44 protein-coding genes and 2 pseudogenes (1 of these 46 only partly in view) are annotated in these 57,671 nt (G+C 40.6%); 21 read left to right on the plus strand and 25 right to left on the minus strand.

What is annotated here, in order from left to right; genetic code table 11:
• Nucleotides 1-439 precede the first annotated feature (439 nt).
• The 3 genes and pseudogenes from QUB80_RS20020 to QUB80_RS20030 all read right to left on the minus strand — a co-directional run.
• Nucleotides 440-658: a ssl0294 family protein gene (locus tag QUB80_RS20020; protein ID WP_289791277.1), complete on the minus strand. Its 219-nt coding sequence runs from the start codon at nucleotides 656-658 to the stop codon at nucleotides 440-442.
• A 344-nt stretch (nucleotides 659-1,002) separates the two neighbouring features.
• A pseudogene (nrdJ, locus tag QUB80_RS20025) lies at nucleotides 1,003-2,073 on the minus strand (ribonucleoside-triphosphate reductase, adenosylcobalamin-dependent); the annotation flags it as partial.
• Between the two features lie 297 nt (nucleotides 2,074-2,370).
• A pseudogene (locus tag QUB80_RS20030) lies at nucleotides 2,371-3,597 on the minus strand (glycyl radical enzyme family protein); the annotation flags it as partial.
• Between the two features lie 1,212 nt (nucleotides 3,598-4,809).
• Between QUB80_RS20030 and QUB80_RS20035 the strand changes: the two are divergent.
• Both QUB80_RS20035 and QUB80_RS20040 read left to right on the plus strand, forming a co-directional pair.
• Nucleotides 4,810-5,292 carry a pentapeptide repeat-containing protein gene (locus tag QUB80_RS20035; RefSeq protein ID WP_289791278.1) on the plus strand — a complete coding sequence of 161 codons (483 nt, stop codon included), beginning with the start codon at nucleotides 4,810-4,812 and terminating at the stop codon, nucleotides 5,290-5,292.
• Nucleotides 5,293-6,102: 810 nt separating this feature from the next.
• The gene (locus tag QUB80_RS20040; RefSeq protein ID WP_289791473.1) at nucleotides 6,103-6,543 is read left to right on the plus strand and encodes a CAAD domain-containing protein; all 441 of its coding nucleotides are present in this window, start codon (nucleotides 6,103-6,105) and stop codon (nucleotides 6,541-6,543) included.
• Between the two features lie 153 nt (nucleotides 6,544-6,696).
• On the opposite strand, the gene QUB80_RS20045 is transcribed toward QUB80_RS20040, so the two are convergent.
• From QUB80_RS20045 to cpcD/petH, 3 genes are all read right to left on the minus strand, one after another.
• On the minus strand, nucleotides 6,697-7,647 hold the full coding sequence (locus tag QUB80_RS20045; RefSeq protein WP_289791279.1) for an S-layer homology domain-containing protein: 951 nt from the start codon (nucleotides 7,645-7,647) through the stop codon (nucleotides 6,697-6,699).
• A gap of 114 nt (nucleotides 7,648-7,761) precedes the next feature.
• Nucleotides 7,762-9,045 carry a homoserine dehydrogenase gene (locus QUB80_RS20050; protein ID WP_289791280.1) on the minus strand — a complete coding sequence of 428 codons (1,284 nt, stop codon included), beginning with the start codon at nucleotides 9,043-9,045 and terminating at the stop codon, nucleotides 7,762-7,764.
• Between the two features lie 198 nt (nucleotides 9,046-9,243).
• Complete coding sequence (cpcD/petH, locus tag QUB80_RS20055; protein ID WP_289791281.1) at nucleotides 9,244-10,584, minus strand: bifunctional rod-capping linker CpcD/ferredoxin--NADP reductase PetH; 1,341 nt, start codon at nucleotides 10,582-10,584, stop codon at nucleotides 9,244-9,246.
• 1,185 nt (nucleotides 10,585-11,769) lie between these two features.
• Between cpcD/petH and QUB80_RS20060 the strand changes: the two genes are divergently transcribed.
• The 3 genes from QUB80_RS20060 to QUB80_RS20070 all read left to right on the plus strand — a co-directional run bounded on the left by QUB80_RS20060 (nucleotide 11,770) and on the right by QUB80_RS20070 (nucleotide 16,431).
• Nucleotides 11,770-12,774 carry a phosphoribulokinase gene (locus tag QUB80_RS20060; protein ID WP_289791282.1) on the plus strand — a complete coding sequence of 335 codons (1,005 nt, stop codon included), beginning with the start codon at nucleotides 11,770-11,772 and terminating at the stop codon, nucleotides 12,772-12,774.
• Between the two features lie 264 nt (nucleotides 12,775-13,038).
• Nucleotides 13,039-14,298: a methionine adenosyltransferase gene (gene metK, locus QUB80_RS20065; protein WP_289791283.1), complete on the plus strand. Its 1,260-nt coding sequence runs from the start codon at nucleotides 13,039-13,041 to the stop codon at nucleotides 14,296-14,298.
• Nucleotides 14,299-14,757: 459 nt separating this feature from the next.
• Nucleotides 14,758-16,431 (plus strand): sensor histidine kinase, encoded by a 1,674-nt coding sequence (locus tag QUB80_RS20070; protein ID WP_289791284.1) that lies wholly within the window; start codon nucleotides 14,758-14,760, stop codon nucleotides 16,429-16,431.
• A gap of 24 nt (nucleotides 16,432-16,455) precedes the next feature.
• On the opposite strand, the gene QUB80_RS20075 is transcribed toward QUB80_RS20070, so the two are convergent.
• From QUB80_RS20075 to sufB, 4 genes are all read right to left on the minus strand, one after another.
• Complete coding sequence (locus QUB80_RS20075) at nucleotides 16,456-17,718, minus strand: cysteine desulfurase (protein ID WP_289791285.1); 1,263 nt, start codon at nucleotides 17,716-17,718, stop codon at nucleotides 16,456-16,458.
• A gap of 110 nt (nucleotides 17,719-17,828) precedes the next feature.
• Nucleotides 17,829-19,193, minus strand: coding sequence for a Fe-S cluster assembly protein SufD (gene sufD, locus QUB80_RS20080; RefSeq protein WP_289791286.1), 1,365 nt, complete (start codon nucleotides 19,191-19,193; stop codon nucleotides 17,829-17,831).
• Nucleotides 19,190-19,981, minus strand: a complete 792-nt coding sequence (gene sufC, locus QUB80_RS20085) for a Fe-S cluster assembly ATPase SufC (RefSeq protein WP_289791287.1) — start codon at nucleotides 19,979-19,981, stop codon at nucleotides 19,190-19,192. The genes sufD and sufC overlap by 4 nt, the downstream gene beginning before the upstream one ends.
• Before the next feature lie 130 nt (nucleotides 19,982-20,111).
• Nucleotides 20,112-21,548, minus strand: coding sequence for a Fe-S cluster assembly protein SufB (gene sufB, locus QUB80_RS20090; RefSeq protein WP_289791288.1), 1,437 nt, complete (start codon nucleotides 21,546-21,548; stop codon nucleotides 20,112-20,114).
• Between the two features lie 223 nt (nucleotides 21,549-21,771).
• Here sufB and sufR point away from each other — a divergent pair, with 223 nt between their 5' ends.
• Both sufR and QUB80_RS20100 read left to right on the plus strand, forming a co-directional pair.
• Nucleotides 21,772-22,446, plus strand: a complete 675-nt coding sequence (gene sufR / locus QUB80_RS20095; RefSeq protein WP_289791474.1) for an iron-sulfur cluster biosynthesis transcriptional regulator SufR — start codon at nucleotides 21,772-21,774, stop codon at nucleotides 22,444-22,446.
• A 131-nt stretch (nucleotides 22,447-22,577) separates the two neighbouring features.
• Complete coding sequence (locus QUB80_RS20100) at nucleotides 22,578-22,838, plus strand: NDH complex assembly factor CRR9 (RefSeq protein ID WP_289791289.1); 261 nt, start codon at nucleotides 22,578-22,580, stop codon at nucleotides 22,836-22,838.
• Nucleotides 22,839-22,993: 155 nt separating this feature from the next.
• Here the strand turns inward: QUB80_RS20100 and QUB80_RS20105 are convergent, their stop codons facing one another.
• The gene (locus QUB80_RS20105) at nucleotides 22,994-23,632 is read right to left on the minus strand and encodes a hypothetical protein (RefSeq protein WP_289791290.1); all 639 of its coding nucleotides are present in this window, start codon (nucleotides 23,630-23,632) and stop codon (nucleotides 22,994-22,996) included.
• Between the two features lie 485 nt (nucleotides 23,633-24,117).
• A complete protein-coding gene (locus tag QUB80_RS20110) occupies nucleotides 24,118-24,444 on the minus strand; it encodes a YbjQ family protein (protein WP_289791291.1) in 327 nt (108 codons plus the stop codon).
• Between the two features lie 901 nt (nucleotides 24,445-25,345).
• Here QUB80_RS20110 and QUB80_RS20115 point away from each other — a divergent pair.
• A complete protein-coding gene (locus QUB80_RS20115; protein ID WP_289791475.1) occupies nucleotides 25,346-25,969 on the plus strand; it encodes a tetratricopeptide repeat protein in 624 nt (207 codons plus the stop codon).
• Between the two features lie 295 nt (nucleotides 25,970-26,264).
• Here the strand turns inward: QUB80_RS20115 and QUB80_RS20120 are convergent, their stop codons facing one another.
• The 3 genes from QUB80_RS20120 to ndhC are packed head-to-tail and all read right to left on the minus strand — an operon-like array spanning nucleotide 26,265 to nucleotide 27,881.
• Nucleotides 26,265-26,789 (minus strand): NAD(P)H-quinone oxidoreductase subunit J, encoded by a 525-nt coding sequence (locus QUB80_RS20120; protein WP_289791292.1) that lies wholly within the window; start codon nucleotides 26,787-26,789, stop codon nucleotides 26,265-26,267.
• On the minus strand, nucleotides 26,782-27,528 hold the full coding sequence (locus QUB80_RS20125) for an NADH dehydrogenase subunit K (protein WP_289791293.1): 747 nt from the start codon (nucleotides 27,526-27,528) through the stop codon (nucleotides 26,782-26,784). The genes QUB80_RS20120 and QUB80_RS20125 overlap by 8 nt, the downstream gene beginning before the upstream one ends.
• On the minus strand, nucleotides 27,519-27,881 hold the full coding sequence (gene ndhC / locus QUB80_RS20130; protein ID WP_289791294.1) for a photosynthetic/respiratory NAD(P)H-quinone oxidoreductase subunit C: 363 nt from the start codon (nucleotides 27,879-27,881) through the stop codon (nucleotides 27,519-27,521). The genes QUB80_RS20125 and ndhC overlap by 10 nt, the downstream gene beginning before the upstream one ends.
• A 194-nt stretch (nucleotides 27,882-28,075) precedes the next feature.
• On the opposite strand from ndhC, the gene QUB80_RS20135 reads away from it, so the two are divergent.
• The 6 genes from QUB80_RS20135 (at nucleotide 28,076) to QUB80_RS20160 (ending at nucleotide 30,350) form a co-directional block, all read left to right on the plus strand.
• On the plus strand, nucleotides 28,076-28,411 hold the full coding sequence (locus tag QUB80_RS20135) for a rubredoxin (protein WP_289791295.1): 336 nt from the start codon (nucleotides 28,076-28,078) through the stop codon (nucleotides 28,409-28,411).
• 85 nt (nucleotides 28,412-28,496) lie between these two features.
• Nucleotides 28,497-29,519 (plus strand): photosynthesis system II assembly factor Ycf48, encoded by a 1,023-nt coding sequence (locus QUB80_RS20140; protein ID WP_289791296.1) that lies wholly within the window; start codon nucleotides 28,497-28,499, stop codon nucleotides 29,517-29,519.
• Between the two features lie 116 nt (nucleotides 29,520-29,635).
• Nucleotides 29,636-29,884: a cytochrome b559 subunit alpha gene (gene psbE, locus QUB80_RS20145; RefSeq protein WP_016876450.1), complete on the plus strand. Its 249-nt coding sequence runs from the start codon at nucleotides 29,636-29,638 to the stop codon at nucleotides 29,882-29,884.
• 9 nt (nucleotides 29,885-29,893) lie between these two features.
• Nucleotides 29,894-30,031 carry a cytochrome b559 subunit beta gene (gene psbF, locus QUB80_RS20150; RefSeq protein ID WP_016876451.1) on the plus strand — a complete coding sequence of 46 codons (138 nt, stop codon included), beginning with the start codon at nucleotides 29,894-29,896 and terminating at the stop codon, nucleotides 30,029-30,031.
• Nucleotides 30,032-30,040: 9 nt separating this feature from the next.
• Nucleotides 30,041-30,160: a photosystem II reaction center protein PsbL gene (gene psbL, locus QUB80_RS20155; RefSeq protein ID WP_071588463.1), complete on the plus strand. Its 120-nt coding sequence runs from the start codon at nucleotides 30,041-30,043 to the stop codon at nucleotides 30,158-30,160.
• Between the two features lie 70 nt (nucleotides 30,161-30,230).
• Nucleotides 30,231-30,350: a photosystem II reaction center protein J gene (locus QUB80_RS20160; RefSeq protein WP_289791297.1), complete on the plus strand. Its 120-nt coding sequence runs from the start codon at nucleotides 30,231-30,233 to the stop codon at nucleotides 30,348-30,350.
• Between the two features lie 250 nt (nucleotides 30,351-30,600).
• On the opposite strand, the gene psaI is transcribed toward QUB80_RS20160, so the two are convergent.
• The 6 genes from psaI to QUB80_RS20190 form a co-directional block, all read right to left on the minus strand.
• Nucleotides 30,601-30,711, minus strand: coding sequence for a photosystem I reaction center subunit VIII (gene psaI / locus QUB80_RS20165; protein WP_016876452.1), 111 nt, complete (start codon nucleotides 30,709-30,711; stop codon nucleotides 30,601-30,603).
• A 153-nt stretch (nucleotides 30,712-30,864) separates the two neighbouring features.
• Nucleotides 30,865-33,303: a hypothetical protein gene (locus QUB80_RS20170; RefSeq protein ID WP_289791298.1), complete on the minus strand. Its 2,439-nt coding sequence runs from the start codon at nucleotides 33,301-33,303 to the stop codon at nucleotides 30,865-30,867.
• Between the two features lie 368 nt (nucleotides 33,304-33,671).
• Nucleotides 33,672-33,917, minus strand: a complete 246-nt coding sequence (locus QUB80_RS20175; protein ID WP_289791299.1) for a hypothetical protein — start codon at nucleotides 33,915-33,917, stop codon at nucleotides 33,672-33,674.
• 3 nt (nucleotides 33,918-33,920) lie between these two features.
• Nucleotides 33,921-34,802, minus strand: coding sequence for a hypothetical protein (locus QUB80_RS20180; protein ID WP_289791300.1), 882 nt, complete (start codon nucleotides 34,800-34,802; stop codon nucleotides 33,921-33,923).
• Between the two features lie 166 nt (nucleotides 34,803-34,968).
• Nucleotides 34,969-35,745 (minus strand): RNA polymerase sigma factor SigF, encoded by a 777-nt coding sequence (locus QUB80_RS20185; protein WP_289791301.1) that lies wholly within the window; start codon nucleotides 35,743-35,745, stop codon nucleotides 34,969-34,971.
• A gap of 516 nt (nucleotides 35,746-36,261) precedes the next feature.
• The gene (locus QUB80_RS20190; protein ID WP_289791302.1) at nucleotides 36,262-37,587 is read right to left on the minus strand and encodes a hemolysin family protein; all 1,326 of its coding nucleotides are present in this window, start codon (nucleotides 37,585-37,587) and stop codon (nucleotides 36,262-36,264) included.
• Between the two features lie 302 nt (nucleotides 37,588-37,889).
• On the opposite strand from QUB80_RS20190, the gene mfd reads away from it, so the two are divergent.
• Both mfd and QUB80_RS20200 read left to right on the plus strand, forming a co-directional pair.
• The gene (mfd, locus tag QUB80_RS20195) at nucleotides 37,890-41,441 is read left to right on the plus strand and encodes a transcription-repair coupling factor (protein ID WP_289791303.1); all 3,552 of its coding nucleotides are present in this window, start codon (nucleotides 37,890-37,892) and stop codon (nucleotides 41,439-41,441) included.
• 164 nt (nucleotides 41,442-41,605) lie between these two features.
• On the plus strand, nucleotides 41,606-42,193 hold the full coding sequence (locus QUB80_RS20200) for a Uma2 family endonuclease (protein WP_289791304.1): 588 nt from the start codon (nucleotides 41,606-41,608) through the stop codon (nucleotides 42,191-42,193).
• 2 nt (nucleotides 42,194-42,195) lie between these two features.
• Here QUB80_RS20200 and QUB80_RS20205 read toward each other — a convergent pair whose 3' ends face one another.
• The 4 genes from QUB80_RS20205 to QUB80_RS20220 form a co-directional block, all read right to left on the minus strand.
• Entirely contained in the window at nucleotides 42,196-42,924 is a 729-nt protein-coding gene (locus QUB80_RS20205) for a Uma2 family endonuclease (protein WP_289791305.1), read from the minus strand.
• Between the two features lie 46 nt (nucleotides 42,925-42,970).
• The gene (murD, locus tag QUB80_RS20210; RefSeq protein ID WP_289791306.1) at nucleotides 42,971-44,341 is read right to left on the minus strand and encodes a UDP-N-acetylmuramoyl-L-alanine--D-glutamate ligase; all 1,371 of its coding nucleotides are present in this window, start codon (nucleotides 44,339-44,341) and stop codon (nucleotides 42,971-42,973) included.
• A gap of 84 nt (nucleotides 44,342-44,425) precedes the next feature.
• Complete coding sequence (glyS, locus tag QUB80_RS20215; RefSeq protein ID WP_289791307.1) at nucleotides 44,426-46,576, minus strand: glycine--tRNA ligase subunit beta; 2,151 nt, start codon at nucleotides 46,574-46,576, stop codon at nucleotides 44,426-44,428.
• Between the two features lie 102 nt (nucleotides 46,577-46,678).
• Complete coding sequence (locus tag QUB80_RS20220; RefSeq protein WP_289791308.1) at nucleotides 46,679-47,359, minus strand: HAD family hydrolase; 681 nt, start codon at nucleotides 47,357-47,359, stop codon at nucleotides 46,679-46,681.
• Nucleotides 47,360-47,568: 209 nt separating this feature from the next.
• On the opposite strand from QUB80_RS20220, the gene QUB80_RS20225 reads away from it, so the two are divergent.
• The 5 genes from QUB80_RS20225 to QUB80_RS20245 all read left to right on the plus strand — a co-directional run.
• Nucleotides 47,569-48,345 carry a glucosamine-6-phosphate deaminase gene (locus tag QUB80_RS20225; protein ID WP_289791309.1) on the plus strand — a complete coding sequence of 259 codons (777 nt, stop codon included), beginning with the start codon at nucleotides 47,569-47,571 and terminating at the stop codon, nucleotides 48,343-48,345.
• Nucleotides 48,346-48,929: 584 nt separating this feature from the next.
• Complete coding sequence (locus QUB80_RS20230) at nucleotides 48,930-52,772, plus strand: ATP-binding protein (protein WP_289791310.1); 3,843 nt, start codon at nucleotides 48,930-48,932, stop codon at nucleotides 52,770-52,772.
• On the plus strand, nucleotides 52,769-54,604 hold the full coding sequence (locus QUB80_RS20235) for a GGDEF/EAL domain-containing response regulator (RefSeq protein WP_289791311.1): 1,836 nt from the start codon (nucleotides 52,769-52,771) through the stop codon (nucleotides 54,602-54,604). The genes QUB80_RS20230 and QUB80_RS20235 overlap by 4 nt, the downstream gene beginning before the upstream one ends.
• 361 nt (nucleotides 54,605-54,965) lie before the next feature.
• On the plus strand, nucleotides 54,966-56,138 hold the full coding sequence (ldpA, locus tag QUB80_RS20240) for a circadian clock protein LdpA (protein WP_289791312.1): 1,173 nt from the start codon (nucleotides 54,966-54,968) through the stop codon (nucleotides 56,136-56,138).
• Nucleotides 56,139-56,187: 49 nt separating this feature from the next.
• On the plus strand, nucleotides 56,188-57,671 hold the 5' portion of the coding sequence (locus QUB80_RS20245) for a R3H domain-containing nucleic acid-binding protein (RefSeq protein WP_289791313.1). 250 nt of this gene lie beyond the right edge of the window; the window shows 1,484 of its 1,734 coding nt (coding positions 1-1,484); the start codon lies at nucleotides 56,188-56,190; its stop codon lies off the right edge, out of view.

Raw genomic sequence — 57,671 nt, forward strand, 5'->3', positions numbered from 1 at the left:
GGCTGAACTTTCGCATACGCTCATAATAATAACCGATCTTGACTTTTTTCAAAGTATGAGATTTTACAAACACTTCTAACTTCAAATCAGACTACCTTATATGTGTAGTTTGTTTTATGGCTAAAATAATTTCGTTTTATTTTTATTGATGCTTCTTATCTAAAATCTACCTATTTATGCAGATGCTAGATTTTTTACTTTAAGCATGATTCTCCCTGGCAGGGATAAAATTATTTTTTGCGTGATCGCTCCAGTATAGAAAACTGCATTTCTCTAAACAACTAAAATTAGGCGATCGTGCTTATAGTTTCCTTTTATGTATTAATCAATTACCAGTGCAGTTATACATAATAGCAGCAATGAAAGTTAGTGAGAAAAAAATAAGGTTTGCCGATTTTCAGCAAACCTTATTGAAGACAAAATTTAGAAAAACAGAATTTTATTCAATTGCAATTGACTGAGGGCCACTAGCTTTGCCATTATGTGCTTCAGATGAGGTTGCTGTATAAGTAGAATAACCTCTCTGTTGCTCTAACCAACTTTTAACAGGATCATCAGCCAGGTTGAGTCTGAGTAAACCAGAGAAAAATCCACCTACAAATGAAACTGGGTGTTGAGTGAATTGATTAAAAATGGGTGTAAGTTCAGTAAGGAACATAAATATTCTCCTAGACTGAGGATAGTAATTGTGGTTTTTTCTTAATCCTAACGTCTTAAGTGATTTTTGTCAGAAAGGCACAAGACTGTAGATAAACAAAAAATTACTATACAAAAAACTTACTATAATTTTAAATAGCTATAAAAATATGAAATATATTTCTTAGTTAAAAACCAGATTCTCGACTTCTTTAAGAAGTCGGTGAGCTGTATCTTTAGACAAAATTATTTTTTGATTACTCAAAATCCTTTAGTTTTTCTAGAAATGTTATTGAAAATTTAATTTAAAAAATCGGTGATAGAAATTACTATCTCTACCACCGCTTCAATTAGATTATATATGCTTTACAGCTTAGTTTCTGAAGGCATCATACACTTATCAGAATCACATCCTGCTGGACCGACTTCTGTTAATTCACCTGAGTCATATTTACTTAATGCAGTATGAAAATCATGAGTTCGACGACGCATTTCCACTTCTTGCATGAGTTGGTAATAGCATTCTTTTGTGATTGGCTCAAAAGGCAAACGTGGGAAAGTTTGATGATCGTCAAACCTTGCTAGTAGAGCTGCACTTATATAGCCTTCGTCATCACGAATAGCTTCGTATATACGAGTTCCCAAAGCTTCAATTTCGTTCTCTCGCACTTCTATAGTGGCAGAGGTGTTGTGGCGGACATAAAATTTCTGTACCTGCATATAGAAATCCATCTGAGCTAACGCACTAAATTTGCTGATATCTATTTCGTCAGCACCAGATAAATCAGCCCAAGGTACAGCAACAGGAATTTCTACCAACCACTCACTAACTCGTGGATCAAAGGGATCGTTTAACAAATTTCCTTGTTCATCTTTATCAGATTGAGAAGGAATAACATTATAGCCATATTCAATACAAGCCAAAGCTACCGGATCATTTTTGCGGAAGGTAATCCGACGAATGAATCTTTGGGCTTTAGGTGGGTGCCACCCTGGGCTTGCGCCAGTTAACAAAGATTTGGTGCCACTAGGTTGAACTGTAGTACAGCGATTTGGACGTTTGATACCGTGGCGATCGCAGTACTCCCAAACCACTTGATGCACAGTATCTTTCCACATACTCAGATATTCCTGCTCTTTGCGCTTAAACGCCAATCCTTGAGCAGTTTCAGTCCTTCCTTCTGCCCACCAGCGCAACCAATCAACTCCAAAAGCATGAACAAAGAAATCAAACAAGCCTGTGAAAGAAACGCCGACAATTGGATCTAATTCACGGCTATATTGATAGCGAGGCTCATTAAATTTGTGATGCAAAAGTGCTGCTACAGATAGCGCACCTGCTGTGAAAGCTTCTTTTTGTTCTTTATGGTTATTTGGGTCAATTTGATTAAGGTGGATTTCTGATAAATTACAGTGGAAGTTACTACCAATAATTTCCAGTTTTGTTATCCTAAAGGTTTTTTATCCTCTAGTTCTACAGGTTCTATATTCCCTGTAGCTCCGCGTACATTTTGTACATATGACTGTAAATAATCATAGAAAATACTAATCACACGTACCCCCACACTCTTGGAGAGGTTATATTCTAAAAAACAATTTCCGTTGTAATTTAGTTTCACTCTCTACGCTGTACGGTGTCAATGGCTTTTTAGTTCCATTGATTACCACGGGATTAACATCTCAGCTTCCCCCGTATTTGCGAGGTTTTTTACGTGAGGCAAAATATAATTAATTACCACACGGGTTAAGACCAAATCGAGCCAAACGATGTTCTAATTCATTAGTATCTAAATCTGGGTAGCTTTTTTGTATCCATTGCTTGGCGTTTCCTTGTTCATAAGCTTGCAAGAAATCTTTTTTTAATTCTGGCGTTGACAATAAATCAATATTTGCCCTAGCTACAGCTTCACCAGCCCATTGAATAGCGCCTTCACCACTGTAATATTGTTTGCGAACAGCATCAATACATTCTTCTAATGTTGGTTTGCGGTGAAAAACTCTGGTATGATTTGCCATCCTGAGTGCATCACGCTCAGGATCTATACGCCAGTTGCCGTTTTCATCTTGCTGCCAGAGATTAGCTTTGGCGTCGGCAAACAAACTATCTTCACTAGAACCTTGACGCATACCAGCTGAACGCCTAATGTTACCTGCAACAATTGTGACAGCAGCTTCATCAATGAGTAGGCAGCATTCAACGGAATTTAATTGTCGTCCTACCGCTTTATTGAGGATGGTAGCACAACACTGATAGAGTCCAGGCAATTTCACGGGATTGGCAACACCTCCAAAACCTTTGAGAGCTTCTCCCGCTTGACGCACATCACTAATATCGACCGTGACTTGAATTTCTGTGGAAAATCTTTCGTTAGTGGAAAGTTCCAACAAGCTTTGATATGATCGCACCCAACCTTGACGGCTGTCTCCAACATATATCGTAACGCGATCGCTAGCTTCTATTTTAACTTCTGTAAATTCACGGCGTTCTGGGCGTGGAGTTGTGCCAATTTCTCCCTTTACATTTACATTCAAGCGATTGCGGATTGGTGGCAACTGATTAATATATCGTGGTTCTAGAATGGCTCCAGTTCCGCAGCCCATCATTGCCAAATCCATCATCAACCCGAAAGCACTCCAATCTTCTAGGTTGGTGGAAGTGCAATTGTATGCCCCAGAAAAATTTTGTGGTTTAGCTATCCAATCTGTTCCTCCAACCCATAACCATCTTCCACTGGGCAGCGCTTTTAAGTTACGTTGCATCCGCTCTAAGATATCAATCTCTTGAGGAAGCAGTTTGCCTAAGTTGATTAAACCTCGTAAAGTCCGATCGCATACCCGATCCCATGTCTCCCGCAGCCCTGCCTCTCTACGACTGTAGGTTCTAAAAAATACAGGATTCGCTGCTGGGGCTGTTTCTGGGAAGTTTGCCAACAAGCGTTTTCGTTCAAGCTCTTGAACCATAAATCAAGCCTTCTGTTTGGTTAGATTATGACTATACGGCAACTAAGTGTAAGGGTCAAAGCTTGAAAAAACCGTTAATTTGCGGTAAGTTTGACACCATAAAGCTTTGTTAGTCTACCAAAACTCACTTCATATTGCTTTTGTAAAACAGGCTTATTTTAATAGCAAGTAGAACTTATGAACCTCACTCTTTGAGCTAATTTTTATATCAGTATCTACCTTGTCTGGAGCTAATTACAGCGAGTAGTTTAGTATATATTTTTTGCTTATATTTATTTGCCTTACTTAGATAAGGTTATACCCTAATTAAACATTTTCTATCAGTTTTACTGATTAATTTAGCGATTGTAATATAAATAACTTTTTACGTGCCTTATTAAGATTTTTGGCAGGTGGTATTTTTGCAATCGTGCATTTTATCAAACTATTTTTTAACGCTCAATATTCAGTTTCAATATTTAAGATAATAAAAATAAATTTTCTGCATAAATAAAGTTATTTATCTAGATATATTAGTTGTTGATTAAATTAACTATAAAATATATATAAATAGCTTAAATATAATACTTAATAAGTGAAGTTAAAATTTTTAGGATGAGTAATACAAAATTATTGTATTACCTATAATTTAGATTTAATTTGACTAATTACTTCTGACAGTCAATTTATAGCTTTAAATTAAATTATTTCTTAACTTTAGAGATTGTGATATACAAATATAGTTATCTAAAACAAATTAAAGTTTTGTAAAATTTTAAGACTATTAGTTATTGTGTTTAATAAACTATTGTATAAAATCTTTAGTTAATATAAAATATTTTCACCTCAAAATATAATGTTTTTTTGAAAAATCAGAGATATCTCGGTTGTCTGTAAAATAAAATTCCTGATAAAAATGACAGTCATATCACTTAGATTTCTAAAGTAGAGGTAAAAGTATTGTTTTTATTCCATGACTTTGTTAGGAAATAAAAACAGCATATAATTTCTATAACCATAGATTGCCATAACTTTTAAATTGAGTCATATACTGTTAAAAAGTTAGATATTGAGTGATATCAATGACTAAATATTTTTGATTAGTTATGACGTGAAATTTGAATGCGATCGCTAACTCAGTGTGACATGGATCAATCTTTCACATTCAGTTTAGTGAGACAATGGAATTGTGAGGAAAAGAACGGAAGCATGTTAATTAAATAAGGGGGAAATATGAAAACCAAGCTTCTAGCAGCTCTCACTTTAGTGACTCCCCTGTTCTTTACCAGCGTAGTAAACGCTGCAAATCCGCAGCAAGTACAAAAGCTTTTATCAACTGGGGAATGTATCCAGTGCGATTTATCAGGAGCTGATCTCAGTGGAGCTCATTTGATTGGTGCTGATTTAAGAGGTGCCAATCTTCAAGGAGCTAACTTGGAAGAAGCGAATATTGAAGGTGCCGATTTTACCGGTGCAAATCTTCAAGGAGCCAACCTCAAGTCAGCTTTTGCAACTAATGTTAATTTCAAGAAGGCTAATCTCAATGGCGTTAATTTTACTAACGCCATGATTACTGACTCTAATGTATATGGCGCATCTATGAAGAACCTTACTATCACTAATGCCGACATCTACAATACAGGAATTGGTATTGGTGGTGACAATGCAGAAATTCCTGATTGGGATCAGCAGATAGAGACATATAAACAAGAATAAATTTGGTTGCTTTTGTTGATAAACTACTAATTATTAGTTAAGTTCTTCAGCAACACAGTAATTCTTGCTCAAGCTATTCACATCATTTCTCAGTTGCGCTAATTAGTAAACCCTCCCTTGAAAATGTCTTCACAGGCATCTTCAGGGGCAAGACTTTAAACTTTTTCTTCCCTTCAAGCTCTATTGTGCTACTAAAACTCCATTGCCGCTTCAATGGAAGAACAACTCTGTTTTTTGAAAGTAGTTGTGTAATTCCTTCATCCTCTCAAAAGGTACTCACTAGCCTAAACTCACTATTATTTGTACTTCTTAATCATTCCCACATACCATAAAATGACTTTAAAGTCTAGAGTAATTGAATACATAAAAACTTTTATTAAATATTTATATCAATAACATTTCCTCAATTGAGAATAGCAGCTTAAGATTGCCTAAATATCCGCTAAGATCGGCATCTAAACTTGTATAAAGTAAGAGGTGATCTAAATTTTTGCATGATTTGTACTGATTTGAGTACGATGGTATGCAACCCACAGTACATGGGAGAACAGTAGGCTCAGGATTTTAGTTCGACAACAAAACGAACTAGAAATAATAGCTTATGTTTACAGACTGTGTCATAGCTAATACCTTACTACTGAGCTGATCAACTGTAGTTGATGAAGTAGTAGTTAAGGAGCAATTATGGTTATAGGCAACTAGAGCCTCTTTGTGCCAAAAAATCTGTTGTAGTGATGTCCCTGTACATCGCCTACTAACAGCCTTTTGGTTGTGATTAGTCCGGATAAGAGTAATTCAACTGTCAAAATTATGGGAGCGGAAATGCAAGAACCGGAAGTAGTGGAAACCAAATCTCCAGAGGCAATGATGGCAGAAATCAACAATCAAACGGGAACCATAACAAAAATCCAACCCGGCGCGCAGACTCAAGAACAATGGCTAAAATATGGAGAAATAGCCTCTAGTTTTCTAGCAACACTGCCTGAATATCTGGGAACCTTCTTTAATAAGTACAAACAACCACTGGTTACCTTTGGTTTAATTGTGACAGCAATTGTTGCTGTGAAAGTTGTCTTGGCAATTTTAGATGCTTTGAATGATATTCCCTTAGTTGCACCGACTTTTGAATTGATTGGTATTGGTTACTCTGCGTGGTTCGTTTACCGCTATTTACTCAAAGCCTCAACCAGGCAAGAGCTAACCGGTGAACTTGCTACTCTTAAATCACAAGTTGTTGGTAAAGATGCTTAAATTCTAGGTAATTCAGTGCAGATAGCGACTTCTAACGCTGGTGCGCTGTGAATTACTGCTGGATATCGCCTCCTCTACAGGTGGTCAAGAAAAATCTTAGTAACTCTTGACCACTTCAGTTTATTTGTATTTTGCAGTTAATTTTTGGTTGGTTCAGGCATCAGGCAATTGTACAATCTTTTGGGATGGAACCTTGTCTAACCTTCCTATTAGCACCAAAGCCTGGTGAATCATTGCTGCTACCTCAGCACGGGTAGCTTCTTTATTAGGAGCAAAAACTTTTGGATTGGGATAGTTAATTACAAGACCATTTTCTGTAGCTGCGGCAACCTTATTACGCGCATAGGCTGGAATTTCTTTAGCATCTTGGTAGGTATTTAAAATTTTAGTTGGGGAAGTGGGAGTATTTAAATGTAATCCACTAGCAAGGGCTACTAAGACTTGTACTCGTGGAATATTTTTTTGTGCTTTAAAGGTATTGTCAGGGTAACCTTTTAAGAACCCAGTGCTAATGGCTAAGTCAATTGCTGAATTTGCCCAGAACTGATTTGGTACATCTTGAAAAGATATTTTGTTTTTGGTTTTTCCTAGTTCATTTTCAAAAGCCTGTTGAAGTATGGCGGCAAATTCCGCGCGGGTGACAGGCTGATTTGGTCGAAATGAATTATCTTGATAGCCTTTAATAATATTGCGAGAGGAAAGGGCGTTGATATAACCACGCGCCCAGAAGTTGTTAGGTACATCGGTGAAGGCGATGGGTGGAGGAATAGTAGATTTTTTCTCAGTGGGAATAACCAATGGAAATTGTTTGATGGGATTGGAGGAGGGTAGTAAAGGCGTTTGCCCTCTAGGTAACTCAGATGGAGCAACACTGGGAAGAGGCATCATCGCAGGCGGGGTGTTTTTAGAAGGTGCAGCAGGCGTTGCAGGTAGAGTAGAAGATGGCAAGAGTATGCTGGGTAAGTTCCAGTCAGAGTTATTGCGGAAAAACGACCAAAAAAGAACTGCCCCAATACTGGCAAAGGCAACTAAAATGCCAATAAATTCGTCGAAGCCAAGGACATTTGTTTGAGATGACTTGGGATCGGGAGGCATATTTGTCATTGTAATTACTCTGATAACAGTACAATGTGCATCTAACTAATTAAGCCATAATCAGGGAGTGTTAGTAGTTAGTAGTTAGTTGTTTACCACTCCACTATCCACTAACCAATCCTTTCATAATACCCGTAGCAAACTAGGAATGCTGTCTACGGCTTCTAAGGTACAAATTTCTGCTAGAGCTTGCCGAAAATCTCCTTCTCTTACATCGTGGGTAACAACAACAATCTCTGCTAGTTTTCCCTGAAAGCCTGTTTGTACAACTGATTCTAAACTAACGCCATAATTACCAAAGCAAGTACCCAATTTACCAATTACTCCGGGTTGGTCTTTCGTCAGAAAACGGGCGTAGAATCTGGTAACTAGTTCTTCGATGGGAGCAATTTGGCAGTAGTCTTGATGCCTACAGGTTAGCAATGGATTTGGTGTCGTCGTGCTGGCTTTCAATGTTGCTGCTAAATTTAAAATATCCGAGGCTACGGCGCTAGCAGTTGCCCCAGCACCAGCGCCTGGGCCGAAAAACATTACTTGTCCAATTGGTTCACCTTCAACCAAAATGGCATTATAAACGCCATTAATGCTAGCTAGGGGATGAGCTTTAGGAACTAAAGTTGGATGGACTCGGATAGAAATTGCCGGGGGAGTAACTTTGTTGGCAATAGCTAAGAGTTTGATAACAAATCCTAATTTTTCGGCATAGGCAATATCTGTCTTGCTTACTTGTCGGATGCCTTCACAATAAACATCTTGCAGTTTAATACGTCCATCAAAGGCTAATGAAGCGAGAATAGCAATTTTATCGGCGGCGTCCAAGCCATCAACATCAGCAGTTGGATCAGCTTCTGCATAACCCAATTGCTGGGCATCGGTTAAGACATCGCTGAAATCGCTACCTTCTGTTTGCATCCGTGTGAGGATATAGTTTGTTGTACCGTTAACAATACCAGTAACAGTGTGAATATTGTTAACGCTTAAAGACTGCTTGAGGGGTTGAATTACAGGTATACCACCACCCACAGCAGCTTCTAGCATGACGTATACACCAGCTTGGTTGGCAGCAGTAAAAATCTCTGCACCAAAGCGAGAAATTACCGCTTTATTAGCGGTAACAATGTGTTTGCCATTTTTTATTGCTTTGAGAATGAGCGATCGCGCTGGTTCGAGTCCACCGAGTATCTCAACTACAATATCTACCTGTGGATCGTTGACAATTGCCTCTAAATCTATGGTTATAACTGACTCTGGCAATTTCACTGCACGCTCTTTATCGAGCGATCGCACTCCCACTCGATATATTTCTATATCCTGCAATAAAGGGTGACGTCCGGCACTATTTTGTAAAAGCTGCACCGTACCCGTGCCTACCGTACCTAATCCTAGTATTCCCAGCTTTACACCCACAAATTTTCACCCAATTCCACCAACAACAATTGTAGGGTGGGCAATGCCCACCCTACAATTGTCATCTGTCATTTGTCACTTGTCATTTGTCCTTTATAATTCAAATACCCTTACGGATATGCCAGTCACTCATGGAGGAAACTCCTTGTTCTGTGCGCTGGCTCACTAATGACTAATGACTAATAACTAATGACCAAATTAGTATGTTTCTACGTGCCAGCGACCAGCTTTTTTCAGTTCTTTTTGGTAATCACTCCAAGTTACACCTTCTTTAGCTGCTGCTGCTGTTAATGCCGCATCGATACCGTCTTCCATACCTCGCAAACCGCAGATATATGTGTGTGTTTTCTCATTTTTAATCAAATTCCACAACTCATCTGCGTGCTCTGCCACACGGTCTTGAATATACATCCTACCGCCTTGGGCATTTTTCTGTTCGCGGCTGATGGCATAGGTCAAACGGAAGTTGTCAGGATACTTCGCTTGGATTTCTTCCAATTCTTCCTTATAGAGAATGTTCGGAGTTGTAGGAACACCAAATATTAACCAAGAAAAGCCTTTAAACTGATATTCTGGGTTAGCAGCTCTTTCGTTATCCTTGAACATCCGCCACAGATAAGCACGCATTGGGGCAATACCTGTTCCTGTTGCCATCATAATGACGTTGGCATCTTCGTCAGGGGGCAGTAACATTTCTTTACCCACTGGTCCTGTGATTTTTACATCATCTCCAGGCTTGAGGTTACATAGGTAAGTCGAGCATACACCGTATACTGTTTCGCCAGTTTCTGGGTGCTTGTACTCCAATTGACGGACGCACAGTGATACAGTTTTGTCATCGACATCATCGCCGTGACGTGTAGAGGCGATCGAGTACAATCTCAGCTTTTCTGGTTTGCCGTTTTTGTCCACTCCCGGCGGGATAATGCCAATGCTTTGACCCTCTATATAGCGTAAATCGCCACCAGTAAGGTCGAATTTGATATGCTGAACGATACCAATTCCGCCATCTTTCACTAATGCTTCATTAGATATACATTTACCAATGAACGGAGCATTGGGGCGGTAAAGGTTTACAGGAACGTCAGCGTGTTTGGCTTTCGCTTGAGTCATGGTGTTGCCTTTCGTATCCTTCTTCTTGGACTGTGGCTGGGCTGGTGATTCGGCAAGGCCTTTCTCTTCACTGCCAGCATTCACAGGTGTGGCTTTACCATTTCCTTCTCGATTAGCAGATTCAGCAGATGTGGCTTGGCTCATCGCTTCAGGGTTAGCAACTTCGGATGAAGCTTTACCATTGACTTGTTGTAAAACCCCAACCGATTGTATGCTAACAATTCTGCCGCCCAGGCGAGTTATGCGTCGCATTTCCTGATTCATGCGGTTGTAAGGCACTTTGATGAACACACTGCCACTCTTACGAATTTGGTAGTTTGTTTGATCAGTTTCTTCGCTTTGACGCAGACCTACCACTTCGTACACGAAGACGCGGCTACCTGATTCTGTATTGGCAGCTCCTTCAACAGCACCTTGATAGTACATTAGTTCTACCACTCCGATATTTACTTAACCGTTTCTCAAAAACTATTTCCACCATCTGTCAGACTTAGTTTACCGGAATTCCGGACAGAAATAGCTGACGCTTGGGGAAGTGGCATCACAAGCCAATGCTTTTAAGTACACTCGCCAAAGACATCAAGGCATGGAAAAAGTCACACCTGTTCACCTTCTAAGGTAAAGGATAAGTTCTTTGGAGAATGTTAATAATGAATCAATTTAATTTCTTTTTCGTGATATGGTATCTCCACAAGAGAGATTATTTAAATATTACCTAAGGCATATCCGCCCTCAGAAGAGTCTAAATTGTCAAATCTGGAAGACTAGTTCCGACTTGTTTTAATTCTTCGGTTTGAACTCCCAACTTTAGCTTAGATGTTTTCCTCCTCAAGGAAAAACATCTAATGGGAAGATTCTGATTAGCCTATTTGTAACTACATTGAACAACTTGGTCACGAGAATTAACACAACCGAGGTTGAGTTTAGCTACAAAATATTCTGAGAGAGAAGTTATGTTAAGCAACTATAATAAGTTTTACTTGATGTGAAACATCTGTCAACCTCTATGATCAGTACACTGCTGGCGTACTAAAAATGCCTAGAAATCAGTATATTTGAGTGTTTAAACAAATGTACTGTTAAAGCTGTCGCTGCTCTATGCTGTTTAATGGTGTTTTACTTCTTGAGATAGATAAAAAATATCGCTTTAAATATCTACATAAAATAAGCTGTTCGCTGTAAAATGAAAAATAATTTTTGAAAAGCAAAAAACACTTTATATCGCACTAAAAATTCAAAATCTGAGCATCACAAGCTACATCTGTAGGTTGCTTAATTCTTGAGTGAGCAGGTTATAAGATGTAATTTTGTAGCTGGAATCCTTGACCTGATGTGATCCCACAAACATCATTCTTCCAGCTAGTAAGCCTTGTATAGAGCACTCCCTTCTGTTAAAATTCAATATATCACTAGGACTAAATACTTAGCAGCAATGATTTTAGGCATTGCGAGACGGGTAAAACTCACAACTTTCATGTCTACCCGTCAGATGTCTTATGGCGCTGCTAAGTGGCAATAACGCAGGATAAACCAGAGGGGTAAACTCCTGGCTTCATGTCTTCAGGTGTGAAAAATATTGTTTGACTCAACTTTAGTAACCAAAGGAGATTTATGACTAATAAGCCGGAACGTGTGGTATTGATTGGAGTAGCCGGAGACTCCGGATGTGGTAAATCTACGTTTTTGCGTCGTCTTATAGATTTATTCGGTGAAGAATTAATGACAGTTATCTGTTTGGATGACTATCATTGTCTAGATAGAAAACAGCGTAAAGAAACAGGAATAACTGCTTTAGATCCAAGAGCAAACAATTTTGACCTGATGTATGAGCAAATCAAAGCGCTCAAAGAAGGTCAATCTATAATGAAGCCGATTTACAATCACGAAACTGGTTTAATCGATCCTCCAGAGTTAATAGAACCTAATCACATTTTAGTAATTGAAGGTTTGCATCCTTTATATGATGAGCGCGTGCGATCGCTAATTGACTTCAGTGTCTATTTTGATATTAGTGATGAAGTCAAGATCGCTTGGAAAATCCAGCGAGATATGGCAGAACGTGGTCACAATTATGAAGACGTTTTAGCTCAAATCAATTCCCGCAAACCAGATTTTCAAAAGTACATTGAGCCACAAAGAGAATTTGCTGATGTAGTTCTCCAGGTACTACCCACCAACCTGATTAAAGAGGATAAAGAACGTAAAGTTCTGCGGGTACGGATGCTACAGCGCGAGGGTAAGGAAGGCTTTGAGCCGGTTTATCTGTTTGATGAAGGTTCCACAATTCACTGGACTCCTTGTGGACGCAAGTTGACTTGTTCCTATCCTGGTATGCAAATGTACTATGGTTCGGATGTATACTACGGTCGCTACGTCTCGGTATTAGAAGTAGATGGTCAATTTGATAACTTAGATGAAGTAATTTATATTGAAACCCATCTGAGTAACACTTCTACCAAGTACCAAGGCGAGATGACTCACTTATTGCTCCAGCACCGTGAGTACCCTGGTTCCAACAACGGTACTGGTTTATTCCAAGTGCTGACAGGCTTGAAGATGCGTGCTGCCTACGAGCGTTTGACAGCAAGGGAAGCGAAAATGGCAGTTCAAGTCTAGAGTTTAATACTTGTGTCAAATGTCTTGGGGACGCTGTTGCGTCCTCCTTTTTTATGGGCGATCGCATAAGTTGGGTATTTAGCAAAAAAGTTACCTCAGTTGTAGTTAGTTTAAGAATTAGTAGCATCAATAAGTGATTTTGATAAAGTTCGTGTGTATCTGGAACTGCTAATTGTGAAAATATTGATATGATCGCAGATTAAGGTAGCTGATTTAAATGTCAATATGGAGTCAGCTACGTAACCTTTGTAGGAGGAATAAAAATTGTCTCGACGTTATCTATTCACCTCCGAGTCAGTCACCGAAGGTCATCCAGACAAAATCTGCGATCAGATTTCTGATGCAATTCTAGATGCCTTACTTACACAAGATCCTAGTAGCCGAGTTGCGGCTGAGGTTGTTGTCAATACTGGCTTGGTACTAATCACTGGTGAAATTACTACCAAAACCAATGCCAATTATGTAAATATCGCCCGTAAGAAAATTGCTGAGATTGGCTACACCGATGCTGTTAACGGCTTCTGTGCTAACAGCTGCTCAGTCATGGTAGCCTTGGACGAGCAATCACCAGATATTGCCCAAGGTGTAAATGCTGCCCAAGAAGCTCGTCAAGATAGTGAGGAACTTTTTGACAAGATTGGTGCAGGCGATCAAGGTATCATGTTTGGCTTTGCTTGTAACGAAACACCAGAACTGATGCCTTTACCCATCAGTCTTGCTCACCGTATTGCTCGCCGACTGGCAGCAGTCCGTAAGACTGGCGATCTACCATACCTACGTCCTGATGGTAAAACTCAGGTTAGCGTAGTTTATGAAGATGGACGTCCTGTAGGCATTGATACAATCCTGATCTCGACACAGCACACACCGACTATTGGTGAAATTACTGATGAAGCGGCAGTGCAAGCCAAAATCAAGCAAGATCTTTGGTCAGCTGTAGTCCAACCTGTATTTGGGGACTTAAACATTCAGCCAGACGAGAATACCCGCTTTTTAGTTAATCCTACGGGTAAATTTGTCATTGGCGGCCCACAAGGCGATTCTGGTTTAACTGGGCGCAAAATTATTGTTGATACCTACGGTGGTTATTCCAGACACGGCGGCGGGGCATTTTCTGGCAAAGATCCTACAAAAGTAGACCGCAGTGCGGCTTACGCTTGTAGATATGCGGCAAAAAACATTGTTGCTGCGGGATTAGCAGAAAAATGCGAAGTTCAGCTAAGTTATGCCATTGGCGTAGCAAGACCTGTAAGTATCATGGTGGATACCTTTGGTACCAACAAAGTTGATGAGCAAATTTTGCTCGATTTAATCCAAGAGCATTTTGAACTGCGTCCAGCAGGGATTATCCACGTCTTTAATCTACGCAACCTGCCCAGTGAGCGAGGCGGACGTTTTTATCAGGACGTCGCTGCTTATGGTCACTTTGGCCGGACTGATCTAGACTTGCCTTGGGAGCGTACCGATAAAGTGGAACTGTTGAAGGGAGCAGTTAGCAAGCAATTATCGGCAGCGATCGCCTAACCCTAAACTGAAGAGCAAAAAGTGAAAGTCAAAAATTATGCTTGACTTTTAGTTTTGCCGATCCGCCCTCTTTATCTGTAAAGATAGAGAGGGTTTGAGCTTGAAAATAGGGGTTAGGGACTAGGGATTAGGAAGAGGAGTGGGGGAGGAACAAATAAGATAGGGAAGATGGGGGAGAATTCTTCTCCGTGTCCCCACCTCCCCGTGTCCTCTTCTTCACGATACCCAGTACCCAGTACCCAATCACCAGTACCCAATCCCCGATCTGGTTTGTCAAAAATTTATATATATAAAAACTACTTAAATATCATCAATACCATGCTTACTATATAGAGAGTGAGGAGTTGCCCTTGTTATAAAAATAATGTAGACGGTTATTTTGGCGGGAGTGCGACAGAGATTTGAGGCATACAAACTCAAAAGCCAACCGCTGTTGACAGCAGTTCATAAAACAAAAAAGTGTCAGTCGATCAGCCCTCTACCGACGAACTCCCGACTATAGAATTTCCCTCACGAGGGAAATTGAAAGCTAGTTCTTGGCGTATTCATCAAAAAATAGGTTATGGCTATTTTCTAGCCATAGGAATTGGCTGTCTTGGTTCTGTTGCTGGATTAATAGTCGCGAACTACTACCGAGCGCGAGAAATCAGGCAATTTAATCATGCCCATTTCCAAACACAAATGCTGATTGGTTATAGAGATGCGGTTATTGGAGCACAATTACATAGTGCCTACCTACCTGCTGTGATCGAACAGCCACAAAGGCTAGCAAACACACGAGCCGAATTTTTAAGAAATATTGATGAAACAAAGAAAATTGAACGTCAAATCACAGATTTTTTAGAGAGTAAACCAAGGAGATTGGCAGCGACTGAAGCCACTTTAAAGACTTTATTACAAACTTACGCGACTACTTTAAATGCTTACGTTCAGCAAATTGATGCGATTTTAGAACCTATTAACGAGCAGCAGTTACAGCCTGAACAAGTATCAACATTACAAAGTCAATTGCTGGCTGTCATGGGTGGTGAAAAAGTTGCGCGTTTAGATCAGCTATCTGGACAATTAACCAATATCCTGCAAAGTGCGCAACAGCAAGAGCAGGCGATGACTATAGATGTGGAACAAGCAAAAGGAATTGAGAGATTAATAGTTATAGCTAGTATGCTGGTGTCGGTAGGAGTTGCTGCTGTTGTCGCTTGGCGTACTTCCCGCGCGATCGCTGAACCAGTGATTACTGTGACTCAAGTTGCTGAACAGGTAGCACAGAAATCAAATTTTGATTTACGAGCGCCAATTACCACAGAAGACGAAATTGGTTTGCTCGCCAAATCTCTCAATCGCCTAATAGAGCAAGTATCTAAGCATACTAAAGAACTAGAAAATGCTAAGGAACTTGCTGAAGCTGCCAGTAAGGCTAAAAGTCAGTTTTTGGCTAATATTAGCCATGAATTGCGTACCCCACTGAATGCGATTATTGGCTTGAGTCAACTGCTAGAAGATGATGCTGTTGATATGGGTTTATCAGAAGATTTTATCAGTGACCTTGATTCTATTAACTCTGCTGGTAAACATCTGCTGACATTGATTAACGATATTCTTGACTTGTCGAAAATTGAAGCGGGTAAAATGACTTTTTACTCTGAGACATTCGACTTGATGACGTTAATTAACAATGTCGTCCATACAGTTAAGCCATTAGTGGAGAAAAACGGCAATGTTTTAGAAATTGATTATGAGCATGAATTAGGCATCATGCATACCGATCAAACTAAACTACGGCAGGTACTTTACAATCTACTAAGTAACGCAGCCAAATTTACTACTAATGGTAAAGTCAAGCTGAAAATAAAGCGGGAAAAAGCTTACTCAATCCAAGAAGAGACGAGTGGCAAGATTACTTTTGTAGTTAGTGACACGGGTATAGGTATGTCTCAAAAGCAACAGCAACAGTTATTTCAACCCTTTACTCAAGGAGACGCATCAACAACAAAAAAATATGGCGGTACCGGGCTGGGTTTAGCAATTAGCCGCCACTTTTGTCATATGATGGGAGGTGAAATTTTTGTAACCAGCGAGCAGGGTATCGGTTCTACTTTCACCGTACGATTACCGATTGTTGTGAAAGAGTAGGAGGGGATAAGGGACAGGTAGGAATTAACCGAAAATCCCAGTAAAAAAGTCAATAGTTTCCTTTAGTGCCTTGATGAAGACATCTATTTCCTCACGGGTATTGTAGAAAGATAAACTTGCCCGCGCAGTGCCAGCAATACCCAAGTAACGATGTAATGGTTGTGTACAGTGATGCCCTGAACGAATAGCAACACCTTCTTGATCTAATAATGTCGATAAGTCGTTAGCGTGGACTTCTGCCACAGTAAATGCAGCTAAAGATGCCCTACCTTCACCTTTTGCATTTGGTTTTGGGCCGTAGATTTTAATTTGAGGTATTTTTTCTAACTGTTGGAATAAATAAGCAGTTAGTTCTGCTTCATAGGCGTGAATTTTATCCATACCAATGCCGCTAAGATAGTCCACTGCTGCACCAAGAGCGATCGCTTCTCCAATGGCAGGTGTTCCAGCTTCAAATTTATGTGGTAAATCTGCGTAGGTAGAATAGTCTAAAAACACTTCCGCAATCATTTCGCCACCACCCAAAAAAGGCGGCATCGCTTGCAGCAGTTCTAGCTTGCCATATAAAAAACCAACTCCAGTCGTAGCACACATTTTATGACCAGATGCCACCAACCAGTCACAGTCAATTTGCTGTACGTTAACGGGCATATGAGGCACACTTTGGCAAGCATCAATTAATACTCTTGCACCATACTGATGTGCCAGGTTACAAATTTCTTCTACAGGATTAATACAACCCAAACTGTTAGAAACATGAACTACTGACACCAATTTTGTTTTCTCAGAAAGCAACTTCTGAAACTGTTCCAAATCAAAAGTTTCTTCTGATGTCAGTTCCACGTACTTGAGCACTGCACCTGTTTTGGCAGCGACAAATTGCCAGGGAACAATATTGCTGTGGTGTTCCATCACCGACAGAATAATTTCGTCTCCCTGCTGTAAATTGTTCATGCCCCAGCTATAAGCAACCAAGTTAATTGCCTCAGTCGCATTGCGGGTGAAGACTATTTCCTGACGCGATTTAGCATTAACAAATTTAGCAACTTTGTCTCGCGCTGCTTCATAAGCATCGGTTGCTTTGGCACTCAGAGTATGTACGCCGCGATGTACGTTGGCGTTGTACTGCTCATAGTAATCTCGCAGCGTGTCTATTACGAGCAAAGGCTTTTGAGATGTGGCAGCGTTATCGAAATAAACTAAGGGTTTACCGTTGACTTCCTGATGTAATATCGGGAAGTCAAAACGGACTTTTTCAGCAAGGGTTAATTCTTGAGTAAAGGTCATGTCTAATTAGTTAATAGTTATTAGTCATTAGGGGCGGGTTTTACCCATTCATTAGTGGCAGGGCAGATACAATTTCTCATCAAACCCGCCTGTACATATAGTCAATAGGTTTAAGCTTTAGACTGTAGACTATTGACGGATTGTGTGAGTCTTTCGCGCAAAGAGGCTACAGGAATTTGATTAATAATTTCAGCCGCGAAGGCATTAATTAATAAGTTTCGTGCATCTTGTTCATCGATTCCTCGGCTTTGCAGATAGAAGATTTCATCATCTTCTAGTTGGCTGACAGTGGCACCGTGAGCGCACTTTACATTATCTGCTGTAATTTCTAACTGCGGTTTAGTATCAATTCTGGCTTTAGATGATAGTAGCAAATTGCGATTCAACTGTGATGCATCTGTTAGCTGTGCGGGTTTGGGGACAAAAACTTTGCCATTGAAGACAGCATGAGCGCGATCGCCTACTATCGTTTTATGTAGCTGCTGAGTTCTACCGTGAGGATAGTTGAGTGCGATCGCACTGTGGGTATCTGCCAACTGGTTACCACCGATAATCGTCAATCCATTCAGGGTAGTTTCCGTTTCCTCGCCAGTTTGTAAAATTTCTAAATTGTGCCGCGATAACCTGGCACCCAAAGAAATGGCATTACAAATATAGCGACTGTAGCGTGCTTGGGTAACGGCAGTTTTCCCGATATGAAAACCCTCTGTACTATCCAACTCCAAGCGCGTGTGATTTACCTGAGCATTTTCCTCAACAAAAATCTCCGTCACCGCATTGGTAAAGTAAACTTCTTCCTTCGCGCTTTTTGCGTCTGTGCGGTTTTTGTACTCCTCCACCAAAGTCACCTGCGCTCCACTTTCCGCTACCACCAAGCAACGCGGCAAAGAAATTGTTGGTGCCTCTCCAGCAGCAATAAACACTAAATGAATTGGTGTTTCTACTACTACATTCTTAGGCACCCAAATGACTGCCACATCATTGATGCCAGCAGTATTAAGGGCAGTAAAGACTTCCAGCGCGCCTTCAGACTGTGCTAAATATTGCTGCACGCGCTGGCTGTAGGCTACAGGTAAATCAGCTAAATTGCTAATTACCACCCCATCAGGCAAAGAAGCGATCGCTGATAACTCTGGTGCATAGCTACCGTTAACGAACACCAAGCGAGAGTTAGCAGTTTCCGACAGAGTTTGTGATTGTACAGATATGCCACTAGGTGTTGGTATACTAAATTTTACCTGCCGTAGATCCGACAAATCAGTAAAGCGCCATTCTTCATCGCGGGTGGTAGGAAGAGTAGAGCGACGCACCCAACTAGCAGCGCGATCGCGCATTTGTTGCAACCAACCTTCTGTTTTTGCTTCGCTTACCCGATCTAATAACTCACTTAGATAAGCATCTCGATCTAGCAGGGTAGTTGCCAAGCTAACTTCACTTGAGTTAGGTATAGGACTGGGAGAAACTGAAATTGTCATTGTACACCCACCTCAATCGCAGCTTCTTCCAACAGCCAGTCATATCCACGGGTTTCTAATTCCAGCGCCAACTCCTTACCACCAGACTTAATAATCCGTCCATTTGCCATCACATGCACGTAATCCGGCACAATGTAGTTAAGTAAACGCTGGTAATGGGTAATCATTATTGTGGCATTCTCTGGACTAGTCAAATGATTAACACCATTAGCCACTATCTTTAAGGCGTCAATATCCAAACCAGAATCTGTTTCATCCAAAATTGCTAGCTTCGGTTCTAGTAGCGCCATTTGCAAAATTTCATTCCGCTTTTTCTCGCCACCAGAAAAACCTTCATTCACGCTTCGATTCAGGAAAGCAGCATCCATTTTCACAACTTCTAGCTTTTCCTCTACCAAATCGTCAAAATCAAACGCATCCAGTTCCTCTAATCCCTGTCCCTTCCGACGAGAATTGTAAGCGACACGCAAGAAATCCAAATTGCTGACGCCAGGAATTTCTAAAGGATACTGAAACGCTAGAAATATACCAGTTCTGGCGCGTTCTTCTGGTTCCATTTCTAGAAGATTTTGTCTTTGAAAAATCACCTCACCGCCAGTTACTTCATACGCCGGATGCCCAGCCAGCACTTTAGAAAAGGTACTCTTACCAGAACCATTTGGCCCCATAATCGCATGGATTTCTCCCAAACGTACCTCAAGATTTACACCCTTGAGAATTGGTGTCCCATCAACCTCGGCTGTCAAATCATGCACAGACAGCACAACTTCACTATTTTCAATAATCATGTTCTCTCTCTATTACTTCTCTTTCTCTGCGCTCTCTGCATCACGGCGGTTTTTTTATTTCAACCACAGATGCACACCCATAAACACAGATAAATCATCTGTGTGCATCTTTTGGTTATCTGTGTCCGATTTATCCAACACTACCTTCCAACTTCAAACTCAACAGCTTATCAGCTTCCACAGCAAATTCCATCGGCAGATGATTAAACACATCCTTACAGAAGCCACTAATCATCAGCTTCACTGCGTCTTCTGCCGAAATACCTCGCTGTGCGAAGTAAAATAGTTGGTCTTCTCCTATTTTGGAAGTAGAAGCTTCGTGTTCTACTTTAGCGGTATTATTCTGGACTTGAATGTAAGGAAAAGTATTAGCATGGGCATTATCACCAATCAGCATGGAGTCACACTGAGAGTAATTCCGCGCTTTTTGGGCTTTGGGGCCAATTTTTACTAAACCTCGATAGCTATTGCTTGATTTCCCGGCAGAAATCCCTTTAGAAATAATGGTACTGCGAGTATTTTTACCGATGTGAACCATTTTTGTGCCAGTATCAGCTTGCTGCATATTATTAGTTAACGCCACAGAGTAAAACTCACCAACAGAGTTATCACCCACCAGCACACAGCTAGGATACTTCCAAGTAATAGCAGAACCAGTTTCCACCTGCGTCCAAGAAATCTTGGAATTGACACCTTGGCACAAACCGCGCTTGGTGACAAAGTTGTAAATACCGCCTTTGCCGCTTTCATCTCCAGCGTACCAATTTTGTACGGTGGAGTATTTAATTTCAGCGTTGTCGAGAGCAACGAGTTCTACAACTGCCGCGTGCAGTTGGTTGCTGTCGTACATCGGTGCCGTACAACCTTCTAAGTAAGAAACGTAGCTGTCTTCCTCAGCAACAATTAATGTCCGCTCAAATTGCCCTGTTTCGCCGTTATTAATGCGGAAGTAAGTAGACAATTCCATCGGGCATTTCACACCTTTGGGAATGTAGACAAAGGAACCATCGCTGAAGACTGCGGAGTTTAAAGCCGCAAAGTAGTTATCTGCAACTGGAACCACACTACCCAGGTACTTCTTCACTAGTTCTGGGTATTCCTGCAATGCTTCGGAAATAGAACAGAAAATCACTCCTTCTTTGGCTAGCTTTTCCTTGAAGGTGGTGGCGACGGAAACACTATCGAAAATGGCATCTACAGCGACATTTGCCAACCGTTTTTGCTCTGATAGGGGAATGCCTAATTTCTCAAAGGTTTCCAAAAGGGTAGGATCTACTTCTTCCAAGCTTTGCTTCTTAGCTTTTTGCTTGGGTGCTGAGTAATAGATAATATTTTGATAATCAATCGGTGGATACTTGACACTGGGCCAAGTTGGTTCTGTCATTTTTTGCCACTGGCGGTAAGCTCGCAGGCGAAATTCCAGCATAAACTCCGGCTCGTTCTTCTTCGCGGAGATCATGCGGATGACGTCTTCATTTAGTCCACGAGGAATAGTATCTACCTCGATATTGGTAACGAAGCCATATTTGTAGGGCTGGTTGACTAAAGTTTTGACAGTGGCACTCATTGCTTATAGTCTCTCGTGTTCGCAAAATCAATCTCTTTAAGGCTGGAAGACGGGATATTGCTAGGCAATTCCCATATCGTGTTACCAACTGGTCACACGGCTGTTAGAATAAGGATAACTACTAAAACAACAGCTATGTTGTTTAACACATCTTCATTTTAAGCTAGATTAACAACAATATTGTTGTCAAAGTGAAATTTTCTAATAAAATTTTGGGACGATGATGGCGACTACCCACCAGTCCTCAACTAAACAAGACATACTCCAGTATCTCCTGAAACACATCCAAGCAACCGCTTTGGAACTTGCCACCGCTTTAGAGATTAGCCCCCAAGCGATTCGTCGTCATCTCAAAGACTTGGAGGCAGAGCAGTTAATTGTCTATTCATCGGTGCAAGTGGGAATGGGACGTCCCCAGCACGTTTATAAATTAAGTAGTAAGGGAAGCGATCGCTTACGTGGAGAATTTGCTGATAGCTATGGCGAGTTCGCCGTTTCCTTACTAGATGCTTTAGCAGAAACGGTAGGACACGACCAAGTAAGTACAATTTTAAAAATACAATGGCAGCGTAAAACACAAGAATATCGAGAACGCTTGGGTAACGGCTCGTTGAGCGATCGCGTTGCAATCTTGGTAGAACTGAGAAAAGCTGAAGGCTACATGGCGGAGTGCCACCCCATAGATACTTCTAACAGCCGCGATTGCTTTATCATCACTGAGCATAACTGCGCTATTTCTAACGTTGCAGAGTCTTTCCCCAGTGTTTGTGTTCACGAACTAGAAATGTTTGCCGCCGTTTTGCCGGATTGCACAGTGGAACGTACTCACTGGATCATTAACGGTGAGCATCGTTGTGGATATTTAGTACAAGCAAGAAAAAATAGACTTAATGAATAAATAATTGAATTGTTACTATCACTCTATGTCAGAGATTATGGGTAATTGGTAATTGCTTTTACGAATTGGGAATAATTTGATGAAGCCATTACCTATTCACGATTTTAAAATGGTGAGTTTTAGATTTAGTTATGAATTTTCCACCAACCCAACCGTCAGAACAATTTTTAACTTCAGAAGAGTCAGCAAAAGTAGATGCTGCTTTGCTTTCCTCACCAGAAAAGTTTTTGACAAGATTAACTATTTCATCACTTAAACTTTTAAAGCACATTGCCACCGAGTACAATGTTCCAGTTGAAGATTTAACCTCAGAGCAGGTGATTACGTGGTTTGAAAAGGATGGCAAGATTAGACGAGAGCAGGGTTTGGAAGCAGCATATTTAAAGTGGTAAGGAGTTAGTAGTTATTGATGTAGTTATTTGTTTATTAATTGCTAAAAGCTAAACTTACTAGCTACTTACCTTATTAAATATAGTAAAAAGCACCTTTTTTAGGTGCCAAAATTGATATTTTATTATATTATTCCGAAGGCTCTAAATTTTATGAGCTACGCTCTGTAATTTTGCCCATTGCGAGGACTGCGAGCACCGACAACAGCTCCAATCATCGAAGCAATTAATCCTAACAAAGAACCAAATACAAACCACCACAATCCAGAACGTACATTCGCTGCAATTTCACGAGCTTGTTGAGCGCTGACTTGAGGCGTTTGTTGCGGTACATTTAAGCCACCCGGCTGTTGAACTTGGTTAAGAACTGCCGCCGCATTGGAAGCCGCTACTCCAAAAGCACCTGATACACCACTTGCAAGTAACCAGGAGCTAACTGCTAGAGTTGTTGCCCAGAGTATCGCACCATTGAGAAGAGCTGTATTGCGATTCATAGGGCCACAAGCACGGGCTGTTACCCAACCACCAGTAAATAGAGAAATTAACAAAGCGATAGTTGACCAAATTCCGACATTACCGGCAACATCAGGTGAAATTGTTCTTGGTCTACCCGAACCTTCAACTGTACCTGCCCCTAATGCTCCAATGATGGCACTTAAAATCAGCTGAGTTGCAATAGCAATTAGTAAGCCGGAAATAATAGGCCCCCAACGAACGCGATCATGGTAATCAACAACTCTAGTAGCTACAGCAGGTTCATTAATAACATCGTCACCTACACGATTTACATAAGACATAAGGTATAGTCTCCTGACTCTTTTTCTTGATGATTTTCGCTATTTTTATGCTTATCTTAAAATTAAATTGCTATCTCTAACTTTGAATATCTATCGATAGAAAGAGTTACTCTCTCTATCTTTAGCAATAAAACATATACTGCTTTTATTACATTAGATACAAGCTGCTTTTCAAGTATATAATATCAACGTTATTAAGAACTACTAGGGTTGATGAAATATTAAAAAAAGTAAAGTCTAAATAATTAGACAGTTACTCAAAATAAGTTTAAAAATTACATTGCATTATTAAGCTATTTGACAGCAATATGCATAAAACCAAAATGATTTTTGATAAATATCAGCTTGATTGTTAGTAAGCTGTCCCTTGAAGTCTCCCATGGCCAAAGCTCGAAAAAAGTACTAATACCAACTTATGTATAGTTAAGCTTAATTATTTTTGGCTAACTAAAAAACTGGTATTAATACTAAGTCATTCTTACTACTTAACGTATCTTTACAGCAGTTCCTGTCGCGGTAATTAACAACAGAACACCCGATTGATCAACGTTGATTGTGCCAGTGTCAATTTCAATACCAATAACAGCATCTGCACCTAAACGAAGCGCTCGTTGTTCTAATTCTGCTAGTGCTTTTCTTTGACCTTCTTCAAAGAGGCGCTCGTAGCTGCCAGTGCGTCCTCCAATAATATCTCTCAAGCTAGCAAAAAAATCTCGTAGGAAATTGCTACCATAAACAACTTCTGCCGTTACAATACCTAAGTATGAATCAACAATCACACCTTGAATGACATCAGTGGTAGTTAAAATCATAGATTACCCTTAAAAACCCAACTATCAACTCATGTTAATTTAGAATTCATACACACTAAGGAGAAATACAAAATCGTTTTTGTCAGCGTTAGTGTTATAACTCAGTAAATTTATATAGCCCTACTTAAAATATAGAAGTTAGGAATTGAGAATCAAATAGTTAAATAATAATAATGAATGTGTTACATATTTTTGCAGAATATTGTTCTGTCTTATTTTTTTGATAAGCTATAGATTATATCTATCTAGCTTTATTTCACTGAATTAAATTTACTGCTGTAGACTACTGGGTAAATTAGTAAATATATATTGTCTCAACCTCTAGCATTAGTGGCTTTGATGGGGTTTATTAGCTATAAATATTTTGCTTTCAAGTTTATAATTATACATGGTTAAAAAGTACAATTTTAGATTGTGTATTGAAGATAATTAGGCAGGTATAGCTAAATCTTAAACATCAATTTTTAGACAGTATATAGACATAGTCTTTTACCTACTAATGGACAGACTGTAACTACAGTAGGCATTTAGCAACTCCTGCAAGTAATCGCCTAAGGCAATGTCTGAACGGCATATATTCCTAATATGAATTTTCTGTTACATAACTTCTAACAGTCAGTTAATTCAATAATTTCTGTAGACCATTCTTTATAATTAATTCAGAAAAAGTATCAAAAAAAACTAACTGTGTTAGTATTGACCGCAGTCAATTAATATTGCACTGCTATAAATCTTTGGTAAAAGTTAATTAATAGAGTTTGCAAAGCTGAAGATTTTTGTTTTAATGGACAAGAAATCACGGAACTTTATAAATGTTGCATAAAGACCAGGGTATTTTGCTGTGTACAGACAAACACTACTCTTAATTAAAGTTTTCTTTGTAGGAAGCATTGCCGTAACAATGTCTTTGTCGGCTTCTGCTCAAATTTTGCTTGCACAAAATCAAAGTAGCGCACAAGTCAAGGAACTTTTGCAAGAAGGGCGTAATTTAGTGCAAGCTGGTGATTACAATCGTGCGATCGCAATTTATCAACAAGCAGCAGAATTAGAGCCAAAAAATGCCTCTATTTATTCTGGCATCGGTTATTTATATGCATTGCAAGGAAATTATTCAGCAGCTTTAAACGCTTATCGTCGTGCTACTGCTCTCAATCCCAATAATAGTGATTATCAATATGCTCTTGGCTACGTTAGTGGCAACTTAGGAGATAATGCCAGAGCCAAAGAAGCTTATCGTCGGGCGATCCAGATGAATCGTAGTAACGTTAATGCTTATGTAGGATTAGCAACTATTCTGCTGCGACTTGGAGACTACAAAAGTGTACAGTGGGCATACGAGGAAGCAGTGAAGCTTGCTCCCAAAAATCCTCAAGTTTATGAATTGCGAGGAGCTATGTTAAAAAAGCAAGGTAAAGCGAAAGAAGCGATCGCTATTTTTAGAAAAGCACGGGACTTGTACGAACAACAGGGTAAATATGACAGTGTCACTAGGGTAGAAGCTACGCTACGCGAGTTAGGAGTGTGAGATGAGATAAGCTAAGTAAAATTTTCAGCTACTATGACTCCTAACAATAATCTTGTGTATTAACTTGAACTATCTTTTACTTCTTCTTTGGCGATATTTCTAATTACTTTTGTTTCACAGATGGACGTTTACGAATCACTTCATATTTTTTCAAAAGACGCTCACAAATACTTAAATTATGTAAGCTTTAGCAAAAAAAATTAAATTAGCCTGTTTTTTAGTTAATCTGCACCTAAATAATCAATTACCCCTCTGTGCAACAAAAGAGGGGTAGGAAGGTAAAATGCTACACGCTCTAATAAGCGTCTTGCAACTCATAAAAGTCAGGTGAAACGTAATCCTTACGCAAAGGCCAACCAACCCAATCTTCTGGCATTAAAATACGCTTCAAATCTGGGTGTCCCTCATAGACTATCCCGAACATATCGTAAGATTCACGCTCTTGCCAATCAGCCGTCTTCCAGATCCAGTAAACTGAAGGCACTCTGGGATTTTCTCTAGGTAAGAAAACTTTAATACGTACTTCTTCTGCCTGATCAACATTATCACTGACTTTGACCAAGTGATACATACTGACCAAATCCTGTCCAGGGCCTAAATCAATACCACACTGGCACTGAAGATAATTAAACCCGTAAGCATAAAGGGCAGTACAAATTGGTAACAAAAAATCAGGTTCTACCTTAATTATCTCTACCCCATTTGCATCAGGTGCTAAGGCCTCATTAGCAAAACCATTTTCCGTCAACCACTGAGAAGTTTTGCCTGCTTTGACTAAGGATTGTTCCTCTACTGGTACTGGTTTTGATTCTTCAGCCACGATTTGTCTCCTCCTTCTTCGCAGTCAACAGAGCAGGAGGTACAGGCAACCCGATTGCTTCTGTTAATTCCTTCGGTGGTGTAACGCGAGTATCAGAGAGCAAATATTTACCAGTGTGGACTTGGGGTACTGACTTCATGTTGTGAGTCGTACTGTAGTAGCGATGGGTTTGTTTAATTACACCACGCTCTTGGATCGAATCATTAGCTATTTTCTTCCGCAACTTGATAATTGCATCGATAATTGCTTCTGGACGTGGTGGGCAACCGGGTAAGTATACATCCACTGGAATCAGTTTATCGACTCCACGCACTGCTGTAGGTGAATCTACGCTGAACATTCCACCAGTAATTGTACAAGCCCCCATTGCAATCACATACTTTGGCTCAGGCATTTGTTCATAAAGACGCACCAGTTGAGGAGCCATCTTCATCGTGATTGTACCTGCTGTAATAATCAAATCGGCTTGCCGAGGGCTAGAACGGGGAATTAATCCGAAGCGGTCAAAGTCAAATCGGGAACCAATTAAAGCAGCAAACTCAATGAAGCAGCAAGCGGTACCAAACAGTAAAGGCCAAAGACTAGAAAGTCGCGCCCAGTTGTAGAGATCGTCAACTGTTGTCAAAATGACATTTTCTGACAACTCTTGAGTCACTGTCGGACGCCCAATTGGGCTGAGAATGCGCTCTTTTTGCTGTTGTTCCACATCTTTCGCTGTTAAATTAGCATCTAAGACCATTCCAATGCTCCTTTACGCCATGCATAAACTAGGGCAACTACAAGAATTGCAATAAAAATTAGTGCTTCAACAAATGCCAATAAGCCCAGACGGTGGAAAGCAACTGCCCAAGGATATAAGAACACTGTCTCCACATCAAACACGACGAATACTAGGGCAAACATATAGTAGCGGATATTGAACTGAATCCAGGCTCCGCCAATAGGTTCCATGCCCGATTCGTAAGTAGTGCGCCGTTCTGGGTTGCGACCGCTAGGCCGCAGGAGCTTGGACGCAGATAGAGCTAAGGCTGGCACTAGGCTACAGATAATTAAGAAGCCTAGAAGGTACTCGTAACCGCTAAGGACAAACACAATGAATATCTACCGCTATATAGTGCTAATAACTCTGTTACCTTCTTTTACATTATATCGATTTGACTATTCTGAAATTTGGAAAACAGACTAAAGGTAATTTGATTCCTTTTTGTCAGTGATAGAAAAACCTAACAGTTATGTCATAATTTTTAACGTAAGTTTAAGCTTTGACCCTCACCCATGCTACGGCTATGAGCGACCAAGCTGTTGAAAATCCAGTTTTAGACCGCTACGAGTGTCGTGCCTGCGGTTACGTCTATGAACCGAATAAGGGAGATGAAAAAAATGACATTCTCCCAGGCACGCCTTTTGCAGAACTGCCCTTGAATTGGCGCTGTCCAGTTTGCAGTGCCAAGAAGAACGCTTTCACCAATATCGGCCCTGCGGGTAAAGCTTCTGGCTTCCAAGAAAATCTCGGCTATGGTTTGGGTGTCAATAATTTGACGCCAACTCAAAAAAGTCTTTTGATTTTTGGTGCTTTGGCTCTTGGTTTCTTATTTTTCATGAGTCTTTATGGCTTGCAATAAGTCACGTTTTTAAGAGTTTAGGTAGGGTTCTGCCCTACCCACAGGAAATTCTAGACAAATTAACAAAAAACTAATAAATACAAAAATGCGCTCAAAAGTGAGAATCTGGCAACGAATATTTGCCTTATTTGCTGTTGTTTTAATGTGTGTTGGTTGTAGTAATGTTCCTTCAACAAGTTACAACCCTTGGGAAGTCATTTCCGTACCGACAGAAGCAAAACTACTGGATATAGCCTTTACTGACAATCCTAAACACGGCTATTTAGTAGGTAGTAACGCTACACTTTTGGAAACCAAAGACGGTGGCAATACCTGGCAACCAATAAAATTGCAACTAGATGACGACAAATATCGCTTTAACTCTGTCAGTTTTGCTGCCAAAGAAGGGTGGATTGTCGGTGAACCTTCTCTGTTGCTGCATAGCACTGATGAAGGTAATTCTTGGTCGCGCATCCCTCTAAGTGAAAAGTTACCAGGTAATCCGATTAATGTTCTAGCGCTAGGAGCCAAAACAGCTGAAATGGCTACTGATGTAGGAGCAATATACAAGACAACAGATGGAGGTCAAAACTGGAAAGCGCAAGTGGAAGAAGCAGTTGGTGTAGTGCGAAATATGGAACGTTCTGCTGATGGCAAATACGTTGCTGTTTCTGCCAAAGGTAACTTTTACTCAACTTGGGAACCAGGTGTAAATGCTTGGGTACCTCACAACCGCAATAGTTCCCGACGAGTGGAAAACATGGGCTTTACAGAAAGTGGACAAATGTGGATGCTAGCACGGGGGGGGCAGGTGCAATTTAGCGATCCAGCTAACCCTGACAAATGGTTGGAAGTGCAATATCCAGAAGTGTCTACTAGTTGGGGTTTGCTTGATTTGGCATATCGCACGCCTGAGGAAATTTGGATCAGTGGTGGCAGCGCCAATTTATTAAAGAGTTCTGATGGTGGCAAAACTTGGGAAAAAGACCGTGATGTTGAAAATGTGCCTGCCAATTTTTACAAAATAGTTTTCTTATCACCAGAACAAGGATTTGTAATTGGCGATCGCGGGATCTTACTTAAATATCAACCCAATATTGCACCTACTGCCAAATCAGAAGCAGCTTAGGTAACAACACAGGTATTAACTCCTAATTATGAGAAAGAAGTTGCAACTTGTAACTCTTTCTTAACTTTGTAGGATAATAAATTAATTAACAATAGATGACGGAGGTAGGAATCTAAATGTCAGGTAGTACTGGAGAACGTCCGTTTTCGGATATTATTACCAGCGTTCGCTATTGGGTAATTCACAGCATCACCATTCCTGCCTTATTTATCGCAGGTTGGTTATTTGTGAGTACAGGCTTGGCGTATGATGTGTTTGGCACACCTCGCCCGAACGAATATTACACCCAAGAACGGCAAGAATTGCCGATTGTGAATAACCGTTTTGATGCAAAACAACAAGTTGAAGAATTTATTGCAAAGTAGTTTGAAATTATGACTAGCGGCAGCAACGTTAACCAACCAGTACAATATCCAATTTTTACCGTCAGATGGCTGGCAGTTCACACCCTAGCTGTGCCTACTGTATTCTTTTTGGGCGCGATCGCCGCAATGCAGTTCATTCAACGCTAGGAGAGAACAATGGAAAGAAACACCAACCCTAATAATCAGCCGGTTGAATTAAACCGGACTTCTTTATACCTGGGACTGCTATTAGTTTTTGTTCTGGGGATTTTGTTTTCCAGTTACTTCTTTAACTAACTGGAAGCATTGGTATTAATTTTTGTTTATTTAACCTGCGTTGATTTTTTTGTTTAGGGAGGAGAATACAGTGTCTGAAAGTGGGAGAATTCCTTTGTGGGTTGTTGCGACAATCGCGGGCTTAGGTGTAATTACGGTTGTAGGCATTTTCTTCTATGGAGCCTATGCCGGAATTGGCTCATCTGTTTAAAATTGGCATGAGCCGCATAAAAACGGTCTCGAATTTTTTAGCACTGGTTTAAAAATCAGTATGAAAAAACCGCCTATCTCATAGAGACGGGCGGTATCATTTTTGTGTTTTTGTTAGTAGGTAGTAGGGGAGGGTTTGGTTGATGATATGAACGGTTACCACCGATAATTTATTTTTTAAACCCGCCCGTGCAGATCATAGGTAGTTTTGACCACTAACCACTATCTACTAAAGAATAAAAAAGACTAATTTAGACTAGATCCTCGCGTTCAATGTATACAAACAAAAACGCCATTGCTACAAATGGAAAAACTAGACCAGTCAAAGGAACGAAAATAGAAGGCAAAAATGAAGCAGCCATAGTAAATATTCCTGTTAAACCACACTACGATTCAAAATGAGCTTACTGCAAATTCAGCCTATTTTTGTAAATTCTAAAGATTTTTAACACTGTAAGGCCTTCTGTAAACAGGAGTTTAACAAATTTTGGCTAGCAATTTTTTACACAAGCATTTTATATATCCAGCATTTCATCTCGCTGCAAACTTAGTAAGTCTTCTGGAATCACACCTCGCGTGAGAGTGGCTTTATCGCTTTCTTGTTGAGTTGCCACATCTAGTGCGATCGCTTCAAAACGAATTTCTAAACAGCCAAAAGGAATCTGGATTATGGTAATAACTTCTAATCCTCCCAAAGAATTAGGCAATAAATTTGTAAATAAACGCGGCCCATCTAACAACCAGCGCATTTGGCAATCCTCTATCCATAACTTAACAGCAATACCAGGATGTGTACAAGGCATTTGTATGCGCACCCTCACAGATTTTCCAGAGATCAACTCACCTTCGGGTAAATGCAGTTGCGGAGTTGGTAGTGGCTCTGTAATGTTGCTAGTTATTGGCAGAGCAATTGGTATATCTGGCAAAATGTGTTTTTCTTCTTCAACAGAAGAGTAACCGACTTTTGCATTCACTTGGGCAGTAACTTTCACTTGGCTGTATGTATCATCTACAACAATTTCTTGCGTTAACCAAATTGGTGGTGTTTTAGGATGACGAAGAGGCGGTAGTTGATATAAGGGAGAAGCAACAAAAGGTGATGGTAGAAGAGGAAGGGAGAGTGTGAGGGGAGCCTCCTCATTTTCTTCCGCTTTTAGCTCTAAGTCTGACGTTATGAACAAATTGCTATCTTCTAATAAAAATTCGGGATTAACAGTTAGTGAAAATTGTTCCTGGGGTAGCTCTTGTGGAGTGGGAGTGTGGGTATTATAGTCTTCATATTCTACGTCGATAGGTTCGGATAAAGAGTATCCATTGTTGTGCATCCACTTCACAATCAAGGGAGAGACATAGGGATTTTGCACCGTCAATAAATGTGAGCTTGATGGGATAACTAATGCAACAGAGTCTTCAAAAGAGTCATCTTTGTGTTCTGTACCTTGCTCTGTAACTGATTGAGCTACATCTTCATTAGGCGTTATGTTTATGTCTTGATTTTCACCTTCCTCAGATATACATAAGTCCAGGGTTGTCCCTTCATGACAAATATCTTTTTGCTCTCCTGGCAAGTTTTTTACCCGTTTTAAAAATGGAAAAGTAGTATCTATTCTTGTGACTTGCTCAACAATGGTAAGAGTCTCTTCTTGTTTCAAATGCTGCAATTGAATCGATGATTGGGAAACATTAGCAGTATTTTGATTACTTTGACTATTGAGTTGTGAAAAGTTTGGTAATTGAGGTGAACGGCAACCCTCTAAATTGTCAGATGATTGAGGCTTGAGACGCGGTGGGAGAGATATTTTTGGGGCGGGATGAATTGGTGATTGAGCAATTTTTTTCGTTTTGACTATATTGAAAAGTTCCAAACCCAACTTTATTGGTGGCTCTGATGATTTGGCGTCGATAGGTGGCGTAGATGGTGTTTTGGCTTGCTCTTGCCAGTCTTCTAGTTCACGATTTTTGACTAAGGCACCCAGAGCTAATAATTCTGTAATATCTGCTGTAATTGTAAAAGACTGACTAGCTAGTAATACCGCTTCACTTGCAGGACTAAGTGTGCCGTGTAAACTGATATTACCCAAAATAAGTTTGGATTCGCACTCAGCCGGAATTTTTATAGAGCAGCTAATGGAAAATGGCAGCGGTTTTTCACTTAAGTTTTGTAGTACCTGATGAGTTAATATTTTCAAACCGTGAGGCAAGCGCAATTCGAGCCGCACCTGCCCAGCGTATATTTTTGGCAGATTAGTCGTTTCTTTTGGTTGTACGCACCCATTAAGGCTAAGTGTTTGTCCCCAACGAGCAATGTATGTTTCCTCTTCCAGAATGATTTGTAGCGGTAGTTCTGGAATAACTAGAGGATAATTAGCAGTCTTCTCGTCTTCTAAAAAAGTTTCTGAAGAAGGTAAAGCTAGATCTATCAGATTTTGTAAAATTTGTTGTGCTGTCTCTCCTTGGAGCCACACGGGGCTGACAGGTTGATCGATAATAGCATCTTCAGTAGTACTTTTAGTTTGTTTGACGATCGCAGATCTCTCCCCATTTTCAGGGCAGGTACAAGGCGCTACCCCTACGTTTCCTATCTCCCCATTTATTACCTGAGGCAGAACTTGCAATTGAACGCTGTATTGCCAGGGTTTACCGAGCAAGTCCGACATTAGATCACACGAGCATTGCAAATCCCATAAGCCAGGCTTGAGGAGGGTAAAAGGAATTACCGCCATTAAGCCTTCTGCATTAGTGCGGCGCGATCGCTTATGAATGCGTCGTTTCGATGGTAATTCCCCATGATTATTAGTTGAACTGTGAGTTATCCGCACTTCCACATTGGTATTGGTAAGGTTGGAGCGAGCCACAACTCTATACCTACCTTCCAAAATCTCTAGCTTTGGCGATTCCAGGAGATGCCAAGAGCGATCGCCCTGTTTCTGTATCAGAAATTGCCAGTTTTCCATCTTAATAGACGCCTAGACTGTAAAGCCGTTGTTGTCATTATTCCCTGATCTTGCTTGCCAGTTTACCTCAGCAAATTTCAATTTTATAACTTGATACATTGTTTCAATTCAAACACTAAACTGATAATTTTTGGCAGTGAAAAAGGCAGAAGGCAGTAGCCGCGCAAGCGTCTACTTACACTTATTCGCTCCGCGCAAGAGCGTAGATAGGCACAAGGGAAGAACGTCATTCAGATTTCCCCGCATTCGGTGTGTCCTCTTCTTGCCATTACCCAATCGCCAATACCTAGTACCTTATATTGTGCAATATAAAAAATTTGGGTGGAGAGACCTCAACCCAAAATATCTCGACTTATATATCTGAGTGATTAAACAATGTAGTGATTGCGATAGTAGGTCAAAATCTGTTCTATCCTTTGTCGGCTTTGGGAATTAGAATCAGAAGGATATGATATCCACAAGCCACTGATTTGACTTTGGCTGTAGTCAAACTCTTGGGAAGATTGGGGAATTAAACTCACTTCTATCCCTTCGACTTGACGTAAATGAGCTGCTATTTCTCGATAAACTGCTAAGGGTAAACTAGCAAATTCAACTTTTTCTTTTGTATCCATTGTTTACGAAGATCCGATCGCAAGTGGATTCTGAGTTGGTGATGTTTCCAAAACCGTATTTGGGGCAACTGCTGTTGTAGTCGCTGCGGTTGGGCTACCAGCAGGTACTTCTCCAACCATTTTGGCAACTTCTATACCATATTGTTCCAGAATAACGATCGGTTCTAAACCTTCATTCATTTCAATACGTTTAATTAGCACTCCGTTCGCCAATCGCTGTCCTGGCTGTACGTAACGACTTGTTGGTTCGTTGGGTACTTTAATAATTGCTTGAGGCTGATTGCCAAGTAAGACTACACCACTAACAACTACTGCTTTTGCTAAGTCAGGTTGTGGAGAGGGAGGTAAGGCAGCTTTGAGTTTCTGATCGGGGATAACCTGTGGTAGTACACGAGGCAACACAGAAGTTAAGCTAGGATTGCGATTGACTTTGGTATTTGCTGGATTTAATTTAGCTGTATTTGGTGAGTTTATCTTGGCAGACATAACTGCACTGCGTCTTTGTGGTGCTATTGCTACTTTTACCACTGCTGGTAGAGGTGGCAATAAAGGAACAGGTTTCAATGTGGCATTTGTATCTGGTAGTCCCTGGGGATATTGCTTAACAATTTGCTCAAACGGATCGCTCCGTCCTTTAGAGACGAAATTAATCCTTTCTGTGGCATTTGTTGGTTGAATTAAGCTAGGACTTGCTTGCGCAACTAGTGGAGTTTCTTTGGCTGGCACCACTGGATTGTTAAACTTTTGCGCCTGTGGCTGCTGAGTTTGCACTGGTGGGTTGCTCGTCTGTGGGGGATTATTCGCTTGTTGTTCTCCTTCCGAACCACACGAGGCGATCGCCAAAGACACAATGGCTGCAGCTAAAATTTTTGAATTTTTGTGCATTAACCTTTCTCTATAGCTACAGGTATATTTGCTTATCGAAGTCAACATACTGGAAATTTTTATCAAAGGCTAAATCTTATACCTTTATAACCTAATTTTCCGGTTGTCAAAGTATTTTTTTACACTTCATTGTCCAACAAAACTATTTTTTAGATGCGGCTGTCAGTTACTCTTCAGGCCCACCCATTAACTGTTTCAGCAAATCTAGTCCTTTTTTGACTCTACGGGAAACAGTGACAACACTAATACCTAGCTGTTCTGCTACTTGTTTTTGTGTCAAATCGTGTAAAAAAACAAACTCTAAAACTTCACGAGTACGCTTTTCTACCTTCACTAAAGCTTGTTGGAGGCGAATTTGATCTTCTTGTGCCAACTGAAAGCTACGGTAATGGTGATCTGGTACTAGTTCACCCAAGCTGGTAGATCCCTCTTCTCCATCTTGTACTGGTACATCCAAGCTGAGAGGAGCACGATTAATCCATGCTAATTTAATTTCCTGCCATTCTTGGGAAGAAATTTCCAGTGCTGCTGCTAGTTCTGAATCGGTTGGTTGGCGATTATATTTTTCTCGTAGAGAACGCGAAACTCCGATCGCCTGCTGTTGTAGGGCTAAGTAGCGCCTGGGAATGCGTACTGTTACACCTTTATCTCGGAGATAGTGTTGAATTTCACCGCGAATGTAAGGAATAGCAAAGGAACTGAAAGCATGCCCTTTAGATATTTCAAATCTTTCAATCGCCCGAATTAAACCCAGACAACCGACTTGAAGCAAGTCTTCATAGCTTTCTTGGCATTGATTCATCCAATAGTGAGCTTCTTTTCTCACCAATCCAAAATTGAGTTTTACAAGTTGATTGCGAATAACTGCTGATTGAGATTGCTGATATTCACGCAACAACTGCAAAATTTCATGTTTCAGTTCGTAAGTGACTGTAGTTGGCATAGCCCCGTGTTAATTTGTCAAACAAACTGCAATTGGTATGTATGTTTTGTAAACGCAAACAAAATTTTTGATATCGAAGGAAACCTTGGTATGCAAAATTTCGCCAGTTCCTGTTCCATAAGAAAACTAGCAATAGGCAGCACAAGCTTTTCGGTGTACACCGAAAAGCTTTACCGAGGTAACTGAACTTGTCGTTGGATATAGGGATATCTAAAAAACGCATTGCTCTATAAGACAGAGCAACCTTAACAGCAGACAAAAGTTCTAGGATGGAAATATCTGCTGTTGTAGGTTTATAGTTTTTTCAACACTACTTACAAAAGATATAAAATTTTTTACTAAAACAAAAACCGAAATTGTACTTAAATTAATTAATGTATTTATTAATTTAACTAGTTGCTGTCAACATCCCTAGTAGTATGTAATAAGTTATTTTCTCCGTAGTTTGTTCCATAAATATACGGAGAAAATACTAGTAGTATAAAGTATCTAATCTTAAAAGAGGCTCTATTTCAACTAGCCTTCTTTTTTACTATCCAAGGATTGTTTCTGCTTAGGTACTACTAGTACCTTATCAACACGATTACCATCCATATCCATAACTTCAAAGCGCATACCCTGCCATTCAAAATGATCTGCTGCTGAGGGAATACGGCCAAGATGAGTAATCACAAAACCACCTAGTGTTTGATAGTTGCCTTGATGCCCTCGCAGATATTCTTCAAGATCGAAAAGTTCAAAAAACTCTTCTACCGATAACATTCCATCTAGTAACCAAGAACCATCCTCTCGTTGTACAGCTTGGGGATTTTCTAGTTCTTCGGCGGAAGGAACATCACCAACAATTTCAATCATCACGTCGTTAAGAGTGACTAATCCCTGAATCACACCATATTCATCAACTACTAGTGCCATATGAGTGACGGTTTGTTTGAACAATTCCAGAACCTTCAAGCCACGAGTACTTTCTGGTACAAATACTGGCGATCGTAATCCCACCGTCAAATCTAACGGTTCCCCGGTTAAACTGCGGGCTAACAAATCAGTTACCGGGATCACACCTAAAACATTATCCAGCCCTCCTTGACAAACCGGATACCGAGAATATGGACTTTCAATCACCTTCTGTCGATTTTCTTCTACAGAATCCTCTAAATCCAACCAGACAATTTCTGGGCGAGGTGTCATAAACGAGCTAATGGGGCGATCGCCAAACCGAAATACTCGCTCTACCATATCTTGTTCTGCTTCTTCAAAGGTTCCCTCCTCTGTACCCTGCTCTATTAAGACTCTAATTTCTTCTTCTGTTACTTGTGGTTCATTAGATGGTCTGATACCCAAAGTTCGCACAACCGCATCAGTTGATATACTTAATAAATATACTAATGGTGCAGTAATTGTCGCTAGTAATTTCATGGGAATAGCAACAATCGAAGCAATTGGTTCCGGGCTGTTGAGAGCTATCCGTTTTGGTACTAATTCACCAAGAATTAGCGTCAGATAAGTAATAATTAAAACAGCTATGACGGTAGCGATCGCATCAGAATAGGATGCTAGCCAGGGCATTTGAATCAATAAAGGTTCTAATCTCCTAACAATCGTCGATTCGGCAAAAGCACCAGACAAGATACCCAGAAGAGTTATCCCTATTTGAACTGTAGCCAAAAATTGATTTGGGGAAGAGGCTAGTTCAAAGGCAACGCGAGCTTTTGGATCTCCCCGCTCTGCAAGCTGTTGTAAACGAACCTTGCGTGCTGAGACTATAGCCAACTCTGACATGACAAACAGGCTGTTGGCGAGGATGAGTAGGAAAATAATTAGGATTTCTACAGTTGGTGACATTCTTAAAAAATTGCCGATGCTATCGGCAAACCATACTTAAACTTTAATCTGAAATTAATATCTAGTATCCAAGATGTTTTTAGAGAACACTAAAAACATGGGAAAACAGCTATTAGTCATTATTCATAGGTGATTGAGCAAGAACACAGTTCGTATATTAGCTATCAGTAGTCGTAATTGTACTAGGGACTTACCTCTTTCAAACAAAGCTTCTACCATCCTTGACATTTCTAAAATAGTTAAAGTAGGGGCTATGATTATCCATTGCTGCTTAGAACGACTTCCACCTGTTTTTTGAACTTATGGCTTTTTCTTCCATTGTGCGTACTCTAGGGCGATCGCCGCTCACCACAGAGCTTATTAACAAGCTAAATCGACAACAAGATTTGCATTTAAATGGTATACCCCGGTTGCCAAAAGGCTTGATAGCGTCAAGTTTGGCTCAAACTGAGGGGCAGAATTTGTTTGTGGTTTGTGCAACTTTGGAAGAAGCAGGACGCTTTTCCGCACAGCTAGAGGCGATGGGATGGCAAACTGTGCATTTTTACCCAACTTCCGAAGCCTCTCCCTACGAACCTTTTGATCCTGAGACTGAAATGACTTGGGGACAGATGCAGGTGTTGGCGGATTTAGTCCAAGTGAGGGGACAGGGGACAGGAGATAGGGGACAGGAGATAGGAGACAGGAGACAAATTGCTGTTGTTGCCACTCATGCTGCTCTACAACTGCACCTGCCACCATTAGAAGTTTTCAAACCTTTCTGTCTGACTATTAAGTCTGGTATAGAGTTTGACCTAGATAGTTTTGGCGAAAAAATCACTAGTTTAGGTTACGAGCGGGTTCCTCTGGTAGAAACGGAAGGACAGTGGAGCCGCCGTGGCGATATTGTTGATGTATTTCCAGTGTCTTCTGAGTTGCCAGTACGCTTAGAATGGTTTGGTGATGAGATTGAACAAATACGAGAATTTGATCCGTCCACTCAGCGTTCTGCGTTAGATAAGGTTGAGCAGCTGATTCTCACTCCTACGAGCTTTTCCCCTGTAGTTCAATCGGCTTTAGGTGAAGAGGTGCTAGAAACAGTTAAAACTTATCTTTCTGTAGTTGAACAAGAACAGTTTGAAGCAGGTACATCTTTAGAAGGTAGTCGTCGCTTTTTAGGACTTGCTTTTCGCGAACCAGCTTCATTGTTAGATTATTTACCAGAAAATACCCTGATTGCCATTGATGAGCCAGAACAGTGTCACGCTCACAGCGATCGCTGGGTGGAGAATGCTGAGGAGCAGTGGTTAGCTTTAGGCAGTAAGGCAGCAGACGAGGATGGAGGCAGAAGCATCGAACAAGCCTTGATTGCCTTACCAAAAATTCATCGTTGGTTTGATGATTGTTTGGCTGCGTTGGCAGAGTTCAAGAGAGTATACTTATCAGAACTTGCAGAGGAAAATCAAGGTATAAATCTTGCCAGTCGTGGAGTACCAGCAACGCCTCATTCCTTCGCCAAAATTGCAGAAATACTACGACAAGAGCGCGATCGCAATTTTTCTATTTGGTTAATTTCGGCACAACCGAGTCGTTCTGTATCTCTACTACAAGAACATGACTGCCCGGCTCAGTTTATACCTAATCCCCGTGACTATCAAGCCATTGAAAAGCTACAAATTAATCACGTACCCATCGCCTTAAAATATTCCGGAATGGCAGAGTTAGAAGGTTTTATTCTGCCTACATTCCGTATCGTTATTATTACTGACCGTGAATTTTACGGGCAACATAGTCTCGCGACTTTTAGCTATGTCCGCAAGCGCAGAAAAGCTACTTCTAAACAAGTAGATCCTAATAAACTTCGCCCTGGCGATTTTGTGGTACACAGAAACCACGGTGTAGGTAAATTCCTCAAGTTGGAAAGTCTGACAATTAACCACGAAACCCGTGAGTACTTGGTAGTGCAATATGCCGATGGTTTGCTGCGGGTAGCAGCCGATCAAGTGGGTGCTTTGTCGCGATTTCGGACAACAACTCAGAAACCGCCAGAACTTAATAAAATGACTGGCAAAGCTTGGGAAAACACCAAGAATAAAGTCCGCAGAGCGATTAAGAAATTGGCGGTGGACTTGCTTAAATTGTATGCAGCGCGATCGCAACAAAAAGGTTTTGCCTTTCCAACAGATATGCCTTGGCAGCAGGAACTTGAAGACTCGTTCCCTTACCAACCCACAACCGATCAACTCAAGGCTGTACAAGATGTCAAACGGGATATGGAAAGCGATCGCCCAATGGATCGCTTAGTCTGTGGCGACGTTGGTTTTGGTAAAACTGAAGTAGCTATTCGCGCTATCTTTAAAGCTGTCACCGCCGGGAAACAGGTTGCACTCCTTGCACCTACTACCATCCTAACGCAACAACACTATCACACCCTCAAAGAACGCTTTGCCCCCTACCCGATTAACGTTGGGTTACTCAACCGCTTCCGCACTCCCCAAGAACGGCGCGAAATTCAAAAACGACTGGCAACGGGTGAGTTAGATATTGTTGTGGGTACGCACCAACTTTTGGGTAAAGAAGTTACTTTCAAAGAATTAGGGCTGTTGGTGGTGGATGAAGAACAGCGCTTTGGGGTGAACCAAAAAGAGAAAATTAAAACCCTCAAAACTCAGATTGATGTACTCACCCTCTCCGCTACCCCGATTCCCCGGACATTGTATATGTCTCTATCGGGAATTCGGGAAATGAGTTTGATTACCACACCGCCACCATCCCGCCGCCCAATTAAAACCCATCTGGCAGCGATGAACTCCGAAAGCATCCGTAGCGCAATTCGTCAGGAACTTGACAGAGGCGGGCAAGTTTTCTACGTAGTTCCACGGGTGGAAGGAATTGAAGAGACAGCAGGTAACTTGCGGGAGATGATACCGGGAGCAAGAATAGCGATCGCTCACGGACAAATGGACGAAAGCGAGTTAGAAGCAACGATGCTCTCTTTCAGCAGTGGTGAGGCAGATATCCTTGTCTGTACCACGATTATTGAATCTGGTTTGGATATTCCGCGAGTTAACACTATTTTGATTGAAGATGCCCACCGCTTTGGTTTAGCACAGTTATATCAATTGCGGGGACGTGTAGGACGTGCAGGTATTCAAGCTCATGCTTGGCTATTTTATCCTAAGCAAAGGACGTTATCTGATGCTGCGCGGCAACGCTTGCGGGCAATTCAGGAATTTACTCAATTGGGTTCCGGGTATCAATTAGCAATGCGCGATATGGAAATTCGCGGTGTTGGTAACTTGCTAGGTGCAGAACAATCCGGTCAGATGGATGTAATCGGTTTTGATTTATACATGGAAATGCTGGAAGAAGCGATTCGGGAAATCCGAGGGCAAGAAATTCCCAAAGTTGATGATACGCAGATTGACCTTAACCTGACAGCGTTTATTCCCGCAGATTATATTCCAGATATTGATCAAAAAGTGAGTGCCTACCGGGCGGTGGCGGCTGCTAAGTCTAAAGAAGAACTGAAACAAATTGCTGCTGAGTGGAGCGATCGCTATGGTACTGTTCCCACACCTGCAAATCAATTATTGCGGGTGATGGAATTGAAACAACTAGGCAAAAAGCTAGGCTTTAGCCGCATTAAACCAGAAGCCAAACAGCACGTTGTGTTAGAAACGCCGATGGAGGAACCAGCTTGGAACTTGTTGGCAGCGAATTTACCAGAAAATCTCAAGTCTCGTTTTGTTTATTCACCTGGTAAAGTCACAGTGCGGGGTTTGGGGGTTTTCAAGGCAGATCAACAGTTGCAAACCCTGATTGATGCGTTTGAGAAAATGCAGGGTGCGGTTGTGGAGGCGGTGGTTGTTTAAGATTAATTTCTCGTTGCCAGGTTGAACCTGGTAACGAGGGTGGTGGGCTGCCGCCTCCCGATACTACAACTGTGCAAGGGCTTACTGTAAGCATCAGCCTACTGTATTTTTTCAAAGTCTAAAATCTTCAAGTTTAAATAGAAATAGAGCTATATTAATCATCTATGCAAGTACAATCCCCCAAACGCTACTACACCCCAGAAGAATATTTAGCACTAGAGGAGGCGGCTGAGTACAAAAGTGAATACCGCGACGGAGAAATCGTTCCCATGACAGGGGGGACAACAAATCACAATAAAATTGCTCTGAATTTTGCTGCTAACTTGAAGTTTGGCTTAAGAGGGCAAAACTATGATATCTATATCGGTGACGTGCGGTTGTGGATACCCCGTTATCGCCAGTACACTTATCCCGACGTCATGGTAATTGAGGGAGAACCGCTTTATACGGAAATAGGTACAACGACTCTAATGAATCCGTTGCTAATTGTTGAGGTATTATCTAAATCAACTAAAAACTACGATCAAGGCGACAAGTTTCTCTACTATCGGTCAATCCCTGAGTTTAAAGAGTATATCCTAATTGATCAAGAAAGATATTATGTCATGCAGTACAGCAAAACACTTGAAGGAAAATGGTTATTAACTGAATATGAATCCCAAGAAGCTGTTTTGGAATTAAGTTCTATCCGGTTTCAAATTAGTTTGAATGATATTTACGATCGCGTAAATTTTACTGAGACTGAAGAGTAAACTTAAATATTCTCAGGATCTATTCCCTGGGCGCGTAAAATTTCTCGCAATCTAGTCAATTCTTGCTCTGTTTGTTGTAAGCGTTCCTCTGCTTGTTGTGCGCGTAATTTTTCTTGTTCAGCTAATTCCTCAGCAGAAGGTATCAATTGTTGTTCAGGTGTGAAGTAACGTAATTTCCCTTCATGCACTCCTAAATAAAGTCCTAACTGCTGACTCCACAACTTGCCATCAGGAGTAGGTTGAATTTCTTGATATTGCCCATCTACTAAATGAAATCCCTGAAATTCTAATGTGACAGGATCAAACCAGAAGTAATCAGGTGTGCGGAAAGTGTCTTGATAAAGTTGTTTTTTAAAGCCTTTGTCAACATCGGCAGTAGAGTTTGATATAATTTCGATAATTAGATTGGGATACTTGCCATCTTCTTGCCAGACTACCCAACTTTTACGATCTTTTTTCTCGGTTCCCAAAACTACAAAAAAATCAGGCCCCCGGAAAAACTCTGACTTTTTTTGATTGGGACTATAATAAACTGTTAGGTTCCCAGAAGCGTAAAAATCTTGGCGTTCTCGCCACCAAAGTTTGAGGATACTAATTAAGAGTTCAATTTGCTCGCGGTGTAAATCACTTTCCAAAGGGGGTTCATCACTCCATAAATCGCCAGGTGGAAAGGTAACTTCTGCGTCTGAAATTTCAGGAAAGTTGATATCTACAGTACCGACTTCAGACATAGTGGGTAGTATCCTTGCAATTTACACTGATTGTAACAAGTCAAGTTTAACTATTTCCTACCCACTCCAAACACAACTGCCGGAAGCGATCGCCCCGTTGCTCAAAGTTGGCGTATTGATCGAAGCTTGCGCAAGCGGGTGATAGCAAAACTACAGCTGCTTGATTCTTTTGAGCTAATTCTGCCGCTCTAGGAACAGCTCTGTCCATTGTTTCTACAATTTCATAATTACCATACCCAAGCTCTTGCAAGCGTTGAGCAAAGGTAGGTGCTGCATCGCCAATCAGTAATACTGCGGCGGCTTTGGCTTTAATTCGTGCCATCCAGCCAGTATCATCACCAGCTTTTGCTTCACCACCAGCAATTAAAATGACTGGACTTTTAACCGATGCTAACCCCACTTCGGCGGCGTCGTAGTTAGTGGCTTTGCTGTCGTTAATAAAATCAATGCCTTGCCAAGTACAAATATGTTCCAAGCGATGAGGAACACCAGGAAACTCACTAATGGCACGAGAAATGGCGGCTGTATCAATTCCTGCTAACCGCGCCGCAGCAACTGACATTAATAAATTTTGCTGATTGTGTTCTCCTACCATTCGCAATGCAGATACTTCGATAATGGCTTCCGGTGTAGATGTTGCAGTTAATTTTTCGACAACCCAACCATTCTCAATGTAAAAACCTTTATCTCCAATCAGGAAATCTTTGCCTTTTATACTTGTCCAATAGGCATCAGGCCAATGAGTTAAACCTAATTTATTCAAATATACGTCATCGCCATTAAATACTTGGATCTCTGAGTTACGCAGCAAACGGGCTTTGATATTGTAGTAATTCTCTAATGTTTTGTGGCGACTGAGGTGATCTGGCGTAAAAGTCGTCCATACACCAATACGTGGTGCTAAAGAAGAAGATTCAATTTGGTAGCTGCTAATTTCCCCGATTACCCAATCAGGGCGCTTTGGTGCTAAGGCTACTTCACAGGCAGCGTAGCCGATATTACCGCACGCTGGTGCATCCAATCCTGCTGTTTGAAAAATTACAGCAATTAAAGAGGTAGTAGTAGTTTTACCATTGGTGCCAGTAATTGCTACCCAAGGAACTGGTTGTAAATACCGCCAAGCGAGTTCCATTTCCCCGATCGTTTCTATACCCAACTCTCGTACTTTGACTAATTCGGGAATATCCCAGGGAACACCGGGACTGACAACTATTAATTGTGGTAAATCTGAACTATCTAATTCCAGGGAATACCCTAGTTCAACAGTAATTTGTTCAGTTGCTAATTCTTGTTGTTGTTTTTGCAGGTTGGCAGAGGTGTTGCGATCACTTAGCACCACCTCCCATCCCTGCTGTTTCAACAATCTCGCCGCAGCGACACCGGATTTTCCTAATCCAATAACATGGCCTTTGGGCATAGACTGTAGCAGAAGTCCCTGGTTAAGCAATCCTTATCGTAACGTGTATTGGCACAATTTACACTACCTTTTGATAGATGATGGCTACAAATTTTTTACAACTGCCCCAAAATCCGCCAATACACGGGCGTGGTTACGCAATAAACCAAGTAAGTGTAATCGATTGCGCTTGATCTGTGGATCGGGATCCATCACTAAAACGCTTTCTGCTCCATCAAAAAAGTTACTGACTGTGGGAGCAATTTCTTCTAGCCCTGCTACCAACAGTTGATAATTGCGCGATCGCCCGGCGGCTTGAGTTTGGGGTAACAATTCTACTAAGGCGTTGTAAAAGGCTGCTTCTGACGGCTTTTGGAATAGTTCTGGGCTGACTGCAACCGTTGGATCGAGTTGTTTTGTATCCAAATCTCCTTGGGCTGCCAAACGTGCCGAACGATTGACGGTTTCGTAGATTTTATCTAGGGTGCCGTCGTTACGGATTTGTTGTAAGAATAAAGCGCGATCGCGTACATCCAATAAATCTTTTAAGGCTCTTTCTGCGTAATCTCGGTCATTTTCTCCCAAAACAGCATTTACCAAGTCATAATCAATTTGTTTTTCTTCTTGTAGTAAGGTGCGGATACGTTGCAGGAAAAATTCTTCCAAAATCGCAACTAATTCTGTTTTATTTTTATCGCGGGCTGAAACAAAGTCTGTGGCAATTTGCTCTAATAACTGTTGTAAATTGATGGACAAATCAGCCGCCCATGTAATGTTAATTACTGCATTAGCTGCCCGGCGCAAGGCAAAAGGATCGGAGGAACCTGTGGGAATCATTCCCAAGCCAAAGATACTGCCTAATGTATCTAATCTATCTGCTAAACCAACAACTTGCCCTGTTAAAGTTTGCGGCAAAATATCATCTGCACCTCGTGGTAAATAATGCTCAAAAATTGCTGTTGCTACTGCTTGTGGTTCTCCACTGGCTAAGGCGTATTTTTGTCCCATAATTCCCTGTAATTCAGGGAATTCGTACACCATTTGACTTACTAAATCTGCCTTGCACAGTAAAGCAGCGCGGTGAATATGATGGCGTTCATCTTCATTTACTTGCAATTGTTCTGCAATTTGCGTGGCAATTTTGGATATTCGCCCCACTTTATCAAGCAGCGAGCCTAAATCTTCTTGGAAAGTCACTTTTGCCAATTGGGGTAAAAAGCTGTCCAAGGGATTTTTTAAATCAGCATCATAGAAAAATTTGCCATCAGCCAAACGCGCACGAATAACTCTTTCATTCCCAATAGCAATGATATCTGATTTAGCTGAATCGCCATTAGAAATCGTGACAAAATAGGGCAGTAATTCTTGAGGATTACTAGTCTTAAAAACAGGAAAATAACGCTGGTGATGCACCATCACAGTGGTGATTACCTCTGTTGGTAAATTTAAATATTCTGTTTCAAATTTACCGATTACAGCCGATGGCCATTCTACAAGATTAGTAACTTCCTCTAACAAATCTGGGTAAATTTCTGCATACCCATTTAACTTTTGTGCTGACTCTTTGACTTCTTGGGTGATAATCTTTGCTCTTTCTTCAACATTGACAACAACCGATGCCAAACGCATCACAGTCACATAATCAATAGCTTGAGGAATAATTACTGGCTCTGGATGCAAGATGCGATGCCCTCTAGAGATGCGATCGCTCTTTATTGTCTCAGATCCATTCACTAATTCTATCGGCAATACTGCTTCATCTAATAAAGTTACCAACCAGCGAATCGGGCGAGAAAAGCGTAAATCTCCGTCACCCCAGCGCATCAACCGCTTACCTTCTAAGCGCGAAATCCACTCTCGCACAAGTTCTGCCAAAATTTCTGCTACACTACGGCCGAGGATGACTTTCCGCACAAATACAAAATCCCCTTTGTCAGTAGGGCGAACTTCTAAAGCATCGAGTTCCACACCTTGTTTTTTGGCAAAACCTTGTGCTGCTGGTGTTGGTGTACCATTTTTAAATGCAGCTTGTGCGGGTGGGCCTTTAATTTCTTCTTCACGATCTGCTTGCTTAGATGGTAAACCTTTAATGAGTACCGCCAGGCGTCTGGGAGTACCGTAAATTTCGACGACGTCACTCGTGAGGCTGTTGTCTGCTAAACTTTGGGGAATCAGCGACTTCCACTGTGTTATGGCGCTACTCAAAAAGCTTGCAGGTAGTTCTTCTGTACCAACTTCTAATAAAAATGCCGACATAGGACAATATTTTCAAGAAAAGCTTGGCTCAACTCATATTAGTCAACTCAAACAGTGTACCGTGCCTGTAATGCAGACGTGTGCGATCGCGCAACTCATTATTCACAGAGAGCTATTTACCAATTCTGTCTCCATTTGTGAATTCAGCAGTGTCCACAACTGCAAGTCTGTAAAATCGGGAATTACCATAAATGCGCCTTTCTCCCTGAGAACATCGGGGTTGTGAGTGGAGACAATACCAATGGTGCGGATACCAGCACAAACGGCAGAATGTATACCAGAAGGAGAATCTTCAAGAGCGATCGCATTTTCTGCTGTTATCTCCAACTTATTCAATGCCGTTTGGTAAGGTGCGGGGTTGGGTTTACCTGCAATGCAATCTTCTCCCAGCACAACTATATCGAAGGTTTCTTTTAGCCCTAAAACTTCTAGCATGAAATATGCATTTAATTTCGGTGCATTGGTAACTAAGGCACGTTTTAGCTGGTGTGCCTCTGTCCATGCTAATAATTCTGTAAATCCGGGTAGGGGTTGAATATTTTGTGCTTGTTGACGGAACATAGCTTCTTTGTCTTCCGCAAATTTTATGCCTGCTTGCGGTGATAATTGTGGCAAGATGTCTTTGATGATTTCAGCATTGGTCTTTCCACTAATCTTGGTTTGATAGAACTGTTCATCTATCTCCAAACCGTAATTTAAAAGCATCTTTCGCCAAGCTTGGTAGTGAATTGGATCGGTGTTGGCGATCGTTCCATCTAAGTCAAAAAGAATTGCTGCCAGCATAATTTTTTGTTTGTAAAATATTGTTAAGTTTATTTACATAGTTTACACGCTTTTGTCTCCTTAGTAATTGTTTCTGCATTGATGAAGGCAAAAAAACTATAATTAAGGTTCTGAGTGAAGATAAACTACAAGCACTAATACTTGTAGAAGCAGATAATTTTGTCTGCTCATATACGTTTTTTAGTATCAAACTTTTCTGTAGAAATCAGATGTCAGTTGCCAAAAAATTGTTTCGCGTCAACGATCTAGATGTTCAGATTTATAACTGTGAAACTGAATTAGCACAGAATGTAGCAAAAATCGCACGCAATTATTTACAGAGTGTTCTCCAGCAGCATGGTAGTGCTGCTGTAGTACTAGCAACAGGCAATTCTCAAATCAAATTTCTTGAAAATTTGACGACATTGGGTGGGATTGATTGGTCAAAAATTACTTGTTTTCATTTAGATGAATATCTAGGAATTTCTACAGAGCATCCTGCTAGTTTTCGATATTATCTACAAGAACGTGTCGAAAAAGTAGTAAAACCTAAGAACTTTCACTATATAAACGGTGATACATTAGAACCTTTAATGGAATGCGATCGCTATTCTAAATTATTGCAAGCACAACCCATTGATTTATGTTGCTTAGGTGTGGGAGAAAATGGACATCTTGCTTTTAACGAACCATCAGTAGCAAACTTCCAAGATCCTTTCAAGATAAAATTGGTGAAATTAGATAAAGTTAATCATCAGCAACAAGTGAATCAAGGTCATTTTCCTAACTTAGAAAGTGTTCCTAAGTATGCTTTTACTATAACTGTTCCGATGATTTGTACAGCACGAAAAATTATTTGTATAACAACAGGAACACACAAAGCCAAGATTGTAAAACAGATGTTACAAGGTGATATTGGTACGGATTGTCCAGCCTCGATTCTTCGTAAACAACCTCAAGCAACATTATTTATTGATGAAGATGCTGGAGCATTAATTAGTAGTTAAATTTATATTTTTTATCTATAGCAATAGATATGAAGTTAATAACTAATAGCTATGGCCCATATTTTTTGAGTATGGACTTGTATATTTTTGTGTGAGCAAACAACATCATAAGAATCTATTGTGGATTAAATTACAAGTTTTGAACTTAATAAAATAGAGCGAAGTATTCTAATTATTTTTTAAAGTTATACCAATTTGAAAAAAGAATGTGACAAATAAACATTGTAGAGACGTACCATGGCACGTCTCTACATCAGGATGTGTTGCAAACATTTTTTGAATCGATATTAAAACTAAATTTATTACAAAATATTAAATTATGTTGCTAAATATTACAAAATACTTATAAAAAATACCAAATCAAATTTAGCCTACCTAAGTGTTATAACAAAGTTTAAAATTTAAATACTGTTGCTGTAGTAATAATAAAAACCAAATTAAATTAAGTATACTAGAGTTAATTTATACATTGGTTAAAATTTGGTTACTGTTTTAAACGGCAGAATATAACAAATATACGTAAATTAATTAGCTAAGACATCCATAAGTAATAAATTTAGCACCAAAGAGAATATTAAGTGTAAATGTTATTAAAATTTCCAGTGGTTACAGAGCTTAAAAGGATATGTAGCAAATTTTATAATAAGTTGCCCCTTGCAACTATTTTGTTTACGTCTTTTACACTACAAATCTGTGGTGCAGTTGGACTTGTAGGATTTGTTTCGTTTAGAAATGGACAGGAAACGATAAGAGAGTTTGCTAGTCATTTAGAAAATGAAGTTTGTGATCACGTCGAACAGTATCTCGATAGGTACTTAAAACTTCCGCAGCAAATTAATCAAATTAACTTAGATGCAATCCAGCTAGGCTTACTAGACGTAGCTGACTTAAAAACAACCGGGCATTACTTTTGGAAACAAATGCAAGTGTTTGATGTTGGCTACATTAGCTTTTCTAACTCGAAGTGGGAATTTGTTGGTGTGGAAAGATTAGAACGTGATAAGTTTATAATTCAACAAACTTTTGCTTCTGTAAGTAAGACTAGATTCTTTAAGCAAGTTACTTATATAACTGATAGGCACGAAAATTGTGTCAAGTTGCCTGCGACAGTAAAAGTTAACTCGTTAACAAAAGAAGTTTTGTACGCAAATTCAGTCAAAGCAGGAAAATCGGTGTGGAGTAAAAATTATCAATGGAAGAATAAACCAGTTTTATCAATATCTAATAACTATCCAGTGTATGACTCTAATAGCAAACTAATAGGAGTGCTGGAAGCTAATATTAATTTTTCGCAAATTGATAAATTTTTAGGGCAATTAAAACTTGCCAGATCGGGTGTAATTATTATTTTAGAGTGGAATGGGTTAATAGTTGCTTCTTCTGGGGAATCTTACCCTATGATTGAGAATCAGCCAAAATACTTCTCAACATTTAATAGCAAAGACTCTCTCATTCAACAGACAAAGCAATATTTAATCCAACAATATAGTAGTTTCAATTTTTTTATAGAGCAAAAAAAGCTAATATCTTCCAGCAAACAAGCAAATTGTTATGTGTATGTAAAACCCTGGTATAGCGAGATTGGCTTAGATTTATTAATTGTTGTAGTCATACCTGAAAATGAGTTTACAGAAAAAATTCAAGCTAATATACGTACTACTGACCTAGTGTGTATAGTATCTTTTTTAATATTCACCCTATTCAGCATTTTCACTACTCGCTGGATATTTAACCAAATTTTGCTACTTAACAAATCTACTAAGAAACTTGCTGAGGGTAAATGGAATGAGAATGTAAAAATCAATGGTTTTAAAGAACTCGCAGAAGTTGCCAAATCAGTTAATGGTATGGTTAAGCAACTGCACAAATACTTTACTAAACTCAGAGCGAAAAATACTGAGTTGAAAGTCTTAAATAAAGTGTTCTCTAAAAGTGAGAGTCGATTGACTCAATTTCTAGAAGCTATACCAATGGGTGTGATTATCGTGGAAGCCAGTGGTAAAATTAGTTACATCAATGAAGTTGTGAAGCAGATTTTTGGTCAGTCTGTTGTATATGCAGCCACAATTGAAGAAATCATACAAGTGCATCAAGTTTATCTTGCCAGAACAGATCAACTATACCCAAGCGATCGCCTCCCTGTATTGAGAGCAATGCACGGTGAAAACGTCACTGTTGACTATATGGAAATTCGTTATTCAGACAAAATTATTTGTCTTGAAGCTTCAGGGAAGGTAATTTACGACAAATTCGGTAAGATTATCTTTGCGATCGCCACTTTTGTCGATATTAGTCAACGCAAACAAACACAAAAATTACTGGCAGAATACAATCCAACCTTAAAAACTCCCATCAAAAAACGTACTAGCGAACTTTTGCAAATCATCAAGCAACTGCAAACTTCCCAAAAAGAACTGATTAAATCTCAAGAAATAGCCAAACAAGGACAAAAAGTCGCCGAGCAGGCAAACCAAGCTAAAAGTCAATTTCTCGCAAACATGAGCCACGAATTGCGTACTCCCCTCAACGCTATCCTTGGCTTTACTCAAATGATGAGCTATGACAAGACTTTAACTGTTGAAAACCAACAAAATTTAGCAATTGTTAATAGTGCTGGGGAGCATTTGCTTCATGTCATCAACGATATCCTGGAAATATCTAAAATTGAGGCTGGTAAAACCACATTAAATTTGTCAAGCTTCGACTTAATTCTTCTACTAGAAAACCTTAAACAGACGTTAGGCTTGCGTGCTACTGCTAAAGGATTAAAATTAGTATTTGAATACGCGCCTAATTTACCCCGCTACATCAAAACTGATTCTCATAAATTACGGCAAGTATTACTCAACCTCTTGGGAAATGCGATTAAATTTACTGACATTGGTAGTGTGAAGCTACGGGTAACTATCGGAACTAGGGATAAAAAAGAAGACAAGGGGAGGAGTCAGTGTGGTGGTGAAGCAGTACTGGGGAGGGAAACCCTGCCACAGGAAAGGCTTTTGAAAGTAAATTTTTCTCGACATCAAGGAGCCAGTGCATCAGGGAAGCAATGCTTACCAAAGAGAAGCCTAAGTGGAGACTTTCTCCATACTCTACAAGAATCAACGCAGAGTGCATCTACGCAAAACCTCTCGCAGTCTCCCGTTGTAGCGTCTGCCGTCGGCTACCCGAAAGGTAGTCGATACGCATCTAGTGCCGACTTAAAGCAACTGGCATTAACTAATGTGGATACACAAGGAAGCCAGTATGTTGAGAGCATTGCTGCAAAGAGAAACCCTGCCGCAGTGCTGGTTCATCAATGCACTGGCTCCTCGGTTATTCCATCTGGCGTAGAAAAGAGGCAAGAAGCTGCTGATCAATCCTCTTTATTCCCTTACTATTGTTATCCAATACCTGATCCTCAATGCCTAATTCCCGATACCCAATTTTTGATTTTTGAGGTAACTGATACTGGCTCTGGTATTTCTCCAGAAGAAATTCACTTACTGTTTAAACCTTTTGGGCAAACAGAAAATGGGAGGAAAGCCCAGCAGGGAACTGGGCTAGGTTTGGCAATTAGTCAAAACTACGTGCAACTGATGGGAGGCAACCTTGATGTTAGTAGCACAGTTGATGTGGGTAGTAAATTTACTTTTGATATTCAAATCAATCTAAGTGATTGCAGCGAGATTTCGACAAAAAAATTTCAACATCAAAATACAGGTTTGGCACACAGCCAAGGTAAATACCGCATCTTAATAGTTGACGATCACCTAGAAAGTCGTCTATTCCTAATGAAATTACTTTCATCCATCGGCTTTACTGTCAAAGAAGCCACGAATGGTGGGGATGCTATCTCTGTTTGGGAATCATGGCAACCACATTTAATTCTAATGGATATGCGGATGCCTGTAATGGATGGCTATGAAGCAATTAGAATCATTCGAGCCAGGGAAACAAAGAGGTGGGGACACCAAGAGCTGGGGACACCAAGAGCTGGGGAAAATCCGTTTGCGTCTAGAAGCCGTACCATCATGATTGCTTTGAGTGCTAACGTTTTTGAGGAAGAACACCAGAAAATTTTGTCTACAGACTGTGATGATTTTATTGGCAAACCATTTTCAATAGAAGTCTTGTTGGAAAAATTGAGCAAATACTTGGGGGTACAATACACAGATAAATTCACTAACCAAAAGACAGAAGCGATCGCAAACCAAATGCAGCCAACTCTAACCTATGCTGAGGTTGCATCACAATTGTTACAGTTTTCACCTCAGTGGATAGCCCAAATTCATCATGCTGCTGCCAGTTGTAGCGATGAGTTGATTTTAGATTTACTCAAGCAAGTTCCTCAAGATAAAGCCCCACTTGTGCAGATTTTGAGCGATTTAGCTAATAACTATCAGTTTGAGAAAATTATGGAATTAACTAGAGCAAATGCAGAATGAATTACGAACGCATAAACTTGACTAAAAAAGATATTTTGATCATTGATGATATGCCAGACAATTTGCGAGTTTTGTCTTCATTCCTAACTAAAGAAGGGTATAACGTTCGCAAAGCTCTCAACTGGCAGATGGCTTTAACCGCTTGTCAAACTTTATTGCCAGACTTAATTCTACTCGATATCATGATGCCGGAGGTTGATGGCTATGAAATTTGTCAGCGTTTAAAAGCATGGAAGTTAACTGCTACTATTCCCATAATATTTATTAGTGCATTAGACGATGTTTTTGATAAAGTAAAAGCTTTTCTGGTGGGAGGAGTAGACTACATTACCAAACCGTTTGAATTTGCAGAAGTTTTGGTGCGTGTAGAAAATCAACTAGCACTGAAGATGGCGCAAACAGAAATATTACAACTAAACGCTGAATTAGAAAAAAGGGTAAAAGAACGTACTTACCAGCTAGAAAAAGCTCTACATAAACTACAACAAGAAATGAATCAGCGCCAGCAACTTCAAAGTAAATTGTTGGATATGGCATTGCATGACTCTCTTACTGGTTTACCAAACCGAGTTTTATTTCTCAAACGCTTAGAACAAGCACTTAACCGCGCTAAATTGGAATCAGATTATCACTTTGCTGTATTATTTTTGGATTGCGATCGCTTCAAAGTCGTAAATGATTCCCTCGGACATTTAGTAGGAGATGAACTACTTATCGCCATTGCTCGCCGCTTGCAGGCATCTTTAAGCCCGTTTGATACCTTAGCGCGATTTGGTGGTGATGAATTTGCTATTCTCTTAGAAAACATTACAGATATTCATATGGCTATTGAGGTAGCCGAAAATATTCTTCATAAACTATCACTGCCTTTTAAACTATCTAGATACGAAGTATTTATTAATGCGAGTATTGGTATTAATTGGGGTCAGATTAATTATGAAAAACCAGAGTATTTACTCAGAGATGCTGACACAGCTATGTATCGTGCAAAGGCTTTTGGTAAAGCAAGATATCATGTTTTTAATCCAGAAATGCATCAAGAAGTAATTCAGCTTTTAGAGCTAGAAAATGACTTGAGAAGAGCAGTAGAACGTCAAGAATTTGTTGTCTATTATCAACCAATCATTTCTTTAGCAACAGGTACTATTGCCGGGCTTGAAGCGCTTGTCCGTTGGCAACATCCAAAAAGGGGATTGGTTTACCCCACCACCTTTATTCCTGTAGCAGAAGAAACAGGTTTGATTAATGCTATTAATATCTGGGTATTAAAATCAGCTTGCGAAACTTTATATCTTTTACAAAATCATCTATCAACCCAAACTTCTTTAACTATTAGTGTTAATCTTTCACCCCGTTTATTTTCGACACCTGACTTAATTGCAAAAATTGACCAAATTCTTGATGATATCAATATCAATCCTGCCAACTTAGAGTTAGAAATTACAGAAAGTGTCCTGATGGATAACAATGAAACTATTAAAACTATTCTTCAGAATATTAAGGAGCGAAATATCAAGTTAGTCATGGATGATTTTGGTACTGGTTATTCCTCTTTGAGTTACTTACATAGCTTTCCATTAAATTCCCTCAAAATTGATAAATCTTTCGTCAAGTATATGCAAGAAAATCAACAGAGTATGGGATTAGTACCAGCAATGATTGGCATTGCTCATTCTATGGGTATGAGAGCCAATGCTGAAGGTGTTGAAACCCAACAACAGTTAGCCCAGCTCAAAAATTTAAATTGTGATTTTGCTCAAGGGTATTTGTTTTCTCCGGCTTTAGAACGAAAATCCATTCTAGACTTGCTTGCTGTAGCACCTAAATGGTAGGTAAACATCAGGCTTATTGAAGTACCCTTAGTCCGATCAAGCTTAACTTAGTGCTCCCTAACCTCACCGAATACTGCGGGGTGATACCCAGCAAAGCCAAAGACGCTCCAAGGCATCAATTTTCTCTCTTCCAAGGGTATTTTTGACTGGTGAAAGCAGGATCAAATTAGGTGCGGCGTTGATGCCCTTGTCCCAAATTTTTGCATACCACATTTTGGCGCAAAAACATCAACAAAAGCTAACTTTCATATTTTCACTCAGGCAAACAACAAAATTTGCTGTCCAAATTTCCATAGAGAAATCGCAATCAAATTGAGCAGTTGCCTGCAATATTTTTCTGTCACATAGCATAATAGATAATGTGACTGAACTGTTTCACCCTTTAGTGTCTCTAAAACAAGGTCACTGGTTCAAGCTCATTTGCGGAGCCAGCTTCCAGCACCTACCCGCAGTCAGAAGTTTAACATTAGCCTACACATTGGCTGGTGCTGACTGTATAGATGTTGCTGCCGACCCAGCTGTGATTGCTGCTGCTCAATCAGCCCTAAAAGTTGCTGCTAATCTTGCTCAACAAGCACAGGAGCGAGGCTTTGGTAAAAGAGGGAAATTACCATTTTTGATGGTCAGCCTCAATGATGGTGAAGATCCGCATTTTCGCAAAGCAGAATTCGATTCTATAAACTGTCCTCCAAACTGTCAGCGACCTTGCGAAAAAATCTGTCCAGCACAGGCAATTACATTTAGCGGTATAAAAAATGACTTTTCAGGAGTCATAACCGAAAAATGTTACGGTTGCGGTCGTTGCATATCAGCCTGTCCATATGAGATAATTTATACACGATCTCATGTTTCAACACCAGGGGCGATCGCACCATCGATCCTCTCATCTGGGGTAGATGCCGTAGAAATTCATACTCAAGTAGGTCGTTTAACGGAATTTCGGCGATTGTGGCAAGCTATTTTACCGTGGGTTGAGCGGCTAAAATTAGTAGCGATTAGTTGTCCCGATGGTGAAGGTCTGATTGATTACCTTCATGCTCTTTACGACGAAATTAAGCCACTCAAAAGTGCCTTAATTTGGCAAACCGACGGTCGTCCGATGAGTGGTGATATTGGCGATGGAACTACTCTCGCCGCCGTGAAATTAGGGCAAAAAGTTTTGGCAGCAAAATTACCAGGATACATACAGTTAGCAGGTGGCACTAACAGTTATACTGTCGCCAAGTTAAAGGCAATGGGGTTGCTGTGCAATCAAAAGGACACGGGGACACAGGGACGCGGGGACGCGGGGAATTCTCTCTCAAATTCCTTCTCCGTGTCACCGCGTCTTTCCCTCTCCGTGTCTTTCATTTCTGGAGTTGCTTACGGAAGCTACGCCCGTGTATTGCTGTCACCAATTATCGAGCAGTTAGAAACAAGGGAGGTGAATGGCTCCGATGCCATAGGAACTGTCGGCCTAGAAGAAAAACCAGAATTGCTCTGGCAGGCTGTAGGGCTTGCCCATTCTCTAGTTTCCCAGCTCAAGTCACATTAAGAGCGAAGTACAAACTTTCGCTATCTCTAAAAACGTCACCATAGGAAGCATGACGATTACAGACGATCTCCAAAAGTTGTTAGATATTTTGCCCCAAGACCTGCGGCAAATATTAGAGAAGCATCCCCAAAGAGATAGTTTAGTTGAAGTGGTCTTGGATCTGGGTCGTCGCCCAGAGGCTCGCTTCCCCCATCAAGCTGAATATTTGAGCGACAAGCCTGTTACCCAAGAACAAATCGACGACTGCATTCAACGAGTGGGAACCTTTGGCGGAGATAATCGAGCAGGAATAGAGCAAACTCTGCATAGAATCAGCGCCATCCGTAACCGCAATGGTAAGATTATAGGCTTAACCTGTCGTGTCGGCCGGGCAGTTTTCGGGACTATCGGCATGATCCGCGATTTAGTGGAGACAGGCAAATCAATTTTGATGCTAGGACGCCCAGGTGTGGGTAAAACCACAGCTTTACGGGAAATCGCTCGTGTTTTAGCGGATGAATTGCATAAGCGAGTCGTAATTATTGATACCTCCAACGAAATCGCTGGTGATGGTGATGTTCCTCACCCAGCAATTGGCAAGGCAAGACGAATGCAAGTTGCTCATCCAGAACTGCAACATCAGGTAATGATTGAGGCAGTGGAAAACCATATGCCAGAAGTAATCGTCATTGATGAGATTGGCACGGAACTAGAAGCATTGGCAGCCCGTACCATAGCTGAACGCGGCGTACAACTAGTAGGTACTGCTCACGGAAATCAAATCGAAAACTTGATCAAAAATCCTACTCTGTCCGATTTAGTTGGTGGGATTCAAGCTGTGACACTGGGAGACGAAGAAGCCAGACGACGAGGTAGTCAAAAAACCGTTCTAGAACGTAAAGCACCCCCCACTTTTGAAATTGCCGTGGAAATGATGGAACGGCAACGCTGGGTAGTTCATGAAAGTGTTGCTGACACTGTTGATAGTCTCTTGAGGGGACGTCAGCCAACTCCACAAGTGAGAACCGTAGATGAAAATGGCAAAGTCAACATCACACGTCAGCTAACCGCGATTAATGGTCGTTCCCACTCCCTTGGTGCGGAGGAATCGGTCGTACCAGCACGACAGGCTAACGGTTGGCGTGCCTCTGGACAAATGGTGCCTTTGCCACCAGTGACACCGGAGCGAGAAAAGCTTTCAGGGCGAAGCGAGTTTGACCGCTTGCTAAATGAATCTCTCGATTATACTGATAGCTTTGATTTTGCCGATACCAGACACTCCGGGCCAAATGGCGAAGATTTGCCATTGCACGTTTACCCCTACGGTGTTAGTCGCTCTCAATTAGAGCAGGTAATTCAGGTATTAAATTTACCAGTGGTCTTGACAAAAGACATTGATAGTGCTGATGCAATTTTGGCATTGCGATCGCATGTCAAAAATCATGCCAAATTAAGGCAAATGGCCAGAGCCAGACAAGTGCCTATTCACATGATTAAATCCAGCACAATACCGCAAATTACCCGTGGCTTACGGCGGCTGCTGAACATTGACGA

Source organism: Chlorogloeopsis sp. ULAP01, from assembly GCF_030381805.1.
Classification (GTDB): Bacteria; Cyanobacteriota; Cyanobacteriia; order Cyanobacteriales; family Nostocaceae; genus Chlorogloeopsis.

Bases quoted from the DNA above. Each gene is read 5' to 3' on its own strand.
- QUB80_RS20020 (WP_289791277.1), bottom strand. From the start codon at position 658: ATGTTCCTTACTGAACTTACACCCATTTTTAATCAATTCACTCAACAC.
- QUB80_RS20035 (WP_289791278.1), top strand. From the start codon at position 4,810: ATGAAAACCAAGCTTCTAGCAGCTCTCACTTTAGTGACTCCCCTGTTC.
- QUB80_RS20040 (WP_289791473.1), top strand. From the start codon at position 6,103: ATGGGAGCGGAAATGCAAGAACCGGAAGTAGTGGAAACCAAATCTCCA.
- QUB80_RS20045 (WP_289791279.1), bottom strand. From the start codon at position 7,647: ATGACAAATATGCCTCCCGATCCCAAGTCATCTCAAACAAATGTCCTT.
- cpcD/petH (WP_289791281.1), bottom strand. From the start codon at position 10,584: ATGTACTATCAAGGTGCTGTTGAAGGAGCTGCCAATACAGAATCAGGT.
- QUB80_RS20060 (WP_289791282.1), top strand. From the start codon at position 11,770: ATGACTAATAAGCCGGAACGTGTGGTATTGATTGGAGTAGCCGGAGAC.
- QUB80_RS20075 (WP_289791285.1), bottom strand. From the start codon at position 17,718: ATGACCTTTACTCAAGAATTAACCCTTGCTGAAAAAGTCCGTTTTGAC.
- sufD (WP_289791286.1), bottom strand. From the start codon at position 19,193: ATGACAATTTCAGTTTCTCCCAGTCCTATACCTAACTCAAGTGAAGTT.
- sufC (WP_289791287.1), bottom strand. From the start codon at position 19,981: ATGATTATTGAAAATAGTGAAGTTGTGCTGTCTGTGCATGATTTGACA.
- sufB (WP_289791288.1), bottom strand. From the start codon at position 21,548: ATGAGTGCCACTGTCAAAACTTTAGTCAACCAGCCCTACAAATATGGC.
- sufR (WP_289791474.1), top strand. From the start codon at position 21,772: ATGGCGACTACCCACCAGTCCTCAACTAAACAAGACATACTCCAGTAT.
- QUB80_RS20100 (WP_289791289.1), top strand. From the start codon at position 22,578: ATGAATTTTCCACCAACCCAACCGTCAGAACAATTTTTAACTTCAGAA.
- QUB80_RS20105 (WP_289791290.1), bottom strand. From the start codon at position 23,632: ATGTCTTATGTAAATCGTGTAGGTGACGATGTTATTAATGAACCTGCT.
- QUB80_RS20110 (WP_289791291.1), bottom strand. From the start codon at position 24,444: ATGATTTTAACTACCACTGATGTCATTCAAGGTGTGATTGTTGATTCA.
- QUB80_RS20115 (WP_289791475.1), top strand. From the start codon at position 25,346: ATGTCTTTGTCGGCTTCTGCTCAAATTTTGCTTGCACAAAATCAAAGT.
- QUB80_RS20125 (WP_289791293.1), bottom strand. From the start codon at position 27,528: ATGGTCTTAGATGCTAATTTAACAGCGAAAGATGTGGAACAACAGCAA.
- QUB80_RS20135 (WP_289791295.1), top strand. From the start codon at position 28,076: ATGAGCGACCAAGCTGTTGAAAATCCAGTTTTAGACCGCTACGAGTGT.
- QUB80_RS20140 (WP_289791296.1), top strand. From the start codon at position 28,497: ATGCGCTCAAAAGTGAGAATCTGGCAACGAATATTTGCCTTATTTGCT.
- psbE (WP_016876450.1), top strand. From the start codon at position 29,636: ATGTCAGGTAGTACTGGAGAACGTCCGTTTTCGGATATTATTACCAGC.
- psbF (WP_016876451.1), top strand. From the start codon at position 29,894: ATGACTAGCGGCAGCAACGTTAACCAACCAGTACAATATCCAATTTTT.
- psbL (WP_071588463.1), top strand. From the start codon at position 30,041: ATGGAAAGAAACACCAACCCTAATAATCAGCCGGTTGAATTAAACCGG.
- psaI (WP_016876452.1), bottom strand. From the start codon at position 30,711: ATGGCTGCTTCATTTTTGCCTTCTATTTTCGTTCCTTTGACTGGTCTA.
- QUB80_RS20170 (WP_289791298.1), bottom strand. From the start codon at position 33,303: ATGGAAAACTGGCAATTTCTGATACAGAAACAGGGCGATCGCTCTTGG.
- QUB80_RS20175 (WP_289791299.1), bottom strand. From the start codon at position 33,917: ATGGATACAAAAGAAAAAGTTGAATTTGCTAGTTTACCCTTAGCAGTT.
- QUB80_RS20180 (WP_289791300.1), bottom strand. From the start codon at position 34,802: ATGCACAAAAATTCAAAAATTTTAGCTGCAGCCATTGTGTCTTTGGCG.
- QUB80_RS20185 (WP_289791301.1), bottom strand. From the start codon at position 35,745: ATGCCAACTACAGTCACTTACGAACTGAAACATGAAATTTTGCAGTTG.
- QUB80_RS20190 (WP_289791302.1), bottom strand. From the start codon at position 37,587: ATGTCACCAACTGTAGAAATCCTAATTATTTTCCTACTCATCCTCGCC.
- mfd (WP_289791303.1), top strand. From the start codon at position 37,890: ATGGCTTTTTCTTCCATTGTGCGTACTCTAGGGCGATCGCCGCTCACC.
- QUB80_RS20200 (WP_289791304.1), top strand. From the start codon at position 41,606: ATGCAAGTACAATCCCCCAAACGCTACTACACCCCAGAAGAATATTTA.
- QUB80_RS20205 (WP_289791305.1), bottom strand. From the start codon at position 42,924: ATGTCTGAAGTCGGTACTGTAGATATCAACTTTCCTGAAATTTCAGAC.
- murD (WP_289791306.1), bottom strand. From the start codon at position 44,341: ATGCCCAAAGGCCATGTTATTGGATTAGGAAAATCCGGTGTCGCTGCG.
- glyS (WP_289791307.1), bottom strand. From the start codon at position 46,576: ATGTCGGCATTTTTATTAGAAGTTGGTACAGAAGAACTACCTGCAAGC.
- QUB80_RS20220 (WP_289791308.1), bottom strand. From the start codon at position 47,359: ATGCTGGCAGCAATTCTTTTTGACTTAGATGGAACGATCGCCAACACC.
- QUB80_RS20225 (WP_289791309.1), top strand. From the start codon at position 47,569: ATGTCAGTTGCCAAAAAATTGTTTCGCGTCAACGATCTAGATGTTCAG.
- QUB80_RS20230 (WP_289791310.1), top strand. From the start codon at position 48,930: ATGTTATTAAAATTTCCAGTGGTTACAGAGCTTAAAAGGATATGTAGC.
- QUB80_RS20235 (WP_289791311.1), top strand. From the start codon at position 52,769: ATGAATTACGAACGCATAAACTTGACTAAAAAAGATATTTTGATCATT.